We start from the raw sequence: 56,365 nt of genomic DNA, 5'->3' as shown, positions 1-56,365 counted from the left end.
GGCGGCGGCCTTCGGGCATTTCGGCGACCGGGTCGGACGCAAGGCGACGCTGGTCGCCTCGCTGATGATCATGGGGCTCTCGACCGTCCTGATCGGCTGCCTGCCGGGCTATGGCAGCATCGGCTGGTGGGCGCCGGCCCTGCTCTGCCTGCTGCGCTTCGGCCAGGGCGTCGGCTTCGGCGGGGAATGGGGCGGGGCGGCCCTGCTCGCGGTCGAGAACGCGCCGCCAGGGCGCCGCGCGCTCTACGGGATCTTCCCGCAACTCGGCGCTCCGATCGGCTTCATCGCCGCCAACCTCCTGTTCCTCGGCCTCAGCGTCGCTTTGAGCCCGGCGGATTTCGAGGCCTGGGGCTGGCGTCTGCCCTTTCTGGCCTCGGCCGCCCTCGTCGGCGTCGGGCTCTATGTCCGCCTGAAGCTCACCGAGACCCCGGCCTTCCGCGCCGCCCTCGAACAGGCGCCGCCGGAACGGGTGCCCCTCGCCACGATCTTTTCGGCACATCGGCGCGCAACTTTGCTCGGCACGCTGGCGATGGTGGCGGCCTACGCCGTCTTCTACCTCTCGACGGTGTTCGCTCTCAGCTACGGCACCGGCACGCTCGGTTACCCGCGAAAAACCTTCCTGGTGTTCGAGTGCGTGGCGATCCTGTTCATGGCGCTGGCCATCCCTCTATCGGGATGGGCGGCCGACCGGTTCGGACGCAAGCCCGTGATGCTCTCGGGGCTCGCCGTCACGGGGGCGCTCGGTGCCGTGCTCGGGCCGATGCTCGGCAGCGGCGAACCCGCCCTGGTGCTTGCCTTCCTCTGCCTCGCGCTGTTCGCCATGGGCTGGATCTTCGGGCCGATGGGCGCGCTGCTGCCCGAACTGTTCCCGACCCGGGTGCGCTACACCGGCGCCTCGGTGACCTACAATCTCGCCGGTATCGTCGGCGCCTCCGGGGCACCCTTTGCGGCGCAGTGGCTCGCCGATTCGGGCGGCATCGGCCTCGTCGGGCTCTATCTCGCCGTTGCCGCGGGGATCAGCTTCGCCGCCGTCATCGCGATGCCGGAGACGGGGCGGGACGCCTGACGCCGCACGGGCGAGGGGAGTCGCACAGCCCCGGAAAATGAATTGCGCACGATTTAGATTGCGCGCAATCTAAAATGCGGCTATCCCGGTTTGGAGCCGAGCGGAGCAATCCCCGTTCGCCCCGAATATGAGGACAGACCCATGACCGTCGATGTGAAGTACCGCACCACCGCCTCCGCCACGGGTGGCCGCGACGGCTCCGCCCGCACCGAGGACGGCAACTTCCAGGTCCAGCTCTCGACTCCGAAGGAACTCGGCGGCGCGGGCGGCCCCGGCGCCAACCCCGAACAGCTCTTCGCCGCGGGGTACTCGGCCTGCTTCATCGGCGCGCTGAAGGTCGCGGGCGGCCAGCTCAAGCTGAAGGTGCCCGCCGACACCACCGTCACCGCCCAAGTCGGCATCGGTCCGCGCTCCGAGGGCGGCTTCGGCATCACCGCCGACCTCAAAGTCAGCCTGCCGGGCCTCGACCGCGCCGACGCCGAGCGCCTCGTCGAAGCGGCCCACCAGATCTGCCCGTATTCCAACGCGACGCGGGGGAATGTCGATGTCGGTCTGACGGTCGCCTGAGACTTCGATCCCGATCATACTCTCGAAGCGCCCTCGGCCCATCATAGGCCGGGGGCGCTGTTGCCTTACGTCCCCTCGATCGTCCGCTTCTGCACGCTGCCCTTGGCCATCACCGGCTTCTTCGCGCTGATGATGCGGGAGTTCACGCCCGTCCAGCCGATCTCGCCGGAGAGCCGGCCGTATTCGATCTTCGGGCAGCGGTTCATGATGACCGTGACGCCCGCGGCTTCCGCCCGCGCGGCGGCCGCGTCGTCGCGCACGCCGAGCTGCATCCAGATCACCTTCGGCGGCACCGGCAGCGCCAGCGCCTCGTCCACCAGCGGCCCCGCCGCGGCGGAATTGCGGAAGATCTCGACCATGTCGACCGGCCCGGTCAGGTCCGAGAGCCGGGCGATCACCGGCCGGCCGAGCAGAGTCTGGCCCGCCAGCCCCGGATTGACCGGCGTCACGGTGTAGCCGCGCTCGGCCAGGTACTTGAAGACGATGTAGCTCGGCCGCGCCGGGTTGGCCGAGGCGCCGACCAGGGCGATCGAGCGCGCCTCCTTGAGAACGGCGCGGATCTGCGCATCGGGATAGCGGTCGTGCCGTGTGGCGATACCGTCAGGTGCGTCGTCGATCGTCGGGATCATGCCGCCCTTGTCCGCCATGCGTCGGCATGCTGCAAGGCGGAGGATGAGCGAGACCGCGATGAGCCTGGAGGAGACGGCCGCCTTCCTCGAACGCGACTTCCCGCAGATGAATGCGGGCGGGCGCCACTACCACCTGGAGGCGGTCGGTCCGCTCTCCGCACGGATGCGGCTCGATTACCACGAGCGCCACCTGCGGCCCGGCGGCACGGTGTCTGGCCCCTCGATGATGGCGCTGGCCGATTACGCGCTCTACGCGGCGATCCTCGCGAATATCGGCCCGGTGGCGCTCGCCGTGACGACGAGCCTGAACGTCAATTTCCTGCGCCGGCCCGGCCCCGCCGCCCTGATCGCCGAATGCAGCCTGATGAAGCTCGGGCGGCGCCTCGCGGTGGGCGAGGTCGCGATCCGGAGTGTAGGCGGGAAAGCGATCGTCTGCCATGCCACCGGCACCTACTCGATCCCGCCGGAGCAGTGAGGCCGCGCGCTCCAGCGAATGCGGCGGAGGCGCGGTCTGGGCCCGGAGGCGAGCCCTACTCGGCGGGCGCCGCCAGGGGCGTCGAGGGGGTTATGGGCGGCACGTCCGTGGGGCGCGGCTCGTAGGCAAAGGTCTCGGGCATGAACAGCAGGTAGATCGCGAAGCCCGCCGCCGCGATCGCCGCGAGCACGAGGAAGGCCGCCGCGTAGCCCGCGCCGACGATGACCACGCCGGCGAGCGTCGCGCTCAGCGCCGCGCCGAGCCCCTGCGCCGTCGCGACCGCGCCCTGGGCGACGTTGAACCGGCCGGTGCCGCGGGTGAGGTCGGCGACCACGATCGGGAACAACGCGCCGTAGATGCCGGCGCCGACGCCGTCGAGGCACTGCACCGCCACGAGGTAGAACGGGTTGTCGGAGAAGGTGTAGAGCACGCCTCGCAGGGCCAGCACGCCGAAGGCGACGAGGAAGATCGGCTTGCGCCCGAAACTGTCGGCCTTCGACCCCACCAGAACCGCCATCGGCACCATCACGCATTGGGCGGCGACGATGCAGACCGCGATCAGCGAGGTCGCGTTGTCCTTGCCGACGACCTTGGTCAGCAACTGTCCGACCGAGGGCAGCATCGCCGCGTTGGCGAGGTGGAACGCGGCGCAGAGAAGCGCGAACAGCATCAGGTGGCGGTTGCGCAGCAGCAGGCTCAAGCCCGAGGGCTGTTCGCAGTTCTGATCTTCGGCGCAGTCGAGGCCGCGGGCGAGGTCATCGTCGATCTCCTCGGCGGGCACCAGCAGCATCGCGACGATCGAGCAGGCGGCGAGAAGTCCCATGAGCCAGAACACGACTATGGGGCCGAAGATATAGGCCAAGCCGCCCGCCAGCATCGCCGAGACTGCGTTGCCGGCATGGTTGAAGCCTTCGTTGCGGCCGATGCGCTTCGAGAACAGTTTGGGGCCGACGATTCCCAGCGTGATGCCGGTCAGGGCCGGCGCGAAGATCGAACCCGCCATGCTGGCGAGCGCCTGCGTGGCGGCGACGAGGTAGAAATTCGAGATCCAGGGCAGAACGAGACAACTCAGCGTCACGACGACCGCGGCGGCGATAACGACGCTGCGCTTGGCATTGGTGCGGTCGATCAGGGCGCCCGCGGGTGTCTGCGCAAGCAATCCGGCAATGCCGGCGATCGTCATCACGAGACCGATCGTCGCCTCGTTCCAGCCCTGATCGGGCCCGCGCACGGCCAGAAGATAGATGGCGAGATACGGACCGAGGCCGTCGCGCACGTCGGCGAGGGTGACGTTGAGCAGGTCGAGTCCGCGCAACGCGCGCCGGGACGGCTGACGCGACGCGGGATCGATTGAGGGAAGTGCGTCGCCACGCATCGGTCATGTCCACGGGTCAGCGCAGCGTCCGGAAGGGCTAAGGTCCGCCTTCGGAAAGGACGTCGCGAAATCGGCGTTTCCGGGTGTCGGGCGGCACAAACGGCGTCTTGAGACGATCGCATGTCCGTTCGATCCCGGCGCTAAAGCCTGCTTGGCCGGATCGTTCCGGCTGCTGAAGATCCTAATCCCGCAATCGCCATCACGAATGCGTGGGATACGGGCGATGCCGCCATTCGAGCCGACCCCGGTAACGCCGCTTTAGCCATGGTCGGATCGGGCGTCGGCGTCGCGCCCCTGCGAAAGGTTTGCTTAGAGCGCCGCACCCAAAGAGAGCGGACCATTCGTCAGAACGAAGCCGATGCGTATCTCCGAAGGCGAACAGAACCGGATGCAGGCAGGATCGCTGTCGGCGCGGTGGCTTCCGCTGGCCCGGTACGTCCGCTCCGCCCGGAGCTGGATCATCCTCGGCGTGCTCGCACCGATCGGCATGCTGGTGCTCTCGGCCATCATGCTGCTCGAGCTTCGCCAGGACGCTTGGGACAAGGCCGAGCAGACCTCGAAGGACCTGCTTCAGGTGATCGAGCGCGACATCGCCCGCAATGTCGAGATCATCGATCTGTCCCTCCAGGGCGTCGTCGATAACCTCAAGGCGCCCGGCTTGGTGGACACCCATCCGTCCTTGCGCCGCCTCGCCCTGTTCGACCGCGCCGCGACCGCCCGCGACATGGGGGTCATGCTGGTCGTCGACGAGAACGGCGACAGCATCATCGATGCGAGCGCCGATACGGCCCGCCGGCTCAACAATGCCGACCGCGATTACTTTCAGGCTCACAGGACGCACGCCGATCTCGGCCTGCACATCAGCAGACCCTTGATATCGCGTCTGCTCGGCGAACCGGTGATCGTGCTGAGCCGGCGCATCGACAAGCCGGACGGCAGCTTCGGTGGCGTGGTGCTGGCGAGCTTGAAACTGTCCTATTTCAGCAGGCTGTTCGCCCGGATCGGGCTTGGTCGCGAAGGCGGGATCAACCTCTACCTGCGCGATGGCACCCGCGTGATGCGCTACCCCTTCGTGGAGAGTGACATCGGTGCGAACATCGCCGGTGCCCCGACCTTCCGGGCCTTCGTCGCCAAGCGCGAAGGCAGCTTCAAGGGGGTCTCCGTCCGCGACGGCGTCGAGCGGTACTACGCCTTCACCCAGGTCGGCGAGTTACCGCTCGTCCTCAACATCGCCCTCGGAACGCGGGAGATCGAGGCGGAGTGGCGGGAGAAGGCCGCCATCATCGGCTTGGCGGTTCTCGTCCTGTGCGGATTGACGGTTCTGCTCTCGCTGCTGTTCGGGCGGGAACTGCGCCGCAGCGCGGCCATGCAGGCCGAGCTGGCTCGCCTTGCCCAGACCGACGTCCTGACCGGCCTGCCGAACCGGCGCCATTTCGAAACGGTCTTCGCCCAGACCTGGGAGACGTCTCGGCTTACGGGCAGGCCGCTGGCGCTCATCCTGATCGATGCCGACCACTTCAAGCGCTACAACGATCGCTACGGCCACGCGGTCGGCGACGCCGTGCTCAAGGGGCTGGCGGACAGCTTGAGCGCCAGCGTTTGCCGACCGGGCGACCTCGTCGCCCGCGTCGGCGGAGAGGAGTTCGCGGTCCTGCTGCCCGGGACCGACCATAACGGCGCGACACGCATGGCCGAGACGATTCACCGTGCGATTGCCGGAGTTGCCATGCCCTCCGCCGGCATCGCTCCCCGAACGGTCACCGTGAGCCTCGGCCTCGCCGTGCATTCCGGCAGCGGCACCGCCGCGGATCTCTACCGGCGGGCCGACGCGGCGCTCTACGAAGCCAAGGCGGGCGGGCGGAATCAGACCCGATATGCGGCCTGACGCGGCGGCGCAGTCGGCCGCGTCGGGCAAACGTCCCTGGTCGCAGCTGCTCCGATCGGGCCACCCGCGCAGCGATATCGTACCTGCGCGGGTGAACCGCTCCGCTTACGGGCAGGGGTGGCGGGCGCCATCATTGCCGAGATAGGTGCCGCTCTGCGCGTCGTAGGAGCGGAAGCGGCGGGCGCAGGCCGCCACGGCTTCCGGATCGGCGCCGCCCTGGACGACGACGGGCGCGGCCTGGGCCTGCGAGTTGGCGATGGCGCCGCCGAGGATGGCACCGGCCGCCAGCCCCGCGACACCGGCGCCGACCGCAGCGCCGACGCCCGGGCCGCGGCGATAGCCTCGACCGTAGCCGTAACGACGGTGCCCGTAATGGCGGTGGCCGTAGCGGCGGTACTGGACATAGTCGGTCGGCAGCTCGCCCCGAACCAGGGCGTCCACCGGACTCTGCGGCACGGGCGCAGCCAAAGCCGGCGTGCCGACGAGGAGGGCGGTCATGGCGGCGAGGGCGAAGGTCGATTTCATCGGTCTGGAAACTCCTTTGGTCGTTGAGCCTCGGCTCGAAACGGGGGCGCCGGGCGGTTCCAACGGCCGGCCCCCCCTTGTTGTACAACGTCCGAACCGGGTTCCCGCGTCCGGCGGCCGGATGCCACCGGCACGGGGCCGGATCGACGGATCAGTCGCGAACGGTCAGGGATGCCGGCTTCGGCGCGGCGAGAAGCCCGCCGAGGAAGGCCGCGATTGCGCCGAGGATCAGCGCGATCGCGGCGTAGAGGGCGCCCTGGGTCGCGACCGATTTTGCGGTCTTGGCCGCCTCTTCCGCCTGCTTCTTCGCGGTGGCGACCGCCTGCTCGTACTGCTTCTGGTAATCCTGGACCTGCTGGCGCGCTTGATCGACCGGGATGTTCTGCGCCTTGGCGAGCGCGTCGGCGGCGCGCGTCTCCGCCTGCTGCTTGTCGGCTGCGTCGCCCGAGAGCAGGGCACGCACGGCCGAGACGGCGGCATCGCGGGCTGCCTGCGGGTCTTGGCCGGCAGCCTGATCCTTCACCCGCTGCTCGATCCGGTCGAGCGGGTTGGAGACCTTGGTCAGCGAGGGAGCGGCGGCCTGAGCGGCGGTCTGGATCGTTCCGCCGACGAGGTTGCCCGCTCCGCCGAGGGCCGAACCCACGGTGTTGACGGCGCTGCCGACGACGCCGCTGGCAGCGGAGGTCAGCAGGTAGAGGACGACGAGGGTGGTGACGACCCACGACACGAAGCCGTGCAGCCCGGCGATGCCGCGCAGGGGCTTTCCGGCGAGGCGCCCCGCGATCAGGCCGCCGACGAGGGAGGCGACGATACCGGAGGCGACGAACCATGCGCCGGCCCCAAGGGAGAAGTTCGACGCCGTCGGGTTCTCGGCCGTGTCGAGGCCGACCGAGGCGAGGCCGGCGGCGACGCCCGCGAGATTGATGACGACCTGCGTCACCAGCGCCGTCGCGGCGCCGGCGAAGACGGCGCCCCAGGAGACCTGATTGAGGGCCACGGTCTCGTGGGCGAGGCTCCGCGTGCCGTCGATGGGCGAGGGTTGGAAGCCGGAAGGGTGAGTCACTCTGGTACTCCGAGTCTGGGGCCGTTCGAGGAAGTCGTGGTCCGGCGTCAGTTGCGCCCGCGCACGAGAAGGCCGAGGCCGAAGCCGACGAGGCCGGCAATGAGCAGGGAGGTGTGCGGCCACTCGACCGAGCGCTCGTGTCCCTCTTGCAGGGAGCGGCGGCCGCGATCGTAGAGATCCTCGGCGGTGTCGTAGGCCTCGTCCGCGGCGTGCCGCGCGGTGTCCTTGGCCTGACCGTAGATGTTCTCCACCCGGCCCGCGGCCTCGCGCAGACGGCCCTCGGCCGAATCGTTGTGGGAACCGGTCAGGTCTCCGACCGCGCCCTGTACCTTGCCGCCCAACTCCCGGGCGGCGCCCGTGATTCTGTTCCCATCGACCATGGTCGCATTCCTCGTTCGAAAAGTGCCTGTCGCGCCGCCTTTCGGGGACGGACCGTCATTCGGTGCCGGTCGTCAGCTTGACCGGGCAGCGGTGCACGAACGGGTTGTGAACGCCCTGGTTCCGCCGCGACCGTGCGGGTCCACAGTCACAATCGCGCCATGCCGCCCGCGCCCGCCTCCTTACGTTTTCAACGGGCGTCGTCGCCCGAAGTGCCTGGGATCGGTGCGGGATCGCGTTCAAGGACGGTTCAACCTGTCCGCCCTAGATGTCGAAAACGGGCGCGGCGCCCCGCCGCCCCGAGATGTCGGGAGATCGACATGCGTTCGTCTCTGCTGCGTACATTCACCGTTCTGATCGGGCTCGCTGCCGCCCCGGCCCTGGCCCAGGCGCCGAGTCCGGCCGCGCCATCCACCGCCACGAGGCCCCCGGCCAGCGCTCCCGCAACCGCGCCGGCCGCCACACCCTCCGCCGCCCCAAAAGCGGATACGAAGGCGGAACTCATCGACATCAACTCGGCCAGTGCCGAGGAGCTGAGCCGGCTCAAGGGCATCGGCGAGGCGCGCTCGGCGGCCATCGTCAAGGGCCGCCCCTACCGGGGCAAGGACGAGCTGGTCCGCAAGAAGATCGTGCCGGAAGCGGTCTATGCCGGCATCAAGGACCAGATCATCGCCAAACAGAAATAGACGGTCAGAAGTAGACTTCGCATCCGCCCGTGGATCGGCGGAGCTATCGGGATGGCGCGCGCGGTGCTACGCGCGGGCCGTCCCGCCCTTCGAAGACGTTTGAACCGACGATGGCCGCCGCCCCTTCCCGGATTCGCCTCCACCACGGCGACCTGCCGCCCGATTTCGAGCCGGGCGCGGCGATCGCGATCGACACCGAGACGCTGGGGCTCAACCCGCATCGCGATCGGCTCTGCGTCGTGCAGGTGTCCCGCGGCGACGGCAGCGCCGATGTGGTGCAGATCCGGCCCGGCGACCCGGCACCGGAGCGGCTCATGGCTGTCCTGGCCGATGCCGGCGTCGTCAAGATCTTCCACTTCGCCCGGTTCGATCTCGCGGTGCTGTTCAACGCGTTCGGCGTCATGCCGGCTCCGGTCTACTGCACGAAGATCGCCTCGAAGCTCGCCCGCACCTACACCGACCGTCACGGCCTCAAGGACGTTGTGCGCGAACTCGTGGGCGTCGATCTCTCCAAGCAGCAGCAATCGTCCGATTGGGGCGCCGGGAGCTTGAGCCAGGCGCAGATCGACTACGCTGCGTCCGACGTGCTCCACCTGCATGCCGCCCGCGAGCGTCTCGATGCCATGCTGGCCCGCGAAAGCCGCACCGAGATGGCGCAGGCCTGTTTCGATTTCCTTCCGACCCGATCCAAGCTCGATCTCGCCGGCTGGCCGGAGGTCGACATCTTCGCCCACGCCTGAGAGTCAGGGGCCCCCCGAAGGTCACTGCCGGCCCGGCGAAGTACAGGGTACCTGAGCGAGCGGCGTCCCTGCGGTGCCGAGAGCGATGCCGGCCGGCAACGCCGCGCGGTAAGCATGCCGAGATGCGGTGCTTCATGCCGCTTTCGGTGCGAGGGCGCACGCGGGTGCCGTTGATCATTTCGCAAAGACGAGGCCATAACTTCGCCACCGCACCGGGGCATCCGGCCGGCGGGGCGCGACCGCAAGCGCCGACCCTTCAGGAACGCGATGCAGGCGGCCGACACCATCCAGGGGGAGACGGATCTCCTCGCGCTCGCCGCGAACGAGAACGCGCGTCGCAAGCGCGCGCATGGACGCGCGCGTCGGCACAGCGCGCAGGTGCGGACGCTACGCCGGGTGATTCCGGTCACCGCCGGCATCGCCGTGCTGGGGCTCGCGGCCATCGTGCTATGGAGCCCGCTGACGGGCAGCATTCCCAACGTCTCCTTCGGCCCGATCAGCGTTTCGGGCACCAAGGTGACGATGGAGAATCCGCGGCTGTCCGGCTTCCGCAAAGGCGAACGCGGTTACGAAGTGGTCGCCGACGCGGCGCAGCAGGACGTGCGCAAGCCCAGCATCATCGAGCTTCAGGCCATGAAAGGCCATGTGGCCACAGACGACAAGGGCGGCCGCGCCTACCTTGAGGCGAAGGGCGGTGTGTTCGATTCCACCCGCGAATCGCTCAACCTCGAGAATGACATCCGGCTCTGGACCGACAAGGGCGAGGAGGTTCGCCTCTCGGTCGCCACCGTTGATTTCAAGACCGGCAGCCTGCGCTCGTCCAAGGCCGTCACTGTCACAGTGCCGTCGGGTTCGATCGTCGCCGACACCCTCGACGTGGTCGAGAACGGCCGGGTCGTCTCCTTCGTCGGCCGCGTCCATGCCGTGTTCCACGGCGACGAGGCCGAGAAGGAGAGCGATGCCAAGGTCGCCTTGCGGACGGATTCGGAGCGCATCCACACCTCCGCTGCGGAACCCACGCGATGACGCCGCGTCTCGGCCCGGCGCTTGCCGCCGGCCTCGCTCTCCTCCTGGCGCATTCCGCCGCCGCAGCTCCGACCAAGGAGACGGTGAGGGAGAAGCCCGCCGCGCTCGGCACCGTCGGCGGCGGCAAGGGGCCGATCAAGATCGACGCCGACCGGCTCGACGTGTTCGACAAGGAGAACAAGGCGATCTTCGCCGGCAACGTCGTGGCGGTGCAGGGCGAGAGCACGATCCGCTGCTCGGCGATGACGGTCCATTACAAGCGCGATAAGGACAAGGATCCGGCCAAGGACGCGAACAAGGACGCGGCAAAGTCGGAGGCTGAAGCCGCCGAGGCTGCGAAGGCCAAGGCGGCGCTCGGCGGCAACGGCATCCGCAAGGTCGAATGCGCCGGCCCCGTGACCGTCGCGCAGAAGGATCAGATCGCCACCGGTGACAATGCGGTGTTCGATCAGGAGGCCAAGCGCATCGTGCTGACCGGCAACGTCGTGCTCAGCCAGTGCCAGAACGTCACCCGTGGCTCGCGTCTCGTCTACGACATGGCGAGCGGGCGGGCCAACATGGACCCGGTGGCCGGCGGACGCGTCTCGGCGATGTTCGTGCCGGGCGAGGGCGGCCAAGCCAAGGGCAGTCAGCCGAAGGGCTGCACCCAGCCGGCCGTCGCGGCCAAGCCCGGTACCAAGGGTGCCGACAAGGGTGCCGAAAAGCCGGCCGTGAAGACGCGGGCGCAGGCGAACTGACGGTGACCGGAGCCGGGATGCCTTCGGGCGTGCCGCTTCGCGCGGTCGCCGAGCCGAAGCCGGCGAGCCGAGGCCGCAAAGCCTCATGGTTCGGCCGCCTTCTCGGGCGCGCTGGATCGGCACCGCAGGCGGCCTCCAGCGGGGTGCTCGCCGGGGACGGCGGTCCGGGCGTGCTGCACGTGCGCGGTCTTCGCAAGAGCTACGGTTCCCGCACCGTGGTCCACGAGGCCGGGCTTACCGTCCATAACGGCGAGGCAGTGGGACTGCTGGGCCCCAACGGCGCCGGCAAGACCACGATCTTCTACATGATCACAGGCCTCGTCCCGGCCGATCGCGGCTTCATCAGCCTGGACGGCATGGAGATCACCCATCTGCCGATGTATCAGCGGGCTCGGCTCGGTATCGGCTACCTGCCGCAGGAAGCCTCGATCTTCCGCGGGCTCTCGGTCGAGGATAACATCCGCGCCGTGCTCGAAGTGGCCGAGCCGGACCGCAAGGCCCGCGAGCGCAAGCTCGACTCGCTGCTGGAAGAGTTCGACATCGCGCGCCTGCGCAAGTCGCCGTCGATCGCGCTCTCGGGCGGCGAGCGGCGGCGGTGCGAGATCGCTCGGGCGCTCGCCTCCTCGCCGACCTTCATGCTGCTCGACGAGCCCTTCGCCGGCATCGACCCGATCGCCGTCGGCGACATCCAGGATCTCGTGAAGCACCTGAAGCAACGCGGCATCGGCGTGCTCATCACCGACCACAACGTCCGCGAGACGCTCGGCCTGATCGACCGCGCCTACATCGCCCATTCCGGCCGCATCCTCACCGAAGGCACGCCCGAGCAGATCGTCGCCAACGAGGACGCCCGGCGGCTCTATCTCGGCGAGGATTTCCGGCTTTAGCAGGCCGCTGCAAAAGTCCGACGCGGTAGAACGATCATCTCCAGCTCGATCGAACTTCGCGCCGAGCGTGAGGCGTGCTGACGGGATGAAGCGTCGGCTGCCGGATTGCCCGGCATCGACAACCGGCTTCCAGGGAATGTTTCACTCCTCCCCGAGGCTTTTGCGGCAGCCTGTTGGGGTCTCTCGCAAAACTCCCGCTGCCCCGTCCGCGCCAAAGCGAGAACGGTCAGAGATCGGGGCATTGATGAGGTAGCCTCAAGGCGCCGCAGCAATAGGCTTCGCGAAGCACGATCCCCTAGCCTCACAACGCGGTCGGCGGCATTTGCGTGACGATGCGCCATCCTGGATCCATGGTTCGTGTTCGCGGTGGCCCGCCGCGCGCCGTTGACATCCTCTGCCGCTCCAGTTGCGGGGGGCATTGTCGAGCGAAAAAGGCTGAGCTTGAACACCAGTGCCGAACCATGATTGCGCCGGCCACGATGCGAGAAAGACTTTCTTTCCTCGCCGGTTCTAATCTCGAACAAAATAGCGACTGATAAACGCGATCATTCGGCTTTCGGGCGTGGCGATGTGGAAGGGGCCTGTTGCCCGGCTACCGCAATGCACCGATTCAGGTAGGGGCACAGAGAAACGGCTTTGACGTGTCGAGCCGATGGCGCTAGAACCAATCAAAGGAGAAGCAAAGAACGTGCCGGGGTTGGTGCGGCTCGTGCGCGGGCTGCGATTTTCCAATGATTTCTGAAGGTTGGGCGTCGAGATGAGTCTGCTCCAGCGGCTCGAGATGCGTCAGGGCCAAGCCCTGGTGATGACACCGCAACTGTTGCAGGCGATCAAGCTCCTGCAGCTCTCGCAACTCGATCTCTCGGCCTATGTCGATGCCGAACTGGAGCGCAATCCGCTTCTGGAGCGCGCCGAGACCGAAGGGGAGCCCGAGCGCGTTGCGCCGGAGACCTCGGGCGACGGCGCGTACGACGGGGGCGACGGGCCGGAATCCGAGACATGGCTCGGCTCCGACATGACGCAGAGCCGCAGCGAGATCGAGGGCGACCTCGACACGCGCCTCGACAACGTGTTTGCCGACGAGAACCCCACGCCCCGCGAGACCGGAGCCGGGGACATGCTCTCGCTGACCCCGGCCCCTTACGGCAATGCCGGCGGCAGCTTCGACGGGGAGCTTCCCGATTTCGAAGCGACGCTGACCGCCGAGACCAGCTTGCGCGAGCACCTCGCCGCACAGCTCGATCTCGCGACGCAAAGCCCGTCCGACCGACTGATCGGCAGCTTTCTGATCGATGCGGTGGACGATGCGGGGTACCTGCGCGAGGATATCGACGGCGTGGCGGAGCGGCTTGGCGCCTCGCTCGACGACGTCGCCCGCATCCTGAAACTCGTCCAGACCTTCGATCCGCCGGGCGTGGCCGCCCGCGACCTCGCCGAATGCCTCGCGATCCAGCTTCGCGAGCAGGATCGGTTCGATCCGGCGATGCAGGCGCTGGTCTCGCGCCTCGATCTCGTGGCCAAGCGCGACTTCCCGGCCCTGCGCCGGCTCTGCGCCGTGGACGACGAGGATCTCGTCGAGATGCTGGCCGAGATCCGCCGCCTCGACCCCAAGCCCGGCCGCGCCTTCGGCGCCCACGCCGTCGAGGTGCTGATCCCCGACGTGTTCGTGCGCCCCGCGCCCGACGGTTCCTGGCTGGTGGAGCTGAACTCCGAGGCGCTGCCGCGGGTGCTGGTCAACCAGAGCTATTATGCCCGCGTCTCGAAGGGAGCGGTGGCGGACGGCGACAAGGCGTTCCTGTCCGAATGCCTGCAGACGGCCAACTGGCTCACCCGCAGCCTGGAGCAGCGGGCGCGGACCATCCTCAAGGTGGCCACCGAAATCGTCCGCCAGCAGGACGCGTTCTTCCTGCACGGGGTCGCCTACCTGCGTCCGCTCAACCTCAAGACGGTCGCCGAGGCGATCGGCATGCATGAATCGACCGTCTCCCGCGTCACCTCCAACAAGTCGATCGGCACCAGCCGCGGCACCCTGGAGATGAAGTACTTCTTCACCGCCGCGATCCCCGGCGCCGCCGGTGCCGCGTCCCATTCCTCGGAATCCGTGCGTCACCGCATCAAGCAACTTGTCGATGCGGAAGCCTCCGACGTCCTGTCCGACGACGCGCTGGTGCAGCGGCTGCGCGACGAGGGCGTCGACATCGCCCGCCGCACCGTCGCCAAGTACCGGGAGTCGCTGCGGATCCCGTCGTCGATCGAGCGCCGCCGCGAGAAGATGGCCACGGCCGCCCGCTGACCCCGGCCGGGTCGTCGGCGCGCGAAAGCCTTGCGCCGGCTCGCCTTCGCGTTTGACTTGCCCCGTCCCCCTTTCTAACTCTCGATGTCCCGGCAGGAAGAGCGGAGACGTCGATGGCAGGTTTGCGGGTGACGGGGCATGGCCTCGATCTCGGTACGGCCCTGCGAGGCCGGGTCGAGGACCGCATGGCGGCGACCCTCGCGAAGTATCTCGATCCGCATATGAGCGGCAGTTGCACGGGGCACGTGACGCTGCGGCGCGATGGGGCGGCATACCGAACCGACTGCGTCCTGCACCTGGTCACCGGGCTGACGCTGGAAGCCTCGGGCGCGGCGCACGACGTGCATGCGAGCTTCGAGCAGACCGCCGACAAGCTTGAGAAGCGCCTGCGCCGCTACAAGCACAAGCTGAAGGATCACGGCGCGGCGAGCCACAACGGGGCGGATATTGAGGCGGCCTACGCCGTCTTCGCCGCGCCCGACGACGAGGTGGACGACGAGCCGCTCGATGCGGAGGCAGAGGAGGGCGCGCATCCGCCGGTGGTGGCCGAGAGCACGCGCACGCTCAAGCGCCAATCCGTCAGCGAGGCGGTCACCGCTCTCGACATGACCGGCGCCCCGGTCGTCGTGTTCGTTCACGCTGGCACCGGGCGCATCAACGTCGTATATCGGCGCAGTGACGGTGCGATCGGGTGGGTCGATCCGCCCGGCGAGCGGGAATGAGGCAGGGGCTCGCCTCAAACCCTCTCGGAGTGGCGTTCGGGGCCTTCACGACGACCCGGAGACCGGTGCCGGAATCGGTTTCCGGGATTTCGGGCAGGCTCGCGATGCGCTCCGTGCCGGGGCCGTAGGGTCTCGGCAGTCGTGCATGGAACGCGGGATCGCTGGATGGATCCCGCCCACGAGGCGTTTAGTTTTCATGCCGATGCTCGAATTTCTGAACCCGGACTCGGTCGTTTCTTCGTTGCGCGTGCGGGACAAGAAGCACGTCCTCCAGGAACTGGCCGCCCATGCGGTCCGCCGCCTCCCGAACCTGTCCGAGCGGGACGTCTTCGAAACCCTGCTCCACCGTGAGCGCCTCGGCTCCACGGGGATCGGCGACGGCGTGGCGATCCCCCACGGCAAGCTCCCTCAGCTCGACCGGCTGTTCGGCCTCGTCGCCCGGCTGGAAAAGCCGGTGGATTTCGATGCCCTCGACGGCCAGCCCATCGACGTCGCCTTTCTCCTGCTCGCTCCCGAGGGCGCGGGGGCCGACCACCTGAAGGCACTCGCCCAGGTCGCCCGGCTCCTGCGCGAGCCCGGCATGCTGGAGCGCATCCGCAGCGCCCGCGACGCGACCGCTCTTTATGCCCTGCTCGCCAACGGCCCAACGACCCAGGCCGCCTGACATGGCCGTATTCTCTCCCCGCGCTGCCCTCGTTCTGGCGGCGCTCCTCGCTCCCGCCAGCCTGCATGCGGAGGGCGAGGCGGCCTGCGCCCGCGACGTGCTCGTCGCGGGTTCGATGCAGCGGCAGGCGATTGACCAGCTCGAAGGCGGCGGCGAGGACGAGGCCAGCCTGTGCCGCGTCTGGCGCCGCCATGTCGAGACCATGCGCCGGATCGCCGGCGTCTACGGCCGCTGCCTGTCCGGCCCCGAGCGGACCGAGCGCCTGACCCAGGTCCAGGCCTCGGAAAAGGAATTCTCGGGCCTCCTACGCAGCCGCTGCCGCGGGATGTGAATCCGAGCGCGGCTGTTCGCGCCGCGCAATTCGTGCATGATCGGTGCAACCGCCCGTGAGCCCCTTCTGGGCCCCTTCCGGGCCCCTCCGGCCCAGGAACCGATCCCGCGTGCCTGCCTTTCCCTTCACCGCCATCGTCGCCCAGGAGGAGATGAAGCGGGCGCTGCTGATCGCGGCGGTCGATCCGTCCGTCGGCGGCGTCCTCGTCTTCGGTGACCGGGGCACCGGCAAGTCCACGGCGGTGCGGGCGCTCGCGGCGCTGCTGCCGAAGATCCGGGCGGTTGCCGGCTGTCCCTATTCCTGCGCGCCCGACAGCCCGGCCGAGGCTTGCCCTCACTGCGCACGCGGACGCGGCAAGAGCCATCAGATCCCGGTGCCAGTGGTCGATCTGCCGCTCGGCGCCACCGAGGACCGGGTGGTCGGCGCGCTCGATCTGGAGCGGGCGCTCACCAAGGGGGAAAAGGCGTTCGAGCCGGGCCTGCTGGCGCGGGCCAACCGCGGCTTCCTCTACATCGACGAGGCGAACCTGCTGGAGGACCATCTCGTGGACCTCCTGCTCGACGTGGCGGCCTCGGGCGTCAACACCGTCGAGCGCGAGGGCCTGTCGCTGCGCCATCCCGCCCGCTTCGTCCTCGTCGGCAGCGGCAACCCGGAGGAGGGAGAACTGCGTCCGCAGCTTCTCGACCGCTTCGGCCTCGCCTGCGAGGTGACGACGCCGACCGATATCGCCACCCGGATCGAGGTGGTGCGGCGGCGCGACGCCTACGAGCGCGACGGCGAGGCGTTCTGCGCCGCGCAAGGGAAGGCCGAAAAGGCGCTCCAGAAGACGATCCTCTCGGCCCGCGAGCGTCTCGGCAGTGTGAGCGTGCCCGATGCGGTTTTGGAGAACGCAGCCCGGCTCTGCCTCGCCCTCGGCACCGACGGCCTGCGCGGCGAACTCACCCTGATGCGCACCGCCCGTGCGCTTGCCGCCCTCGACGGCGACGAAACGGTCTCCGTGGCGCATCTCCGACGGGTGGCGCCGAGCGCGCTGCGTCACCGCCTGCGCCGCAACCCGCTCGACGAGTCGGGCTCCACGGCGCGCGTGGCGCGGGCCGTGGAGGAGGTTTTGGGACCGGGATAGAGGTTGGGTTGGCCGCTAGAGCATCGTCCTCGACACCGGATCCACGACGATGCTCTGGGCTTTTGGTTTTGCCTCATCTTTTTTACGAAGGCCGCTGACCACCTTTCGGGACAACGCTCCAAGCCGGTTCCCTCTTGCTGACTCACGGTGCCGATATGGACGGTGGTGTAGCTCTTGCGATCATCGATCTTCAGAACTGGATGTTCCGCTATCAGGATCGCTCCAGTCAGATCGGGCGCCTGTTGACGAGCTTGAATGGATTGATCTCGACATTCGAGGGGCGATCGCTGCCGATCTACGACATCGTAACGATCCATAAGCGGGACCGAAGCACTTGGTCCAAACTTATGTTGAAGTATGATTATCCTTGTCTGCTCGAAGGCACGCCGGACATCGAGGCGATCGAGGGCTACCTCGTGCCTCCCTCGGCTCAACGCGTCGTCAAGACGCAAAACAGTGCGTTCTACGGAACGGACTTCGAGGATCGGCTGCGTGCCGCGAAGATCGAGACGTTGATGTTGGCCGGTGTCTTCATCGACGGGTGCGTCGGATTGACAGCGGCCGATGCCGCTCAACGCCGTTTCAACGTCATCTGCATTGAGGATGCTGTGGGCCAGGTCGATGCTGCCTTGCGCCAGCCGCTCATGACCTGGTTGCAACAGCTCTATGAAATCGATGTGCTGTCTGCAGAAGAGGCCGTCAAACGGATCGGACAAGGAACTCCGCTTCCGCCCGATTCGACGGTGCCTTCCATGGACCCGATCTGACGCGTTCTCGTCCCGACCCGCACAGGCTGTCAGCGCATCGGGACGAGGAGCAAAGCGGGCGGGGCGGAAAGTATCAATCGTCCTGATCGATGTCCTTGTCGAGGACCGTCTTCGACTCGACCGTGGTGTCGGCCTTGAGCCGGTAGACCAGGGGGATGCCGGTGGCGATCTCGAGGCTGGCAATGGTCTTGGTGGTCATGCCGTCGAGCACCATCACCAGCGCCCGCAGCGAGTTGCCGTGGGCCGCGACCAGCACCCGCTCGCCCGACATGACGCGCGGCAGGATCGTCTGGATGTAGTAGGGCAGCACCCGCGCGGCAGTGTCCTTGAGGCTCTCGCCGCCGGGCGGGGGCACATCGTAGGAGCGGCGCCACTCGTGGACCTGCGCGTCGCCCCAGCGCTCGCGGGCATCGTCCTTGTTGAGGCCGGAGAGGTCACCGTAGTCGCGCTCGTTCAGCGCTTCGTTGCGGATCGTCTCCAGGCCAGCCTGGCCCATCTCCTCGAGGATCAGCGAGCAGGTGTTCTGGGCGCGCCGCAGGTTCGAGGTGAAGGCCACGTCGAACTGCGTGCCCTGGCTCTTGAGCCAGCGCCCGGCCCGGCGCGCCTCGAGGATCCCGAGCTCCGTCAGCTCCGGGTCGCGCCAGCCGGTGAACAGCTTCTTCAGGTTCCATTCGCTCTGGCCATGCCGAGCGAGGACGAGCAGGCGCTCCATGGGACGGGTCTCTCCGGAGAAGGATAGGGCGAGGCCGCCGCACGGCGCCTCGCGATCTTGGGCGGGCCTCTACCAGAGGCGGCGGCGCCTCCCAAGCCTGAGCCTGACGTTCCGTTGGATTCGTTATTCGGACGTCAGTCTAGTCGCGAAGCCCCAGCACGTCGTCCATGCCGTAGAGGCCCGGCGGCTTGTCGAAGGCCCATTGCGCCGCCCGCACGGCGCCGCGGGCGAAGATGGCCCGGTCCTCGGCGTGGTGCGAGAGGGTGATCCGCTCCGAGGGGCCGGCGAAGATGACGCTGTGGTCGCCGACCACCGAGCCGCCACGCAGGGTGGCGAAGCCGATATCACCGGGCCGCCGCGCCCCGGTATGGCCGTCGCGGGTCGAGACGCGGGTCTCGGCCAGGGCGACATTCCGGCCCTCCGCCGCCGCCTCGCCGAGCAGCAGCGCCGTGCCGGAGGGCGCATCGACCTTCATCCGGTGGTGCATCTCCAGCACCTCGATGTCGAATTCGTGGCCCAGCGTCGCGGCGACCTTGCGCACGAGGCCCGCCAGCAGGTTGACGCCGAGCGACATGTTGCCCGAACGCACGACGCGGGCATGGTAGCTCGCCGCCTTCAGCCGCGTCAGGTCGTCCTCGGAAAGCCCCGTGGTGCCGACGACATGGACGATGCGGGCCTGCGCGGCGAGTTCGGCGAAGGCCACCGTCGCGGCCGGCGCGGTGAAGTCCAGCACCCCGTCTGCCGCCACGAACAGCGACAGCGGGTCGTCGCTCACCGGCACGCCGAGTTCGCCGATCCCGGCCAAGCGCCCGGCATCCTGGCCCAGGGCGGCGGAGCCGGGGCGCTCGATGGCGCCGTGCAGCGTGCAGCCCTCGGCCTCCGCGACCGCCCGGATCAGCATCCGCCCCATGCGCCCTTCGGCGCCCACAACGACGAGCTTCATGATGATCGACTCTTCGCTCCGATGAATGGCCGGCTCACCCAGCGCTCATAGCGCGGATGGCGGCCGCTGACTGTCTATACCCGATGCGAGGCGATCAGCGGCCCGAGCACGTCCGACACGCCGCTGACGGTGATCTGCGTGCCGACACAAAGCAGCAGGAAGGCCGAGAGACGCCCGAGAACCCGTGCCCGCACCGATCCGATCAGGGTCACGACCCGGTCCGCCGAGCCGTAGGCGAGACGGATCACCCCGGCGATGGCCAGGGCCGCCAGGGAGGCGCCGAGGAAGAAGCCGGCGAGTTCGCCGGGCTCGGAGGGGCGGTTGGCGCCGAGCGCGATGGCGACGGCGATGGTGCCGGGCCCGGTGGTGAAGGGCAGAGTGAGCGGGAAGAACGCGACCTCGGCAAGGTTCTCGCCGGTCTCCGGCTCGGCCTCGGCATGCTTGCGGGCCTCCCGCGCCTCGGGGGCGGTGAGCATGGTCCAGGCGAAGGCCGCCACGAACAGGCCGCCGGCGATACGCAGGGCCGCCAGCGACACGCCGAAGAAATTGAGGATCGGGGCGCCGGCCCAGAGGGCGGCGAGTATGACGAGCGCGGCGTAGAAGCCGATCCGCCGCGCCAGCTCCGACCGCTCGGCATGCGAACGTTCGGAGGTGATCTGCGCGAACATCAGCGCCGAGCCGACCGGGTTCACGATCGAGAACAGGCTGGACAGCGCGAGCAGGAAGCTCGTCAGCACGGTTTCGAAGCCAAAGGATGGCAGCATGCTCGCTCGCGGCGACAGGGAGGAACCGCGCCGGCTTTAGCCCGGCTGTCCGGCGGGCACCAGCACCCGCGCCGGCACGCGGCTTTCCAGCCGGCGCACCTGCCGCACGGCGATCGGCCGGTAGAGCTGCTTGGTCGCGTCCACCACGTGCAGGCCGGCGAACGGCATGGCGAGGCCGGTGCCGAACCGCTCCCAGGCCGCGGCGGTGCGGAGCCAGAACCGGCTGCGGATCGGCGGCATGTAGAGCGTCTCGGCCCAGCCCTCCGGCGAAAACAGCGTGTCGCGCATCAGCCGCGAGAGCTGCGAGCGGCTGTAGGGTTGGCCGTGGCCGAAGGGCGTCGCGTCGCGCCGCGCCCAGACGCCGGTGCGGTTGGGCACGACGAGGATCAGGCGTCCGCCGGGTGTCAGCACCCGCCACACTTCGGCGAGCAGCTCGCTCGGGCTTTCCACCGCTTCGAGGCCGTGGACGAGGATGACGCGATCGACCGCGGCCTCGGGCAGGGGCAGCATGGTGAGATCGGCGAGCGCCGTCACCGAGCGCCCGCTGGAGGGCCAGTTCACGACGCCCTGCGTCGCCGGCATGAAGGCCAGCGTCCGCTCCGCGATGACGTGGACGGGGCCGAGATAGGGCGTAACGTAGCCGAGCCCGAGCACGCGCAGCCCCGAGACGGAGCCGAGGAAGCCGTGGATCGTCCGGCCGACGACACGGTGCGTGACGACGCCGAGCGGGCTGGCGTAGAAAGCGCGCAGGTCCGTGACGTCGAGGCGCATCGGATGGGGTGCCGGCACGGCCGGTTGTCCTCCGCAGGGCTGATGCGGCATCAATGGGGATCGCGGAGGCGTCGGGCAAGCGTGGCTACGCGTCCGATCCCGGAACCGTCACCGCGATGCAACGGTTCCCCGCCCGGGCTTGCATCGCGCGTCCCGGCGCCGGTCACGCCCGGCGGCCCTTTCCCCGTGACCGTCCGGGTGGAAAAGTCAGTTTTCGCGAAAGGTCTTCGATGACGAGAGCGGCCCCCGAGATCCGCACCTTCCTGTGCCGGAGCGACAATATCGGCGTGCTGATCCGCGATCCCGCCAGCGGCGCCTGCGCCGCCATCGACGTGCCCGAGGCCGCGCCCGTGCTTGCCGCCCTCGACGCGGAGGGCTGGCAACTCACCGACATTCTCGTCACCCACCGCCACGGCGACCACATCGAGGGGATTCCCGAGGTGGTTGAGCGCACCGGCGCGCGGGTGACCGTGCCGGAGAAGGCGCGCGGTGCGGTGCCGGGCGCCACCCGCACGGTCAAGGAGGGCGACACGGTGACGGTCGGCGGTCTCACCGCCGCGGTCTGGGAGACGCCGGGGCATTGCGCCGACCACGTGACCTACCATTTCGCCGATGCCGGCGTCGTGTTCTCAGGCGACACCCTGTTCACCCTCGGCTGCGGCCGGGTGATGGAGGCCGAGCCCGAAACGCTCTGGCGCTCCCTCAGCCGCTTCCTCGACCTGCCCGACGCGACCGCGGTCTACAGTGGTCACGATTACGTTCTCTCCAACGGCCGCTTCGCGCTGGCGGCCGATCCGGACAACGCCGACCTGAAGGAGCGCGTGGCCGAGGCCGAGCGGCTTGCCGAGCAGGGCGGCTTCCTGATTCCGTCGACCATCGGCCAGGAGAAGGCGACGAACCCGTTCCTGCGCGTGGGCCAGCCGGCCCTCGCCCGCTCGGCGGGGCTCGAGCCGGGCTCCGACCCGGCGGCGGTGTTCACCGCTCTGCGGGCTTGGAAGAACCGCTTCTAAAGCGCATTCCGACGAAGTGGCCACCGGTTCGTCGAAAGAACGCGCGTGAAAACAGAGACCGAGAGACGCCGGCCTGATGCAATGGGGTCGGATACGGCTCTAGGAAGCGGGCAAGGGGGTGGCGCGCGACGACGGCTCCAGGCCTAAGCCTGCGAAGGCCGGCATTGGCGACTGAGGCCAGCAACAAACCAAGGTGACCGCTTTCGAGCGATGGCCCCGGTGGCCGGCGGCCGCTCTCTTGACCGCGCCGCCCCTGCTCCGCCAGACCTTGCCTTCGAGCCTCCGGCATGTGATCGAAACCCACGGTTTGCGCATCGCAACACGACCCGCTCGTCCGCGTATCCTCGGCGAAAGGCCGGTTCCCTTGCCCACCCTGTTCCGTTTCCTTGCCACGATCGCGATCCTCGCGGGCCTCGTCTTCGCCGGCATGTTCGCACTGGCGACCTTCGTCGAGCCGACGCCGCGGGAGATCAGCGTCACCATTCCCCCATCGAAGCTCCAGCCGGGCGGGCGATGAGCGCGGACGGTTCCGCGCTCCCAGGCGGAGCGGAGGATCCGGGTCAGCTCTTTCTCGACATGCTCGCCGCCGAACGCGGTGCGGCGGCCAACACCCTGGCCGCCTATCGGCGCGATCTCGACGACTACCTCGGCTACCTCGCGCAAGGCAGGATCGACCCGGAGGCGGCGCAGGCCGATCAGGTCCGTGCCTACATCGCCTCCCTGGAGCCGCGCGGATTGAAGGCGTCTTCGGCTGCCCGGCGCCTTTCCTGCATCCGCGGCTTCCACCGCTTCCTCTACGCGGAGGGCTATTCCGAAACCGATCCGACTGCGCCGGTTGCGGCCCCCCGGCGCGCCAAGGGCCTGCCGAAGGTCCTGTCGGTGGCGGAGGTCGATCGCCTGCTCGCGACGGCGCGCGCGCGTGTCGAGGCGGCGGGCGACGACCGGGCAGAGGCCCGTTCGGCCGCGCGGATGCTCTGCCTGCTCGAACTCCTCTACGCCACGGGCTTGCGCGTTTCGGAACTCGTGGCCCTGCCGCGCTCAGCCGCGGCCACCCGCGAGCGCTACCTCGTGGTCAAGGGCAAGGGCGGGCGCGAGCGCCTCGTGCCGCTCACGGACCTCGCCCGCGAAGCGATGCGCACCCACGTCGCGCACCTGACCGCCGAGGGGGCCTGGCTATTTCCCGCCGAGAGCGAGAGCGGCCATCTCACCCGGCAAGCCTTCGCCCGCGACCTCAAGACCGCCGCCGCCGCGGCCGGCCTGCGGCCCGACCGGGTCAGCCCGCACGTTCTGCGCCACGCCTTCGCCAGCCACCTGCTCCAGAACGGCGCGGATCTGCGCATCGTGCAGGAATTGCTGGGACATGCCGACATCTCGACGACGCAGATCTACACCCACGTCCTCGATGAACGTTTGAAAGGCATGGTGCGCGATCTTCACCCACTCAACGATCAGGGCGATCAGATCGACGCGTGCAATGTTTCCCCTGACGAACCGTATTGAAGCATACGTTGTTCGTTTGTCGGTCGATACGGCAACGGAATTTCATAAATCGCTGCAGCAAGTGTTTAGCGATGCTGTTGACTTCAAAATCGTTCCCGGATCATTTCTGAGGCCACGACGATGCAGGGGAGGCGGCGCAGCGGTCTAGACGGGCCGCTGCCAAAGACACGATGCGCCTCGATCTCCCGACGCTCTTTCTGATGACGGTCGCCGTCACCTTCATGGTGGGCGTGCTGTTCCTGTTGTCCTGGAGCCAGACCCGCCGCGAGCGTGCGCTGGCGGTCTGGGGCATCGCGCATCTCGTCGGCAGTGCCGCGTCGCTGATGCTGGCTCTGCGCGGCCAGATCCCGGACAGCCTGTCCATCGGCCTCGCGAACGCAATGATGATCGGCGGCTACGGGTTGATCTGGAGCGGCGTGCGGGCCTTCGAGGGCCGCTCGCTGCGGCTCGGCTGGGCCGTGGGCGGCGGGGCGATCTGGATCGCGGCCTGCCTGATCCCCTCCTTCTTCGAGTCGCTCGCCGCCCGCATCAGCGTCGCCTCGACGCTCGCCGGGCTCTACTGCGCCTCCGGCGCGCTGACGATCTGGCAGGGCCGCGACGAGCCCTTGGTCTCCCGCTACCCGGCGCTGGTGCTGCTTGCCATCTATGCCGGCCTCTACTGGATCCGCGTGCCGCTGGCGTTCACCATGCCGATACCGGCCTCGGTCGCGATCGCCTCGCCGTGGTTCGCCATTCTCTGCTTTACCGGAACGCTGTTCTCGGTCGCGATCGCCTTCGTGTTCATGGCGCTGACGAAGGAACGGGCCGAGCGTGAGCAGCGTCTGGCGGCCGAGACCGATTCGCTGACGGGCATCGCCAACCGCCGGGCGCTGGTCGCGGGCGCCGAGCGGCACCTCGCCGCCGCACCGGCTGCCCTGCTCCTGTTCGACCTCGACCACTTCAAGGCGATCAACGACCGCTACGGCCATAGCGTCGGCGACGCGGTGCTGGCCGCTTTCTGCCATGTCGCCGACCCTTTGCTGCCGCCCGGGGCGGTGTTCGGGCGGATGGGAGGCGAGGAGTTCGCGTGCCTGCTGCCGCGGCTCGACGATTGGGCGGCCATGCGCGTCGCCGAGGACGTCCGGGCCGCGGTCGCCCGCTTCGCTCACCCGGATTATCCGGAGCTGGCGGTTCGCGTGAGCATCGGTGTGGCGGCCGAAAGCCAGATCGGCGGCAGCCTGGATTACCTGCTGCGCCGGGCCGACGACGCCCTCTACCAGGCCAAGCACGCGGGACGCGACCGGGTGGTCGCCGCCGGCGAGGATCGCCTTCCCTTCGCCGAGGCGGCGGACCCGAGCCTCGGCCTTCGCGTCAACGCGGGCCGGCGGAGCCGGACGCGGTCGCCGTGACCGCCGTCCACACCGATCTGCCTGCCGCCGATCGATCCCGGACCGTGCTCCATCGACGGCGCGCCCCTTCGTGAGGCATCGTCCCGCCCCGTGAGCGAGGGCGGTGGGAATCGCCCCGGGGAGACGGTGACGATGCGGCGGCTGGCTCGGTGGATGGTCCGCGGTGCCGCAGCCTGGGCCGTCGTCCTCGGCGCGCCGGCCAGCGCCTTGGAGCCGGTCGAGAGCCGGATCGAGGCGCTGCTCGCCCGGATGACGCTGGAGGAGAAGGCGGGCCAGCTCAACCTGATCTCGCATGAGCCGATCCTCGACCTCGATGCTTTCCGCCGCGGCGAGGTCGGGGCGGTCATCAACTTCAACAATGCCGGTCTCGTGGCGCAGGCCGACCGGCTCGCCCGCTCCGCGCGGCTCGGGATCCCGCTGCTCGTCGGCCTCGACATCGTCCACGGCTACCGCACCATCTTCCCCCTGCCGCTCGCCATGGCCGCGAGCTTCGATGCCGGTCTCGTGCGCCGCGCCGCCGCCGCCCAGGCACGCGAGTCGGCAGCGATCGGCCTCAACTGGACCTTCTCGCCGATGGCGGATGTCGCCCGCGATCTGCGCTGGGGCCGGGTGGTCGAGGGCTTGGGCGAAGATCCGTGGCTGACGGGGCGGCTCACCGCCGCACAGGTCGAGGGCTTTCGCGATGGCGGGCTCGCGAGCACGCTCAAGCACTTCGCGGGCTACAGTGCGGTGCTGGGTGGGCGCGACTACGACGCGACCTTCGTGGCACCCACCGAATTGCACGACCTCCACCTGCCCCCGTTCCGCGATGGCATCCGGGCCGGCGCCGATGCGGTGATGACGGCTTTGACCGCCCTGAACGGCCTGCCCACCACCGCCGACCCGGCGCTGATGACGGGCCTGCTGCGGCGGCAGATGGCATTTTCCGGCCTCGTCGTGGCCGATTGGCAGGCGATCGCCAGTCTCACGAAGCACGGCATCGCCCGCGATGGCGCGGAGGCCGCGCGCAAGGCGCTGGCGGCGGGCGTCGACATGGACATGACGAGCGGGTTGTTTCTCCGCCACCTGCCTGATGAGGTGCGCGCCGGGCGCGTTCCCGAAACGGCGGTCGATGAAGCGGTGCGCCGGGTGCTGCGGCTCAAGTTCGGGCTCGGCCTGTTCGACCGCCCCGTGGTCGATCCGGACGGCGCGGAGGCGAAACTGCTGCGCCCCGAGACCCGGCGGCTCGCCCGCGAGGCGGCGCGGGCGAGCCTCGTGCTGCTGCAGAATCGCGAGGATCTGCTGCCGATCGATCCGGCCAAGGTGCGCCGCATCGCCGTCGTCGGTCCCTTCGCCGATTCCGCCTGGGATCAGGTCGGGCCGCATGAGGGCACGGGGCAGGAATGGGACGCGGTGACGATCCTTGCGGGCCTGCGTGAGCGGGCCGCCGCGTCCGGTGTCGCGATCGATTTCGCGCCGGGCTGCCCGCGCGTCTGCGACAGCCGCGCGGGCTTTGCCGCCGCGGTCGAGGCGGCGGCAGGGGCCGATCTCGTCGTGGCGGTGATGGGCGAGCCGCGGGACCGTTCGGGCGAAGGCTCGTCGAGCGCCACCCTCACTTGGCCCGGCCTGCAGCATGATCTGCTCGCGGCGGTCGCCGAGGCCGGCAAGCCGGTCGCGCTCGTCGTGGTCGGCGGGCGCCCGACCGACCTCGGGGATGCGTTAGGACAGGCGCAGGCGGTGCTGATGGCGTGGCTCCCGGGCACCGAGGGCGGGCCGGCTGTGGCCGAGACGCTGTTCGGTGACGCCAACCCATCGGGCCGGCTGCCGGTCTCCTGGCCGCGTAAGGTTGGGCAATTGCCGCTGACTTACGACACGCTGCCGGGCGGGCGCCCGCATGTCTCCGGCTCACGCTGGACCATGGGCTATGCCGACGAGTCGCCACTGCCGCTGTTCCCGTTCGGCTACGGCCTCTCGTACACGCGCTTCGCCTATGGCGAGCCGGAGATCGTAGCGCCGCATGTCGGCGTCGGGGACCGCTACGACGCGATGCTGGAGGTGCGCACCTCCGTCACCAACTATGGGACGCGTCCGGGCCGGGCGGTGGCGCAGCTCTATATCGGCCAACCGGTGGCGAGCCGCAGTCGACCGAGGCGCTTGCTGAAGGGCGTCGCGCTCCTCGACCTCGCCTCGGGCGAGACCGGAGTCGCGAGCTTCCGCGTGCCGGCGCGCGACCTTGGCTACCATGAGCCGGACGGCACGCTGGTGGTGGAGGCCGGCACCTACCTCGCCCATGTCGGCGGGGACGCGATCGCCACCCGCAGTGCCGGCTTCGCTGTCGAGACCGGTTGGCGCGGGCCGCCGGGCAGCGCCGAGGCGCGGCGCTGACGCGGTTCAGCCGAAGGTCTTGCGCGGATCGAACGCGTCGCGCACCGCCTCACCCGCGAAGACGAGCAGGCTCAGCATCGTCGCCACCACGAAGAAGCCGGTCAGCCCGAGCCAGGGCGCGTTGATGTTGTCCTTGCCCTGCGCCAGCAACTCGCCGAGCGAGGGGGAGCCCGGCGGCAGGCCGAAGCCGAGATAGTCGAGCGAGGTCAGGGTCGTGACCGAGCCGTTCAGGATGAACGGCAGGAAGGTCAGCGTCGCCACCATGGCGTTGGGCAGGAGGTGCCGCGTCATGATGCGCACGTTCGACAGGCCGAGCGCGCGAGCCGCTCGCACGTATTCGAAGTTGCGTGCGCGCAGGAATTCGGCGCGCACCACGCCGACCAGAGCCGTCCACGAGAACAGCGTCAGGATGCCGAGCAGGGTGAAGAAGCTCGGTACGAGGAAGGCCGACATGATGATGATAAGGTAGAGCGTCGGGATCGCGCCCCAGATCTCGATGATCCGCTGGAAGATCAGGTCGGTCCAGCCGCCGAAATAGCCCTGCACCGCCCCCGCGATCACGCCGATGACGGACGAGACGCCGGCGAGCACGAGGCCGAACAGGATCGAGATGCGGAAGCCGTAGATGACGCGCGCCAGCACGTCCCGCGTCGCGTTGTCGGTGCCGAGCCAGTGCCACTCGATGTCACGGCAGCCGAGTTCGCGCCCCTGCGCCTTCACGCCCGCCCGCTCGGCGACCGGGCGGCACTCGGCATCGCTCAGCATCCAGGTCGGCGGCGAGGGGGCCGGGGTCGGCAGGTCCCGCATGAAGGTGTTGTCGGCATACGGAATCGGCGGCCAGAGCACCCAGCCGTTCTCTTCGATCTCCTTGCGCGTCTCGGGCGCCCGGTAATCGGTCTGGGCCAGGAAGCCGCCGAACTTCTCGTCCGGGTAATCGACCAGGACGGGGAACAGCCACTCGCCCTTGTACTGCATGACGATCGGGCGATCGTTGGCAATGAGTTCGGCAAACAGGCTCAGCACGAACAGGACGGTGAAGATCACCGCCGACCAATAGCCGCGCCGGTTGGCCCGAAAGTTCGCGAGCCGCCGCCGGTTGAGCGGCGAGAGTCCGCGGCGTGTGGCGGTCGGCAGGACTCGCATCTGCGGCGCGTTGCCCGGTGCGGTGACGGGCACCGCATCGCGTTCGGGTCGCAGGTGCTCGTTCATCGGCTCCAACCCTCACACTCGGGCGGCCGATGCCGGCTCAGTCGAGCCGGGTTGCGGTGCCCTCGATCTCGCTCGGCCGCAGCGCACCCTTGCGCTCCAGATGGCGACGCAGAAGGCGCACATTGCGGCGGTTCGCCTTGAAGGCCGCGTCGAGCAGGTCGCCGGCCAGCGGCACCGAGCCCACCGCGCCGTCGATGGCGACGTTGCCCATCATGCGCCAAACCAGCCAGCGCGGTGCGCCGAGCCGTTTCGCCTCGTAGACGATGTACGAGGCGATCGCCATGCCCGCGATGTCGCCGAGGATGGGAACGAGACCGATCACCGCGTCGAGACCGACGCGGCGGTTGATGCCCGGCAGGAGGAAGGCCGAGTCCATCAGGTGGGCGAGCTGCTCGAGCCGCAGGAGACTCGCCTCGGTGCCGGTATCGGTGAGGTGGCGCAATTGCGCCGCGCCCGCGGACTCGCGATAGGCCGTGCTGGAGGTGTGAACGGAGGTGCTCATGACGAGGATGTGGCCCCGGCCCAACCGCTGCACAAGGAAGCGGATCGCGTGGTCGTTCACGTCCCGGGAAATAACCCTGCCAAGCGTTCGACCGCCGCGTCGAGGGTGGCGTCCGTCTTGGCGAAGCAGAAGCGCACGAGGGTGCTCACGCTTCCTTCCTCGTAGAAGGCGCTGACGGGGATGGCCGCGACGCCGTGCTCGGATACGATCCGCTCGCAGAAGGCGACGTCGTCGGCGGCGAGGCCCGCGATATCGACGCTGAGGAAGTAGGTGCCGGCGCTCGGCAGCACGGCGAAGCCGATTCGTGACAGTCCCGCCGCCAGCCGGTCGCGGGAGCGGGCGAGGTCAGCCCGCATACCCTCGAAGTACGCGTCGTCCTTGGCCAGGCCGTAGGCAACCGCCTCCTGAAGATTCGGCGGCGTGGTGAAGGTGAGGAACTGGTGCGCCCGCGACAGCACCCGCATCAGCGGCTCGTCCGCCATCACGAAGCCGACCTTCCAACCGGTGAGGCTGAAGATCTTGCCGGCCGAGCCGATCTTCACCGTCCGCTCACGCATGCCAGGCAGGGCCATCAGCGGCCGATGGCGCCGGCCGTCGAAGATCACATGCTCCCAGACCTCGTCGCAGACCGCGATCGCGTCGAAACGCCGGCAGAAGTCGGCCAGCAGGGCGATGTCGTCCTCCCCGAAGACGGTGGCGCTCGGATTGAGCGGGTTGTTCAGCAGGACTATCCGGGTGCGGTCGCAGAACGCGTCCGCCAATGCCGCCTCTTCGATCCGGAAATGCGGCGGCTTGAGCGTGACGAAGCGCGGCACTCCGCCAGCGCGCCGCACCAGCGGCAGGTAGGCGTCGTACATCGGCTCGAACAGTACGACTTCGTCACCCGGCCGAACCAGCGCCATCAGCGCACCGGCCAGCGCCTCGGTCGCGCCCGAAGTCACCATCACCTCGCGCTCGGGATCGAGGTCGATGCCCTGGTGATGACGGTAATGCGCGGCGATGGCCGTGCGCAGCGAAGGCAGCCCCATCATCGGAGGGTACTGGTTGCTGACGCTCTCCAGCGCCCGCGCGGCGGCGGCCCGCACGTCGTCGGGGCCCTGACCGTCGGGAAAGCCCTGGCCGAGATTGATCGCCCCGTGCTGCCGCGCGAGCCGCGACATCGCTTCGAAGACGGTTTCCGGCAGCTCGGCGAACACGGGATGGCCAGTGAGCGGGGGGATGCGATTCGCGGCAGGACTCATGCGCGATGTCTTTGCAGAGCGACCGCCCCACTCCAAGTGCCTCTACGCAAGATGGAATGGAGAAGAGAACGGGGCCGCGTTCGGTCTCGTCGCCTGTGAACACAAGAGGCGTCTTGTCGGACCTTGTCGAGACCGTCGGGGTGCGGTCTTCGCAACGTGCGCTCACGCACACGAGCCTGCGGATTAGCTGCGAAATCCCGCTTTTGCGCCACGTCGGCAGGGTGACGAATGTTGACGATCATCAGTCGTAAGCGCATGTTCACTCCACGGTCGGACCGGCCGCCGCGCTCGAGGGACTTCGCCCCCTCGTTTCTCGGGTGTGGCAGGCCGGTCCGGTCGTGCTTCACGAAAAAGGCCGCCGCTCGACACGGCGGCCTTTTTCATGTCCGATCGGGCGGCATACGCTCTTGCAACGGCCCTTTCCAGCGACCCCTTCACCATCGGCGGATCATGCGTCTGGGAACCTGCCTGTTGCTCGCCGTCATGGCCGGTGTCCTGGGCTTGGGTCTGCGTCTCACGCTGCCGGTCACGCCGGTCGATGCGTCGTTTCGCGACGTGGTGCGCCTCTATCAGTCGCAGGCCGCGCCGACCGGCAGCAACACGCCGGAAACGTCGTCGCCGTAGGAACACCGCAATGACCGGCGAGGCTCGCCGGCCGTACCGAATCCAGCCAGCTTTGTTCGAAACGGGGTCGAGCCGGGTGGATCTGCTGCCGGCCGGATCGTGATCGTGAATCGGCCCGCGTCTGTTGGCCGTGATGCCGTCGATGAGTGTGTGAGGGATGAACGAGAGTTCGCCGATACGCAGGGAGACCGCCCGGGAGTACCGGACCGCGGACCCGGTGACGACCGCACCGGTCCGCCGGCGCCGTAAGTTCGGCCGCTGGATGCTCGCCCTGCTGATCCTCGGCGGTGCCGGCGCCGTCGCCCACCGCACCTACGATGCGCGGCAGAAGCCGGCCGGGGAGATGGCACAGGCGCCGGGCGGCGGGCGTCCCGGTCACGGCGGCCGGCCGGCCGATATGAAGCAGGCGGTCGGTGTCGCGCCGGTCGTGACCGGCGACATGCCCGTCGTGCTCCAGGGCCTCGGCACGGTGACCCCGCTCGCCACCGTCTCGATCCGCTCGCAGATCAACGGCTACCTCACCAAGATCGGCTTTCGCGAGGGCCAGATGGTGAAGGAGGGCGACTTCCTCGCCCAGGTCGATCCGCGGCCCTACGAGGCGTTGCTCGCGCAGTATCAGGGCCAGCTCGCGCGCGATCAGGCGCTGCTGCAAAACTCGAAGCTCGATCTCCAGCGCTACCAGACCCTGAACCGCCAGGATTCGATCTCGAAGCAGAACGTCGACACCCAGGCCGCCCTGGTGAAGCAGAACGAGGGCACGGTGGCCGCCGATCAGGCCCTCGTCGATCAGCAGAAGCTCAATCTCACCTATGCCCGGATCGTCTCGCCGGTGGAGGGTCGGGTCGGCCTGAGGCAGGTCGATCTCGGCAACTACATCACCGCCGGCTCGACCAACATCGTGGTCGTCACGCAGTTGCGTCCGATCTCGGTGGTGTTCGTGCTGCCGGAGGACGACGTCGCGCGGGTGATGCGGCGGGTGCGCGCGGGTGCCAAGCTGACGGTGCGCGCCTACGACCGCAGCGACCAGCACGAGATCGCCGTCGGCCGCCTCGACACGGTGGACAACCAGATCGACACCACGACCGGCACGGTGAAGCTGCGGGCGATGTTCGAGAACGAGGACGAGAGCCTGTTCCCGAACCAGTTCGTCAATGCGCGTCTCACCGTCGAGACGATCCAGAACGCGGTCCTGGTGCCGAATGCCGCGATCCTGCGTGGCACGCCCGGCACCTACGTCTACCTGATGGACGGCGACGAGAAGGTCACGGTCCGCCCGATCAAGACCGGCGAGACCGATGGGGTGAACACGGTGGTTCTGTCGGGCCTTGCGGCGGGCGACCGTGTCGTCACCGACGGTACCGATCGCCTGCGCGAGGGCGCGCCGGTGCGCGTCGTCGGCAACACCTCCGGCCCCCAGGCCGGTGGCCCGGCGGCGGGCGCCCCCGGCGCGACGCTTCCGACGACGCCGGCCGCTTCCACCGACGGCGCGAACCAGGGCAGCCAGGAGCGCCGGGGACGCCGGCGCCCGGCGCAGTAGGCGGGATGCGGCCATGAACCCGTCTCGCCTCTTCATCCTGCGGCCCGTCGCGACGACGCTGTCGATGCTGGCGATCCTGATCGTCGGCGCGGTGTCGTACCTGAACCTGCCGGTCTCGGCGCTGCCGGCCGTCGATTACCCGACGATCCAGGTGCAGACCTTCTATCCCGGTGCCAGCCCGGAGGTGATGACCTCGGCCGTCACCGCGCCGCTGGAGCGGCAGTTCGGCCAGATGGCCAACCTCAACCAGATGTCCTCGCAGAGTTCGGCGGGGGCGTCCGTCATCACGCTCCAGTTCAACCTCGACATCCCGCTCGACATCGCCGAGCAGTCGGTCCAGGCGGCGATCAATGCAGCCGGCAACCTGCTTCCGACCGACCTTCCGGCGCCGCCGATCTACGCCAAGGTCAACCCGGCCGACGCGCCGGTGCTGACGCTGGCGCTCACCTCCGCGACGATCCCGCTGACGCAGGTGCGCGACCTCGCCGAGACCCGGCTCGCCCAGAAGATCAGCCAGATCGCCGGTGTGGGCCTCGTCAGCATGGGCGGCGGGCAGCGGCCGGCGGTGCGGGTGCGGTTCAATTCCCTGGCGATGGCCGCCTACGGCCTCAACATCGACGACCTGCGCACGACGATCGCCAACCTCAACGTCAACACGCCCAAGGGCAATATCGACGGGCCGACCCAATCCTACGCCATCAACGCCAACGATCAGGTGCGGGACCCGGCGGTCTATGCCAGCGCGATCATCGCCTATCGCAACGGCGCGCCGGTCCATCTCACCGACGTGGCGGAGGTCGTGGACGGGGCCGAGAACACCCGGCTCGGCGCCTGGGCCGACCGCACGCCCGCGGTGATCCTCAACATTCAGCGCCAGCCCGGCGCCAACGTCATCGACACGGTCGACCGCATCAAGCGGCTGCTGCCCCAGCTTCAGGCGACGATGCCGGCCTCGGTCTCGGTCGCGATCCTCACCGACCGCACCACCACGATCCGCGCTTCGGTCCACGACGTGCAGTTCGAACTGATGCTCGCCATCGGCCTCGTGGTGATGGTGATCTTCCTATTCCTGCGCAGCTTCTCCGCGACGCTGATTCCGAGCCTGTCGGTGCCGCTCTCGCTGATCGGCGCGCTCGCGGTGATGGATGCGTGGGGCTTCTCCCTCGACAACCTCTCGCTGATGGCGCTCACCATCGCGACCGGCTTCGTCGTGGACGACGCCATCGTCGTGATCGAGAACATCGCCCGCCACGTCGAGGAGGGCGATCAACCGTTCGAGGCGGCGCTGAAGGGAAGCCGCGAAATCGGATTCACCATCATCTCGCTCACCGTCTCGCTCATCGCGGTGCTGATCCCGCTCCTGTTCATGGGCGACGTGGTCGGCCGCCTGTTCCGCGAATTCGCCATCACGCTGGCGGCGACCATCGTCATCTCGGCGGTGGTCTCGCTCACCCTCGTGCCGATGCTGTGCGCGCGCCTGCTCAAGCCCGTCGCCCATGGCGCCGACACACCGGCCGCGCGCCGGGAAGGCCCGATCGCCCGCGCGGGCCGGCGGCTCAATGACGGCGTCATCGCCCTCTACGGCCGGGCCCTGCGCGTCGTGCTCGCCAACCAGGGACTGACGCTGCTCGTCACCCTCGGCACCGTGGCGCTCACCGCTTACCTGTTCGTGGTGATCCCCAAGGGCTTCTTCCCCGTGCAGGACACGGGCGTGATCCAGGGCATCTCACAGGCCGACCAGAGCGTCTCCTACGAGGCCATGGCCGAGCGCCAGCAGGCCTTGGCCGACATCGTCCTGCAGGATCCGGACGTTGCGAGCCTGTCCTCGTTCATCGGGGTGGACGGGCAGAACGTCACGCTCAATTCCGGCCGCTTTCTCATCAACCTGAAGCCGCGCGAGGGGCGCGGCGCCGATGCCAGCGCGATCATCCGACGCCTCAACGCCGCGACGAGCTCTGTCCCCGGCGTACGGCTCTACATGCAGCCGGTGCAGGATCTGACGATCGATACCGCGGTCTCGGCCACGCAGTATCAGGTCATCCTCGAGAACCCGAACCTGCCTGACTTCGAGACCTGGGTGCCGCGCTACGTCGAGGCGCTGCGCCGCTCGCCGCTCCTGGCCGACGTGACCAGCGACTACCAGGGCAACGGCCTGGCCGCCTACGTCACCATCGACCGGCCCACCGCCGGGCGCTACGGCATCACGCCGGCCACGATCGACAACGTGCTCTATGACGCCTTCGGCCAGCGCATCGTCTCGACCATCTTCACCCAATCGAGCCAGTACCGGGTGATCCTGGAGGCGAACCCGAAGCTGCACACCTCGCTCGCCTCCCTCGACAACCTCTATCTTCCGTCCTCGACCGCACCCTCGGGACAGGTGCCGCTCTCGGCCGTGGCGAAGATCGAGGAGCGTCGCGCGCCGCTGCTGATCGGCCATCTCGGCCAGTTCCCGGCCACCACCGTCTCGTTCAACCTCGCGCCCGGCGTGGCCCTCGGCCAAGCCGTCGATGCCTTGGAAGCCGCGCGAAAAGACATCAACCTGCCGGCCAGCTTCAACGTGGTGCCGCAGGGCTCCGTCTTCGCCTTCGAGTCGGCGCTCTCCAACGAGCTGTTCCTCGTCTGCGCGGCGATCATCACCGTCTACATCGTGCTCGGCGTGCTCTACGAGAGCTTCATCCACCCCATCACCATCCTCTCGACCCTGCCGTCCGCCGGCATCGGCGCGCTGCTCGGGCTGATGTGGTTCGGGCTCTCGCTCGACATCATCGCGATCATCGGCATCGTGCTCCTGATCGGCATCGTGAAGAAGAACGCGATCATGATGATCGACTTCGCGCTCCAGGCCGAGCGCGAGGAGGGCAAGGCCCCGCGCGATGCGATCTACGAGGCCTGCCTCCTTCGCTTCCGCCCGATCCTGATGACGACGCTCGCCGCGCTGTTTGCGGCGGTGCCGATGATCGTGGGTTCGGGCGTCGGCTCCGAGCTGCGCCAGCCGCTCGGCATCGTCATCGCCGGCGGCCTCATCGTCAGTCAGGTGCTGACGCTGTTCACGACGCCGGTCATTTACCTCGCGTTCGACCGGCTGGAGCGGCGGATCACGGGGCGGCGGGAGCGGGACGGGCTGGCGCCCAGTGGGGCGGTGCCTTGAACCTCTCCGAACCGTTCATCCGCCGCCCGGTCGCGACCACGCTGCTGACCATCGGCCTGCTGCTCGCCGGCATGTTCGCCTATGTCCGCCTGCCGGTGGCGCCGCTGCCGCAGGTCGATTTCCCCGTCATCCTCGTTCAGGCGCAGATGGCCGGCGCCTCGCCCGAGACCATGGCGACCACGGTCGCCGCGCCGCTGGAGCGGCGGCTCGGGGCCATCGCCGATGTCAACGAGATGACCTCGACGAGTTCGACAGGCACGGTGCGGATCGTCCTGCTGTTCGGCCTCAACCGCGACATCGACGGCGCCGCCCGCGACGTGCAGGCGGCGATCAACGCCGCGCGCGCCGACCTGCCGACCTCGCTGCGCACCAACCCGACCTACCGCAAGTTCAATCCGGCCGATTCGCCGATCCTGATCCTCGGCCTCACCTCCGATACGCTGACGCCCGGGCAGCTCTACGATTCCGCGGCGACCATCGTGCAGCAGCGGATGAGCCAGATCGAGGGCGTCGGAAACGTCGATATCGGCGGCTCGTCGCTGCCGGCGGTCCGGGTCGAACTCGATCCGACGGCCCTGTTCCACTACGGCATCGGTCTGGAAGGCATCCGCGCGGGCCTGGCCTCGGCCAACGCCAACTCGCCCAAGGGCGACATCGTGGCGGGCGACCGCCGCTACCAGCTCTACGCCAACGACCAGGGCCGGCAGGCCTCCGACTATCGCGACATCGTCGTCGCCTACCGCAACGGCGCCGCGGTGCGGCTCGCCGATGTCGGCGAAGTGGTCGATTCGGTCGAGGACAAGCGCAACCTCGGCCTCGTCGACGGCAAGCCGGGCGTGATCCTGTTCATCTACAAGCAGCCCGGCTCCAACGTCGTCGAGACCGTGGACCGGGTGCGGGCGGCGATCCCGCAGGCGAAGGCGGCGCTGCCCGGGGACATCGACCTCAACATCTCCGGCGACCGCTCCGCCACGATCCGCGCCTCGCTGGCCAGCACCGAGGAAACGCTGATCATCGCGGTCATCCTCGTGATCTTCGTCACCTTCATCTTCCTGCGCTCGTGGCGGGCGACGCTGATCCCGGCGGTGGCGGTGCCGATCTCGATCATCGGCACCTTCGCGGCGATGTGGATGCTCGGCTATTCCCTCGACATCCTGTCGCTGATGGCGCTCATCATCGCGACCGGCTTCGTCGTGGACGACGCCATCGTCGTGCTGGAGAACATCCAGCGGCACATCGAGGCGGGCAAGCCTCGGGTCGAGGCGGCCCTGCTCGGCGCTCGCGAGGTGGGGTTCACCGTCGTCTCGATGAGCCTGTCGCTCATCGCCGTGTTCCTGCCGATCCTGCTGATGGGCGGCATCGTCGGCCGGCTGTTCCAGGAATTCGCGGTCACGCTGTCGATGGCGATCCTCGTCTCGCTCGTGCTGTCGCTGACGACGACGCCGATGATGTGCGCGCTGCTCCTCAAGCCCGAGGCGCAGAGGCACGCGGGCCAACGCCCCAATATCCTGCTGCGCGGGCTGGAGGGCGGCTTCGACGCGGTGCTGCGGGGTTACGAACGGACGCTCCGTTTCGCGCTCCGTCACCGACGACTGACCGTGCTCAGCGTGTTCATCGCGATCGGGCTCACGGTCTACGGCTACATCATCGTGCCGAAGGGCTTCTTCCCCGATCAGGATACCGGCCAGCTCATGGGCGGCATCCAGGCCGACCAGCGCATCTCGTTCCAGTCGATGAAGGACAAGCTGGAGCGCGCGAGCGCCATCGTGCAGGCGGACCCGGCGGTGGAGAGCATCGTCGGTTTCACGGGCGGGCGCGGTACCAATTCCGCCAACGTCTTCGTCGGGCTGAAACCCCGCGGCGAACGCGAGCCGATCGAGACCGTGATGGCCCGGCTGCGGCCGAAGCTCGCCCAGGTCGCGGGCGCGCGCCTGTTCCTGTTCCCGCGCCAGGATCTCAGGATGGGCGGGCGCCAGAGCTTCGCCCAGTACCAGTACACACTGCAGGGCGACACGTCGGAGGAGCTCTACGCCGCCTCGCCGAAGCTGCTGCAAGCGCTGCAGAAGCGCACCGACATCTTCGCCGACGTCACCTCCGACCAGCAGGAGGGCGGGCTGGAGAGCCGCCTCGTCATCGATCGGGCGACCGCATTCCGCTACGGCATCACCCCGGACCAGATCGACAACACCCTCTACGACGCCTTCGGGCAGCGGCAGGTCTCGACGATCTACAACCCGCTCAACCAGTACCACGTGGTAATGGAGATCGCGCCGCGATATCTCCAGAACCCGGAAGTCCTGAAGACGATCTACGTCTCGACCACGGGCGGCCGGGCGCGGGGCTCGGCCACCACCAACGCGGTTGCCGGCACGGTGGCGGGGGGCGGGACCACGACCGCCTCGCAAGCGTCGACCTCCGGCACGTCCACCACCGACACGGCAGCGACCATCGCCGCCGACTCGGCGCGCAACGCCGCGGGCAACGCCATCGCTGCGAGCCGGGGCAGCGCCTCATCGAGCGCGCCGGTGTCGAGCGCCAAGGAAACGATGGTGCCGCTCTCGGCCTTCGCCCATTTCGAGACCGGCAACGCCCCGGTCCAGGTGGCGCACCAGGGCCTGTTCGTGGCCACCACCATCTCGTTCAACCTCGTGCCCGGCAAGAGTCTGGGCGAGGCCACCGCCGTCATCGACCAGACCATGCTCGATCTGCAATTGCCGCAGACCATCCATGGCGAGTTCGCGGGTGCGGCCAAGAGCTATCAGGAATCGTCTTCGCGCCAGCCGCTGCTGATCCTGGCGGCTCTCCTGGCCGTCTACGCCGTGCTCGGCATCCTCTACGAGAGCTACATCCACCCCATCACGATTCTCTCGACCCTGCCCTCGGCCGGGATCGGCGCCATCGTCGCGCTGCTCACGACCGGGACCGAGTTCACCATCGTCGCCCTGATCGCGGTGTTCCTCTTGATCGGTATCGTGAAGAAGAACGCCATCCTGATGATCGATTTCGCCATCGATGCGGAGCGCAACCGCGGCCTGACGCCGGGAGAAGCGATCTACGAGGCCTGCCTCCTGCGCTTCCGCCCGATCATGATGACGACGCTCGCCGCCATCCTGGGTGCAGCCCCGCTCATCGTCGCGGGCGGCGAGGGGGCCGAGCTGCGCCGGCCCCTCGGCATCGCGATCGTCGGTGGACTCATCGTCAGCCAGATCCTGACCCTCTACACGACACCGGTCGTCTACCTGTATCTCGACCGTCTCCGGCTCTGGGCGAAGCGTCGCCGGGGCGGACCGGCGGCGGTGCCGGCCGAGTGAGGATGGTTGTTTCGTGATCCGTGATTTGCGCGAAGGCCGCCTGCGTCGAGCCGGAAGGGGAGGGGCTGCGGCCCTGCTCCGTTTCTCGGGCGTCGCCGCGCTTGCCGCGACCACCTCCGGCTGCCTCGTCGGACCCGATTATGCGCGCCCCTCCGTCGAGACGCCGCTGGCGTTCAAGCAGGGCGGGATGCGCGAGGACAGCCTCGCCTATGTCCAGGCGCAGAAGGGGTGGCGCCCGGCACTGCCGAACGACGCGGCCGAGCGCGGCGACTGGTGGCGGGCCTTCAACGACCCGACGCTCGACCGGTTGATCCGCTCCATCGACGTCGACAACCAGAACCTCCGCGCCCAGGTCGCGGTCTACGATCAGGCCCGCGCCCTCGTCGCGCAGGCGCGCGCCGCCCTGTTCCCCACGGTGATCGGCGCTCCGGGCATCACCCGGTCGCGGGCCCTGGGCGCCGAGCGCACCACCGTCTCGCTCCAGGGGCAGGCGAGCTGGGAACTCGACCTGTTCGGCGGCATCCGCCGCCAGATCGAGAGCGATGTCGCCTCCGCCCAGGCCTCGGCCTCCGACCTCGCCCTGGTGCGTCTCAGCCTTCAGGCGGAACTGGCGACCAATTACCTCCAACTGCGCTATCAGGATTCGCTCAAGCGCGTGCTGGAAGAGAATGTCGAGGGCTTCAAGCGCAGCCTCAGCATCGCCGAGAACCAGTACAATGCGGGCGTCGCCGCCCGCTCCGACGTCATCACCGCACAGACGCAGCTCCAGACGACGCAGGCCTCGCTGATCGCCGTCGATCTCCAGCGGGCGACCTTCGAGCACGCGGTGGCGATTCTCACCGGCCGCCCGCCCTCGGAGGTCAAGCTGCCGTTCTCGCCCCTGCCGGTGCGTCCGCCTTCGGTGCCGGTCGGCATCCCGTCCGATCTCCTGGAACGCCGGCCCGACATCGCCGGAGCCGAGCGGCTGGTGCAGGCACAGAGCGAGCAGATCGGCGTGGCGGTCTCCGCCTTCTATCCGACGGTGACGCTCTCGGCCTCGGGCGGCATCTCGGGCGCGACCAGCAACGGCGTGTTCTCGGCCGCCAATCGCGTCTGGTCGATCGCCGCGAACGGCTCTCAGGTGTTCTTCGACGGCGGCGCCCGCGCGGCGGTGCTGCAAACGGCGCGGGCCGCCTACGAGGCGGCGGTGGCCAATTACCGGCAGACGGTGCTGACCGCCTTCGGCGAGGTCGAGAACGGGCTGGCCGGCGTGCGCATCCTCGCCCGGCAGCAGGCCAAGCAGGACGAGGCGGTCGCCTCGGCGCGGCGCGCGGTCGAGATCACCCTCAACGAGTACCGGGCCGGCACGCAGAACTACACCACCGTCGTGACCGCGCAGGCGCTGCTCATCAACAACGAGGTCACCGCGCTCCAGATTCGCCTCAACCGCTTCACGACCGCCGTCGCGCTGATCCGGTCGCTGGGCGGCGGCTGGGACGCCCGCTCGCTGCCGACCGGCGAGGAGCTGAAGGGCGTGCGCCTGCCGATCGATGGAGGCTCGGCCGTCCGCACCGACGAGTAGGGTGTGGCAGGGCAGCTCGGCCGGAACAGGAACCGCCAGCCCCTGTTGAAACCGGGATTCCAGCGGTCGGTCCCTCGCCGGCCGAAAGCCCCGGATGGCCCATGCCCGACGCCTGCGTTCACGATACGCCCGACACGCCGAAGACACCGGCCTGCACCCTCGTGATCTTCGGTGCCGGCGGCGACCTCACGAAGCGCCTCTTGATGCCCGCCCTCTACAATCTTGCGGGCGGTGGGTTGCTCGATGACGGTTTTTCCGTGCTCGGCGTCGATCACAACCCCCTGACCGACGACGGCTGGCGCGACGACCTCACCCAGACCATGGAGTCCTTCACCGAGGACCCGTCCGCCGAGTTCCACGCCGAGCGGATCGACCCGCGCCCCTGGGGCTTCATCCGCGCGCGCCTGCACGTGATGCAGGGTGATTTCTCCGACGAGGCGACCTTCAAGGATCTGGCCGGACGCCTCACCGGCAACGTCGTGTTCTACCTCGCGGTCTCCGCCCGCTTCTTCGGCCCCGTGGTCGAGGGCCTCGGCAAGGCCGGCCTGCTGGAGCAGGCGGACGGCGCGTTCCGCCGCGTGGTCATCGAGAAGCCGTTCGGCTCCGACCTCGCTTCCGCCAAGGCGCTCAACGAAACCATCCTGGCGCAGGGCGACGAGAGCCAGTTCTACCGGATCGACCATTTTCTCGGGAAGGAGACGGTCCAGAGCATCCTGGCGATCCGCTTCGCCAACGCGATGCTGGAGCCGATCTGGCGGCGCGAATATGTCGACCATGTCGAGATCACCGCCGCCGAGACCATCGGCGTCGAGGAGCGCGGCCGCTTCTACGAGCCGACCGGCGCGCTGCGGGACATGGTGCCCAACCATCTGTTCCAGCTTCTCACCATGGTGGCGATGGAGCCGCCGAGTGCTTTCGACGCCGAAATCGTGCGCGACGAGAAGACGAAGCTGGTCGAGGCGATCCGCCCGGTCACGCCGGAGAAGGCCGTGCGCGGCCAGTACGCGGCGGGACGCGAGAACGGGCTGGACGCCCCGGCTTACCGCGACGAGCCGGACGTGGCGAAGGATTCACGCACCGAAACCTACGTCGCCCTCAAGCTTGAGATCGAGAACGAGCGCTGGTCTGGCGTGCCGTTCTTTCTGCGCACCGGCAAGTGCTTGGCCGAGCGGCGCACCGAGATCGCGGTCCATTTCAAGCCGACGCCGCTCACGCTGTTCCGCGGGGCGGATGGGGGCGACCTCGCCCCGAACGTCATGCGCCTGCGCATCGACCCGGAGCCCAGCTCGGCCACGCGCCTGAACGTGAAGCGACCGGGACCGCAGATGCATCTCGCCGCGATCGACACGGGTTTCCGCTACAGCGACTTCTTCGACCCGGCACCCGCCGTCGGCTACGAAAGCCTGATCTACGATTGCATGATGGGCGACCCGACCCTGTTTCAGCGCGCCGACACCATCGAAGCGAGCTGGGCCGCCGTCGATCCGCTGCTCGAAGCATGGAAGGACGCGCCGGTCTGTCTCTATCCGGCGGGTAGTCCCGGCCCGAGGGAGGCGGATGATCTGCTCGCGCGCGACGGTCGCGGGTGGCTGCCGTTGGGGGAGAAGTGACCGCGGTTTCCGGATCATCGCGGCCTTGGAGCGCATTCCGACGAAGTGGCCACCGGTTCGTCGAAAGAATGCGCGTCACAACAATGAGCTAGAGACGCCGGCCTGATGCAATCAGGTCGGATACGGCTCTCGCCGATCAACCCCTCGCCCCGCTTGCGGGAAGAGGGGTTGATGCCCCCACGCCGGGGCATGAAGCGAGGCGTTAGCCGAGGGGGAGGGCGCGCGTCCGGAGGAGGCCTATCCTGAGCCGTCCCCTCACCGCCGCTTCGGCTGCGCCTCCGCTATCCGTCCTGTACGACAAGGTAAAGGACGGCCTCTCCCCGCGTGCGGGAAAGGGGGGGACACGACTGCGATCGGTTGGAAGTCGCTATGTCAGCCGGCCTGCGCTTCCAGCTCGCGCAGGATCGCGTCACCCATCTCGGCGGTGCTGATCGGGGTCTGGCCCTCGCCGACGATGTCGCGGGTGCGGGCGCCGGCGGCCAGCGCCCGGGTGATCGCACCCTCCACGAGGTCGGCGGCGTCGCCGAGGCCGAAGGAGTAGCGCAGGCACATGGCGAGCGAGCCGATCATCGCGATGGGGTTCGCAAAACCCTTGCCGGCGATGTCGGGGGCCGAGCCGTGGACCGGCTCGTAGAGCGCCTTGCGGGTGCCGCGCGCGTCGGTGGCACCCAGCGAGGCGGAGGGCAGCATGCCGAGCGAGCCGGTCAGCATCGCCGCGACATCCGAGAGCACGTCGCCGAACAGGTTGTCGGTCACGAGCACGTCGAACTGTTTGGGGCGCCGCACGAGCTGCATGGCGCAGTTGTCGGCGAGCACGTGCTCCAGCTCGACCTCGCTGTAATGCTCGGCATGAACCCGCGTGACGACCTCCTTCCACAGGACGCCGGTCTTCATCACGTTGTTCTTCTCGGCCGAGGCGACCCGGCCGGAGCGCTTGCGGGCGAGGTCGAAGGCCACATGCGCGATCCGCTCGATCTCGGCGGTGGTGTAGACCTGCGTGTCGACCGCCCGCTTCGAGCCGTCCTCGAGCGTGGTGATCTCCTTCGGCTCGCCGAAATAGACACCGCCCGTGAGCTCGCGCACGATCATGATGTCGAGGCCCTCGACCAGCTCGCGCTTGAGGGCGGAGGCGTCGGCGAGCGCCGGGTAGCAGATCGCCGGGCGCAGGTTGGCGAACAGGCCGAGATCCTTGCGCAGGCGCAGCAGCCCCGCCTCGGGGCGGATGTCGTAGGTCACGCCGTTCCATTTCGGCCCGCCGACCGCACCGAGAAGAATCGCGTCGGCCGCGTCGGCGCGGGCGAGCGTCTCGTCGGCGAGCGGCTTGCCGTGGACGTCGATGGCCGCGCCGCCGACGAGGTCGCGCTCGGTCTCGAAATCGGCGAGGCCCGCGCGCTTGAGCCAGCCCACCACCTTCTCGACCTCGGCCATCACCTCGGGGCCGATGCCGTCGCCGGGCAGGAGCAGAAGCTTGTAGGTGGTCATGGGGCTGAAATCCGGGCTGATGGCACGCGCCACGTTGCCCGCGCTCTATCGGCGCGGCCCGGCCCCCGCAAGTCCGTCGCTCGCTCCGTGGGCGACCGAACCTCCGCCTAACCCGCGCGCTTGCCCGAGCGGAACGGGCGCAGCATCCAGGCCATGCGCCCGACCTCATCCTCCTCCGGGCGCTTGGCGGGGCGGACGGCGCGCTCGGGCGCGGACGAGCCGATCTCGTGCACGATCTGCCCGAGCAGGGGCGGGATCTCCTGGCCGTACTCGTCGAGGAGCACGGCGGCGTCCAGCAGGGCCTGGACCTGATCGTCGGGAATGGGACGGCTCATGATCTGCGCGTCGAGCGCCTGATCGGCCAGCAACGTCGCGAGGCGGGAGACCTCCGACAGACCGGCCGGTGCCGAGAGACCGCTGCTCATCGATGGAATGCCCTCATTATCGAACGGAGGCCCACGATAATCCGTCTTGGTGAGCCAATCCTTTCACCATGTTCGGTTCTCGCGTGCCGAAAACGACCTGATCGTGATGGGAAGGGTTGCCGGGAGTGCTTTCCGAGCGTGGGCCGGAAGGGCTAAGGTTGCGCCGTGCACAATCCGCGCCTTCCCGACCCCATCGCCGCCGGACGCGGCCCCCTCTCGCCCGAGGCCGAGCCCGCTCGACGCGGGATGCGGATCATCGCTGTGCCGCTCGTCGTGCTCGCGGCGTTGACGGGACCGTCCCAGGCCGGTGCGCCGCGCGGCGGCGCCAGTGCCTGCTATCTCACTGGGGGCGGCGCGCTGGAAATCTGCCGCTCGCCCGACGAGGCCGAGGGCGTCTACGCCGTCCCGTCGCCCTGCCATTTCGTCCACGACGTGCAGATTCTGCGGCTCAAGGATACCGGGCCGCCGGGCCCGCTTCAGGTGATCTACCGGGCCGAGCCGCCGCGCCAGGGGAGTCGACCGAGTGGTCGCCGCGGCGAGGAGGCCTGCCCGACCGACCTGCGGGCCACCGATCCTGCGGCGGGCGGCGCCGTGCGCATCGGCCGGCAGATCGAGACGCTGGCGACGATGCTGCCGCCGACCGATCCGCGCTTCTGGAGCGAAGGCCTCAAGGGCGCCGGTTCGGCGCGGGCCGAACAGCCGCGCCGCCGCAGCCGGGCGACCCGTCAGGCGCGGCGGGAGGCCCGCCGGGCGGCGCGCGAGGCGAGGCATGGGGACAAGCCGGCGGACAAGATGACCTTCCGCGCCCAGGCCTCCACGCCGGAGGACGATCCGTCCGGCAACGCGATGATGGTCGCGGGGCGCGATTGGGCGGGTGACCCGTACTACGCCATCCTCGCCACCGCGACGGAGCCGTCCGGGGAGGGCCGTCGCCGGGTGCTGGTCCAGGCGCGCACCTACGATTTCCAGAGCCTCGATCTGCGCGTCGAGGCCGATCCCGGCACCGAATGGCGGCCGTTCGGGGCGCCCGCTGCCGAAGGTCAGGGGCGTCGGCGCGGGCGCGCCCGGCCGGCGGCGATGAAGCCCGCTCCGGTCCTCGACGACACCGGCAAGCCGATCGTGGGAAACTGCGCCGCGCCGGATTTCGAAGCGCGCGGCCTGACCGGGTCGATCAGCGTGGTCGATCGCGTCTACCACTACTTCTACACCGACGTGCTGCCCGCCGATTGCGATGCGCCGCGGAACCGGCGGCGCATGGCGCTCTACCTGCGCACGAGCCGCGACCCGCTGGCGGAGCGCACGTGGTCGGCGCCCGTCACGCTGATCGAGAGCCTGCCGGCCGAGACCGAGATGCGCGTCGCCAAGGCGCGGGGCATGGACCGTTGGGCCGTGGCCTATTCCTGCTCGCGGCCGGTCACCGTCTCGGGTGGACCCGTCGCCGACATCTGCCTGCACTACACCGCCGACCTTTCGCCCGGCAGCCTCACCGCCCTGACGCTCTATGCCGAGCCCGTCGCGGCCGGCCACTCCACCGCCTATCTCGGCCTGCGCTCCGGCGGCGACGCGCTGGGGCGGTTCACCCGTGACGGCTTTAGCTGGATGACCGACCGCTACGGCAACCTCGACGCGCCGACGATCTACCCCGACAAGGGCGGCTTCCTGACCTGGCTCGACCGCCGGGCACCGCGGATCGACGGCAGCGACGCCTCCTCGCTCTACGGGCGGCCGGTCTACTGGGCGACCTGGACGGTGCGGCCGCGCGCCGCCCCCTGACCCGTAACGATTCCGGCCGGTCGTTCGACAGAGGGATGGATGTCCCCCGTCCCGCCGTCGATCCTGTGAGCCTCGCGCTCCGCTGCGGGCCGGGCATCGTCCCGGCCTGGGCATTGCGCGTTGGGTCTAGGGCATCGTCCCGAAAGGTGGTTGCCGGCTTTCGGAAAAAAGATGATGCGAAAACAAGAGCCTAGAGCATCGTCCGGGATCCTGTATCCGGGACGATGCTCTAGGAGCCAGAAGGCGCGTTAGGAGAAGACCATGACGGTCACGACACTCGACTCCCTGGCCGAGCGGCGCGGCGCCGACGTGCTGGTGGAGGTGCTGCGCAGCGAGGGGGTGCGGTACGTCTTCGGCAATCCCGGCACGACCGAGCTGCCGCTGATCGATGCGCTGACGGACGCGCCCGACATCGCCTACGTGCTGGCGCTGCAGGAGGCGAGCGCGGTCGCCATGGCCGACGGCTATGCCCAGGCTGCGCGTCGGCCAGGATTCCTCAACCTGCACACGGCGGGCGGCCTCGGCCACGGCATGGGCAACCTGCTCAACGCCCAGATCTCTGGCACGCCGCTGGTGGTGACGGCGGGCCAGCAGGATTCGCGGCACGTCATCACCGATCCGCTGCTGTTCGGCGACCTGACGACGATCGCCGCCCCGACCGTGAAATGGGCGCGGGAGGTCACCCACGCCAACCAGCTCTCGATCCTTCTGCGCCGCGCCTTCAACGACTGCATGGCCGCCCCGTCCGGTCCGGTCTTCCTGTCCCTGCCGATGGACGTGATGGAGGCGATGACCGACGCGCCGCTCGGCGAGATTTCGACCATCGACCACCGCGCCGTGGCCGGTTCCCTCGACCGGCTCGCGGACCGGCTGGCCGCGTTCGCTCCGGGGCGGCTGGCCCTGATCGCCGGCGACGAGGTCGATGCGAGCGATGCTTCGGAGCAGGCGGTGCGGCTCGCCGACATGCTGGCGGCGCCGGTCTATGGCGCCTCCTGGCCGGCCCACATCCCGTTCCCGACAGCCCACCCGCTCTGGATGGGCAACCTGCCGACCAAAGCGAGCGGCATCGCCGAGATCCTCGGACAGTACGATGCCGTGTTCGCGCTCGGCGGCAAGTCCCTGATCACCGTGCTCTACACGGAAGGGTCGGCGGTGCCGCCCGGTACCGAGGTGTTTCAGCTCTCGGCCGATGCGCGCGATCTCGGGCGCACCTACGCGACGCATCTGTCGACGGTCGGCAATGTCGGAGCCTCCCTCGACGTGCTGCTGCCGCTGCTGGAGGCGCGGGTGGCGCCGCGGGCGGAGGCCTATGCGCGTCGGCGCGAGGTGGCGGTGGCAGCCTACGACGCCCGGCGTGCCGCCCTGGCGGCCAAGGCGGAGGCGGCCTTCGCCGATCCGGTGATCCATCCCCTCGTCGCCGCCTGGGAGATCGCCCGCGCCGTCGGCTCCGACGTCGCCATCGTCGATGAGGCGCCCGCGACCCTCGGGCATCTGCGCACGATCCTGCACAGCACCTGGACGCGGCAATATTCCTCGATCCGCGGCGGCGTGCTGGGCTGGGGCATGCCGGCTTCGGTCGGCTACTCCCTCGGGCTCGACCGGGCGCCGGTGGTCTGCATCGTCGGGGACGGTGCGGCGATGTACTCGCCCCAGGCGCTCTGGACCGCCGCGCACGAGGGGCTGCCGGTGACCTTCGTGGTGATCAACAACGCCGAGTACAACATCCTGAAGCAGTTCATGAAATCGCAGACGCACTACGCCTCGGTGCGGGCGAACCGCTTCATCGCCATGGACCTCACCGAGCCGCGCATCGACTTCCTGGCGCTCGCCACGTCGATGGGCGTGCCGTCGCTGCGGATCGAGCGGGCCGGGGACATCGCCGGGGCGGTCGAGGCGGGCATCCGTTCGGGTCGGCCGAACCTCGTCGAAGTGGTCGTCAGCGCGGCGTGACGGCCTCGGCACCCCGGCCGATGCCGCCGATCCTCGTCTTCGACACGGATTGCGTGCTCTGCGCCGGGATGCTGCGCTTCGTGCTGGCGCATGAGCGCGACCACAGCCTGCATTTCATGGGCGCGTGGTCCGGCGAGGGGCTCGACCTCGCCGCCCGCCACGGCTTCACGGCCGCGGATCTCAACGGCACCTTCCTGCTGGTCGAGGATGGCCGGTCTCTGACGCGCTCGGATGCCGCGCTCGCCGTGGCGCGGCATCTCAAGGCGCCGTGGCGCTGGTTCCGGGTCCTCGCAATCGTTCCGAAGCCGTGGCGTGACCGCCTCTACGGCCTCGTCGCGCGCACCCGCTACCGCGTGTTCGGCCGTCGCGAGGATTGCGCCCGGGTGCCGCCTGACCAGCGGCACCGCTTCCACGGCGTGCGGCCGGCGGACCCGCCGCGACCAGAGTAAGGAATCAGGCCTTGCGCGCCACGGTGAACCGGGCGGCGTCCTTGAGCACTTGGGCCCGCTCGCCCCAGGGGGCGACCGCCTCCTCGCAAACCGCCACCAGCCGGTCGCACTCCGCCCGCGCGCCGTCGAGGCCGAGGCGCTCGACCAGCGTCGCCTTGCCGGCCTCCTTGTCCTTGCCAGTGGCCTTGCCCATCGCTTCCGGCGAGGCCTCGCGGTCCAGAATGTCGTCGGCAACCTGGAAGGCTTGGCCGAGCGCCTTGCCGTAGCGCAGCAGTGCCGCCCGCTCGTCCACGTTCGCGCCGCCGACGAGAGCGCCCGCTTCGACGGAGAAGGCGAGGATCGCGCCGGTCTTCATCGCCTGCATCCGCAGGGTGTCGTCGATATCCATGGTGGCCGGGCCGAAGCGCCCCTCGGCCGAGAGGTCGAGGAGCTGGCCGCCGACCATGCCGCCGAGCCCGGAGGCGCGGGCGAGGCCGAGCACGAGTTCGGCCCGGATCGCCGGATCGGGCTGCCAGCGCGGATCGGCGGTCACCTCGAAGGCCAGCGTCTGGAGCGCGTCGCCGACGAGGATCGCGGTGGCCTCGTCATAGGCCTTGTGGACGGTGGGCTTGCCGCGGCGCAGGTCGTCGTCGTCCATGGCCGGCAGGTCGTCGTGAACGAGGCTGTAGCAGTGGACGAGTTCGACACCGGCGCCGGCCGCGAGCGCGGCATCCTCGGCCCCGCCGAGCATCCGCGCGGTCTCGATGGCGAGGAAAGGCCGCAGGCGCTTGCCGCCGCCGAGCACGGCGTGGCGCATCGCCTCCATCAGCCGGGGCGGGCGGGCGATCTCGCCGGCCTGCAGCGTCGGCCCGAGCAGATCGACGAGGAAGGTCTCGACGGTGTCGGCGACCTGAGCGAGCCTGTGGGTAAAGTCACCCGTATAGGCGTCCGCCTTGACCGAGGGGTGGGAAGCCTGCGTTGAGGTCATCGGAAGGGGCCTGGATCGGGGAGGGGCGGACGCGACGTGGCGGTGCCGGAGGAGAGCGAGGCGGAACGGCACGGGCGCGACCTGCGGAGGATTCCTTCGTCGAAGCCCATCGCGAGGACCCCCGTGCCGCGGAATCCCGCCCCGAGGCGTCGAACCGGGCTGCGGCGCGCCGCCACCCTGATCACGCTCGCTCCCATTGCCATTCTTGCCTTCACGCTCACGCTCGCGCTCGTCTATAGCGTGGCGACCCCGCCCTCAACCCTGATGCTGGGTCGTTGGTTGACGCTCCAGGGCGCGCAGCGGGACAGCGTCAAGCTGGAGGCGATCGCACCGGCCCTGGTCCAGGCGGTGATGGCCTCCGAGGACCAGCGCTTCTGCCTGCATAACGGCGTCGATTGGGGCGCCCTGCGCGACGTGGTGGACGACGAGGAGGGCCCGAGCCGCGGCGCCTCGACCATCACCATGCAGACGGTCAAGAACGTCTTCCTCTGGCCGGGCCGCTCCTACATCCGCAAGGGGCTCGAAATCCCGCTCGCTGTGATGGCCGACGCGGTCTGGGGCAAGCGCCGGACCATGGAGATCTATCTCAACGTCGCCGAGTGGGGCGAGGGCATCTTCGGGGCCGAGGCCGCCGCCCGCCACTGGTTCCGCAAGAGCGCACGCGACCTGACCCGGGGCGAGGCCGCCCTGCTTGCCGCCGTGCTGCCGAACCCGATCCTGCGCAGCGCCGGCAAGCCGACCCGCGGGGTGCGGGCGATCGCCGGGCGCATCCAGAGCCGGATGGGTCAGGTGGATGGGCTGATGGGATGTTTGAAGCGGTAGGCGGATGCTGCGCGGCCCGCCGCCAAGGGGGCTCGAAAGTTAGAGGAGCGAAAGGATCCGATCGACGTAAACAATGGGATTTTCGCCGAGATCAAAGCAGACCGAGACGTGGCCGTTCGGTCGGTCGATGACGAGTTGATGAAAATGACCGTAGCCGACAATGACGTAGCGTGCGCCGCCGCAATCGACAATGCCGCGCTGCTTTGCCAATTTCAGCAGCGCGGGATTGATGAACAGCTCCTCGTACTTGTCGGACTCGGGCGAGGACGCATTGGGCAAATCCCCTCGTTGCCTCATCTGCACCGTCGCGTCGGCATAGATCGAGACGTAGCGGATTGAGGGACTGAGGCGAAATATTTCATCGAAGATGGTCATCGGTTGCTCATGAGCAAATTTGATCTGAAAGTGCGCTACAAGGAACTGTATCGCGCATCGACGAGCGCTTTCTCGGAAGTCTCGGTGCCGCCGTTGAGCTTCGTCAAGGTCGATGGCGAGGGAGATCCCAACACCGCAAGCGCCTACCGGACGGCCGTCACGTCGCTCTACGGCGTGAGCTACGCCATGAAGTTCGCCGCCAAGGCGCTCGGATGCGATTACGTGGTGCCGCCGTTGGAAGCCCTCTGGTGGTCGGACGATCCTTCCAGCTTCGTCCGGCGTGAGAAGGACCGGTGGTGTTGGACCGTCATGATCGCGGCTCCCGACTTCGTCACGCATGCGATGTTCGAGAGCGCGGTGATGCGGGCAGAGCGCAAGCGCGGCACATCGCCGGGCTCCTTGCGATTCGAGCCCTACCTGGAAGGCCGCGCGCTCCAGATCCTGCACATCGGGCGATACGACGACGAAGGTCCGACGCTGAAGCATCTCCACGACGAGGTCATGCCGAGCCGGGGCGTGACCTTCAACGGCCCGCATCACGAGATCTATCTCAGCGATCCCCGCAAGACGGAGCCCGCCAAACTAAAGACGATCCTGCGCCAGCCCATCCGGTAGGAGCCTCGGAGGCGACGCACGTCGTCGGATTTCGCCTCAATCCTTCTCTTCCTCGCACAGCCGCGTCACCGCCCGCTCGTAGCCCTTCGCGTCGAACTTCCTGAGCGAGTTCTCGCTCTGGTAGCGCACACTCCCGAAAATCTTCCGGGTCTGCCACGGGCGGTCGTGCAGCCCGAAGATCCAGGCGACGTTGGTGAAGGAGTTCGCGTCGCGCCCGTCGAGGAAGAAGCGGTTGTTGAGTCGCAGCGTCCGGGCGAACGCCTCCTCCGGCGAGGGCGACCATTCGAGGATCTTCTTGCCCCAGTACATGCGGAGCTGGTTGTGCATGTAACCGGTCTCGCGCATCTCGCGCATGGCGACGTTCCAGTAATGGTCGTGGGTCTTCCCCTCCGCCCGATCCTCATCGGAATAGAGTTTCGGGCGCTCGTCGCCGGCATGCTCGGCCAGCGTCTTGCGGGCCCAGTCGGGCACGGCGCGGGCGTAGTCGTCGTAGCCCTGCATGTGGAAGACGTGGTTCATCGCCAGTTCGCGCCGGACGATCAGCTCCTCGAGATAGGCCGAGCGGTCGTCGGGGTCGCCGTCCTTGGCGGCGCGGATCGCCAGTGCGATCTCGACCGGCGAGATGTGCCCGAAATGCAGGTAGGGGCTCATGTGGGAGGCCGCCCCCGCCTCCGGTTTGTTGCGGCCGGCGCCGTAGCCGGCGAACGCGTCCTTTACGAAGCGCTTGAGATGCCCGGCGGCCTCGGTGTAGCCGCCGCGGAAGCGCTTCACCGGGCCGACCGTGGTGTCGAGCGTCAGCTTCGCGAGAAGTTTTTTCGAATCCGAGACGTCGAGCCCAGCCTTCAGCTTCAGCCGCTTGATCAGCCCTTCGGACGGGTGATCGACCGTGCGCGGTCTCACGGGTTCGAGATAATCGTCCCAGAGCTTCCGGAGCTTCGGGCGCAGGGTGCGCGCGGCGTATTCGTGCTTGGTCGAGGCGGTCTCGACCGGCACCACTACATCGCCCTCGACCTGGACGATCCGGCATTGCGCCGCGCGTCCGATTTCATCGTACCAACGCTTCTGGATCGCGAGGTAGCCGCGGTCGAGCACCAGCAGCGCGGCTTTGTCCGAGAGGTCGACGGCGACCTCGGCCGGGGTCGCCCGGCGCACGAGAAAGGCGATGCCGCGTTTTTCCAGGGCGGCGGCCGCGTCGGCGAGCCCCTGCAGCAGGAAGGCGTAGTGCCGGGCATTGGCCTCGGGGAAGCCATTGGCACCGTCGAGCAGGCCGAAGCAGACGAGGAGCGGGAGTTCGAGGCGGTTGGCCTCCTCGATCGCGAGTTCCAGCGCCGGATTGAACGGGACGCGCATGGCCTGCTGCATCAGGTACAGGACGTAATCGGCGCCCTCGGACGGCTTCACGTCGTTCAGCACCCGGATGCGGGCCGGTTGGATCGCCATCGCTCGAAAATGCCCCGTCTCGGCTGCTTCGGTTCGGTCCGTCTCCGCCGAGGCCGCCGGTCGCGGCGATTCGGGCCTCGCCTTCCGTTTCGCGGGTCCGACGTCCCGTCGGGGCGGGGAATGCATCAGCGTCAAAAACGTTGCATCGGGCGCGGCCCGACGTGCCCTTCGTCGCTGGCTGCGGATCAGAAATCGCCAACCCGTTCAGGGATCTGTCGTGTACGAAAACAATGGGCGCGACTCAATCTACTGCATAGATGGCCGCGATCCATTGCGTCCCCGGCTCGAACCCGTCTGCGGCATTTGAGTGACAGACATCGACCGACGTGTGCCTCCACACGCGCAAACGTGATCATTGCCGACCAAGCGACTTGCAAAATCCAGGGCGAAGATCATTTTGTGCATTGCGGGAACGCAGACGGCGTCTGCCTCCCGCTGCCCTCCTTGGGCGTTTCCTCCCTAGACTTCGGGCCGCCCTCACGGGCGGCTTTTTTTTGTCTTGAGTTCAGGTCCGATCATCCGCGGGCGCGGGCACGGATCATGAAGTTGTCGTAGGTGTACTCGGCCACTTGGAACCAGAGGTATTCCTCGTTCCGGAAGGTCTTCATTGCGTCGTAGATCCGCTTGAAGTCCGGGTTCTTGGCCGAGAGGTCGGCGTAGACCTCGTTCGACGCCTTCAAGGCTGCCTCCATCACATCCTGCGGGAAGGGGCGGAGCTGCGCGCCGCCCGAGACGAGCCGGCGCAGGGCCTGCGGGTTGCGCGCGTCGTAGCGAGCCTGGACGTCGGCATTCACCTGCGCGGCCGCCGCCTGCAGGAGGGCGCGGTAGGATTTGGGAAGGCCCTTCCAGGCGTCGGCGTTGATCCAGAAGTGCAGGAGGGCGCCACCCTCCCAGAAGCCGGGATAGTGGTAGATCGGCGCGATCTTCTGGAGACCGAGCTTCTCGTCGTCGTGCGGGCCGATCCATTCGGCCGCATCGAGCGCCTTGCTCTCCAGCGCGGCGTAGATCTCCGGCCCCGGCGTTGCCTGCACGGCCGCCCCGAGCTTGGCCAGCACCGTGGCGCCGAGCCCGCCGATGCGCAGCTTGAGCCCCTGGAGGTCGCCGACCGTCTTGATCTCCTTGCGGAACCAGCCGCCCATCTGCGCCCCGGTATTGCCGCCGGGCAGCGCCACCAATCCGTTCTTGGCAAAGATCTCGGCGAACAGCTCCGCCGCGCCGCCCTGGAGCCACCACGCGTTCTGGCCGCGGGCATTGAGCCCGAACGGCATCGCGGTGGCGAGGGCAAAGGCGGCGTTCTTCGCCATGCCGAAGCTGGCCGGGGCGTGGCCCATCTCGGTCTTGCCGCTTCCGACCGCGTCGAGCAGCCCCTCGGCGGGGACCGACTCGCCCGCGGCCGAGACCTGGATCTGGAAGCGCCCGTCGGTCGCCTCGGCCACTGCTTTGGCGAGGCTCTCGCAGGCACCGAACAGGATGTCGAGGTTGCGCGCATAGCCCGAGGTGAGGCGCCAGCGCAGCTCCGGCGTCGGTTGCTGAGCCTGGGCCGGGCTCGCCAGCGATCCGGCGGCGCTCAATCCGGCGCCGAGGCCGGCGGTCAACAGGGCACGGCGCTGGACGGACTCTGGCACGGACTTCGGCAGGGGCTTTTCCATGGATCTCCCGGCTCGTCCCGATCGCTCGACCGCCCTTCCGCGGGCCGACCGTTGCCATACACGTGAAGCCGGCCATCCGGAAACCGGGGCACGCCCCGTCGCATCGCGCGGCGCGGCGTGATAGCAGGCTCGGCGTGAACACCGAAAAGCTCCACCTCCACACCGTCTGCGGCCTCGACGAACTCGTCGAGCATCAGACCCGAGGCGTCAGCCACGTCCTGTCGATCCTCGATCCCGACCGGGCGGACCCGGAGGCGTTCAGCGCCTACGGGATCCATCGGCGCACCATCCTACGCTTCCACGACGCCATCGAGCCGGCGCCGGGCGTCGTCTTGCCGGAGCGCGAGGACGTCGAGAAGATCCTCGCCTTCGGCCGCGACGCCATTGCCGATGGCGGCGAGATCCATATCCTCGTCCACTGCCATGTCGGCATCTCGCGCTCGACCGCGGCGCTCGCGACCCTGTTCGCCGAGGCCGAGCCCGATACGCCGGCGCAAGACCTGATCGCCCGCCTCCACGCCCAGCGGGAGAAGGCGTGGCCGAACGCGCGCATGATCGCGTTTGCCGACGAGATGCTCGGTCGGCAGGGCAGCCTCAGCGAGGCGGTGCGGCGCCTGCATGCACTGCAACTGCGCAAGCGCCCGCATCTCGATCAGGTGATGCGCGACCTCGGCCGTGGCGCCGAGGTGGATGCGGCCCTGCGGGACTAAAGCATCATCCTGGATGCCTGATTCGGGACGATGCTTGAGGCTGTTGTTTTCGCATCATGTTTTTTCCGAAAGCCGACAACCACCTTTCGGGATGATGCTTTAACGTTCCGCCTCAGTTCGATTTGGCCGGCGTGAAGTTGCCGTCGCGCCAGACGTAGAGCACGTAGCCCTGGGCGGTGATGTCGCCCTTGGCGTCGAAGCCGACGGGGCCGAGCACGAGATCGAAGCGCTCGCCGTGCAGGGCCTTGGCGATCGGCGCGGGCTCCGTGCTGTGGGCGAAGTTGCCGGCCTCCACCAGCGCCTGGAGCGCGGCATAGCCGTAGATCATCGAGCCGTCCGCCTCGACGCCTTGCGCCTTGAACTCGGCCACCACGCCCTGCGCCTCCGGCTTGCGGCTCGGATCGAGATAGAAGGTCATCAGCACGCCGTTGCTGGCAGGGCCGGCAATCTTGGCGAAGTCCGGCGTGGCGATGGCCGAGGTGCCGAACCATTGCGGGCGAAAGCCCCGTTCGGCCGAGATGCGGACCAGCCGGCCCATCTCCTGCGCGTCGCCGCCGTAATAGACCACGTCGATATTCGCGGCCTTCAGCCGGTCGGCGAGGGCCACGTCGTCGGCATCGCTCGGCTGGAAGGCCGTCGCCATCGCTTCGTTGACGCCGATGCGGTTGAGGTTGTCCTTCGTCGCCGCCGCGAGGGTGCGCGAGGCCGGCGAGAGGTCGTTGAGGATGGCGATCCTCCGGTCGCGGAACCGCTCGGCGAGGATCGCGGCCGAGAGCTTGGCCTGGTCGTCGTCTCGGCCGCAGACCCGGAAGATCGTCGGCAGGCCGCGGTCGGTCAGCTTGGCGGCGACCGAGGCCGCGGTGATCATCACGATTCCGTTGGCGGCGTAGACATCGGAGGCCGCAAGCGACGCATTCGAGCAAACATGGCCGACGACGAGCCGTACGCCCGAGTTCACATAGTGGTTGGCCACGGCTACGGCCTGATTCGAATCGCAGGAATCGTCCTGTACGTCGAGCACGATGGGCTCGCCGTCGATGCCGCCCTTCGCGTTGGCATCCCGCGCCGCCGCCTCGACCCCGCGCAGCACCTGCGCGCCGACGGTGACGTAGGGGCCGGTGCGCGGCACCGCCACGCCGACCTTGACCTCCGCCATGGCCGGAACAGCCGAGAGCAGGAGCCCGGCCAGGAGCGCGAGCGAGGCCGAACCGAGGGCGAGGGGGCGTCGGACCGTCATGGCGCCTCTTTCCCAGCCCGCTGCCCCTTTGCCAAGGTCTGCCGGTCCGGACCGTTGTCGTCTGTCAGGACGGCCATCCTGTGCCGGCTCCCGTTTCGGGACCGGCACGGCCGCGTATCCGACATCACCTTCGCTGCATGGAATGACGCGGGCCGAGCCTTTGGCAAGTCGCCATCTCGACGAAACGGGGCGGACTTTCGCGGGGGAGGGGACGTGCAAGGCCCGTCCGCACCCACACGCCATCCGGACGATGCGCTAGGATTTCGTTCTTGCATCGTCATTTTCCGAAAGCCGGTGGCCACCTTTCGGGACGATGCTCTACCGGGTCACGGTA

At 68.8% G+C, this 56,365-nt stretch carries 51 protein-coding genes (1 of these 51 cut by a window edge); 32 read left to right on the top strand and 19 right to left on the bottom strand.

What is annotated here, in order from left to right; all coding sequences use genetic code 11:
- Both E4V01_RS00255 and E4V01_RS00250 read left to right on the top strand, forming a co-directional pair.
- Window positions 1–1,066, top strand: partial view of an MFS transporter gene (locus E4V01_RS00255; RefSeq protein WP_135296994.1) — the 3' portion only. Its footprint begins 197 nt before the window's first position; 1,066 of the gene's 1,263 nt are visible here — the last part of the coding sequence; its start codon lies off the left edge, out of view; it ends in the stop codon at window positions 1,064–1,066.
- Window positions 1,067–1,207: 141 nt separating this feature from the next.
- On the top strand, window positions 1,208–1,633 hold the full coding sequence (locus E4V01_RS00250; protein WP_012752863.1) for an organic hydroperoxide resistance protein: 426 nt from the start codon (window positions 1,208–1,210) through the stop codon (window positions 1,631–1,633).
- A 65-nt stretch (window positions 1,634–1,698) separates the two neighbouring features.
- On the opposite strand, the gene E4V01_RS00245 is transcribed toward E4V01_RS00250, so the two are convergent.
- Complete coding sequence (locus E4V01_RS00245; RefSeq protein WP_135296993.1) at window positions 1,699–2,262, bottom strand: CoA-binding protein; 564 nt, start codon at window positions 2,260–2,262, stop codon at window positions 1,699–1,701.
- A gap of 43 nt (window positions 2,263–2,305) precedes the next feature.
- Between E4V01_RS00245 and E4V01_RS00240 the strand changes: the two genes are divergently transcribed.
- Window positions 2,306–2,737 carry a PaaI family thioesterase gene (locus tag E4V01_RS00240; protein WP_135296992.1) on the top strand — a complete coding sequence of 144 codons (432 nt, stop codon included), beginning with the start codon at window positions 2,306–2,308 and terminating at the stop codon, window positions 2,735–2,737.
- 55 nt (window positions 2,738–2,792) lie between these two features.
- Here the strand turns inward: E4V01_RS00240 and E4V01_RS00235 are convergent, their stop codons facing one another.
- Entirely contained in the window at window positions 2,793–4,112 is a 1,320-nt protein-coding gene (locus E4V01_RS00235) for an MFS transporter (protein ID WP_135296991.1), read from the bottom strand.
- A gap of 358 nt (window positions 4,113–4,470) precedes the next feature.
- Here E4V01_RS00235 and E4V01_RS00230 point away from each other — a divergent pair, with 358 nt between their 5' ends.
- A complete protein-coding gene (locus tag E4V01_RS00230; RefSeq protein ID WP_135296990.1) occupies window positions 4,471–5,997 on the top strand; it encodes a sensor domain-containing diguanylate cyclase in 1,527 nt (508 codons plus the stop codon).
- Window positions 5,998–6,102: 105 nt separating this feature from the next.
- Here E4V01_RS00230 and E4V01_RS00225 read toward each other — a convergent pair whose 3' ends face one another.
- The 3 genes from E4V01_RS00225 to E4V01_RS00215 all read right to left on the bottom strand — a co-directional run bounded on the left by E4V01_RS00225 (window position 6,103) and on the right by E4V01_RS00215 (window position 7,965).
- Window positions 6,103–6,522, bottom strand: a complete 420-nt coding sequence (locus tag E4V01_RS00225) for a BA14K family protein (RefSeq protein WP_135296989.1) — start codon at window positions 6,520–6,522, stop codon at window positions 6,103–6,105.
- 151 nt (window positions 6,523–6,673) lie between these two features.
- On the bottom strand, window positions 6,674–7,585 hold the full coding sequence (locus tag E4V01_RS00220) for a PhnA-like protein (RefSeq protein ID WP_135296988.1): 912 nt from the start codon (window positions 7,583–7,585) through the stop codon (window positions 6,674–6,676).
- 47 nt (window positions 7,586–7,632) lie between these two features.
- Window positions 7,633–7,965 (bottom strand): CsbD family protein, encoded by a 333-nt coding sequence (locus E4V01_RS00215; protein ID WP_135296987.1) that lies wholly within the window; start codon window positions 7,963–7,965, stop codon window positions 7,633–7,635.
- A gap of 318 nt (window positions 7,966–8,283) precedes the next feature.
- On the opposite strand from E4V01_RS00215, the gene E4V01_RS00210 reads away from it, so the two are divergent.
- The 11 genes from E4V01_RS00210 to E4V01_RS00160 all read left to right on the top strand — a co-directional run bounded on the left by E4V01_RS00210 (window position 8,284) and on the right by E4V01_RS00160 (window position 17,939).
- On the top strand, window positions 8,284–8,649 hold the full coding sequence (locus E4V01_RS00210) for a helix-hairpin-helix domain-containing protein (RefSeq protein ID WP_135296986.1): 366 nt from the start codon (window positions 8,284–8,286) through the stop codon (window positions 8,647–8,649).
- A gap of 110 nt (window positions 8,650–8,759) precedes the next feature.
- A complete protein-coding gene (locus E4V01_RS00205; protein ID WP_135296985.1) occupies window positions 8,760–9,389 on the top strand; it encodes a ribonuclease D in 630 nt (209 codons plus the stop codon).
- A gap of 267 nt (window positions 9,390–9,656) precedes the next feature.
- On the top strand, window positions 9,657–10,415 hold the full coding sequence (locus E4V01_RS00200) for a lipopolysaccharide-assembly, LptC-related protein (protein ID WP_135296984.1): 759 nt from the start codon (window positions 9,657–9,659) through the stop codon (window positions 10,413–10,415).
- Window positions 10,412–11,152, top strand: coding sequence for an LptA/OstA family protein (locus E4V01_RS00195; RefSeq protein ID WP_135296983.1), 741 nt, complete (start codon window positions 10,412–10,414; stop codon window positions 11,150–11,152). Before E4V01_RS00200 ends, E4V01_RS00195 begins: the two co-directional genes overlap by 4 nt.
- Before the next feature lie 17 nt (window positions 11,153–11,169).
- Window positions 11,170–12,039 carry an LPS export ABC transporter ATP-binding protein gene (gene lptB / locus E4V01_RS00190; protein ID WP_060769953.1) on the top strand — a complete coding sequence of 290 codons (870 nt, stop codon included), beginning with the start codon at window positions 11,170–11,172 and terminating at the stop codon, window positions 12,037–12,039.
- 757 nt (window positions 12,040–12,796) lie between these two features.
- Window positions 12,797–14,332 carry an RNA polymerase factor sigma-54 gene (gene rpoN, locus E4V01_RS00185; protein WP_135296982.1) on the top strand — a complete coding sequence of 512 codons (1,536 nt, stop codon included), beginning with the start codon at window positions 12,797–12,799 and terminating at the stop codon, window positions 14,330–14,332.
- A gap of 113 nt (window positions 14,333–14,445) precedes the next feature.
- Window positions 14,446–15,054 carry a ribosome hibernation-promoting factor, HPF/YfiA family gene (gene hpf / locus E4V01_RS00180; protein ID WP_060769954.1) on the top strand — a complete coding sequence of 203 codons (609 nt, stop codon included), beginning with the start codon at window positions 14,446–14,448 and terminating at the stop codon, window positions 15,052–15,054.
- Between the two features lie 196 nt (window positions 15,055–15,250).
- Entirely contained in the window at window positions 15,251–15,718 is a 468-nt protein-coding gene (ptsN, locus tag E4V01_RS00175) for a PTS IIA-like nitrogen regulatory protein PtsN (protein ID WP_003598085.1), read from the top strand.
- 1 nt (window position 15,719) lies between these two features.
- Entirely contained in the window at window positions 15,720–16,049 is a 330-nt protein-coding gene (locus E4V01_RS00170) for a hypothetical protein (RefSeq protein ID WP_060769955.1), read from the top strand.
- Between the two features lie 109 nt (window positions 16,050–16,158).
- Complete coding sequence (bchI, locus tag E4V01_RS00165) at window positions 16,159–17,172, top strand: magnesium chelatase ATPase subunit I (RefSeq protein ID WP_135296981.1); 1,014 nt, start codon at window positions 16,159–16,161, stop codon at window positions 17,170–17,172.
- A gap of 134 nt (window positions 17,173–17,306) precedes the next feature.
- Window positions 17,307–17,939 (top strand): cysteine hydrolase family protein, encoded by a 633-nt coding sequence (locus E4V01_RS00160; RefSeq protein WP_135296980.1) that lies wholly within the window; start codon window positions 17,307–17,309, stop codon window positions 17,937–17,939.
- A 73-nt stretch (window positions 17,940–18,012) separates the two neighbouring features.
- Here E4V01_RS00160 and E4V01_RS00155 read toward each other — a convergent pair whose 3' ends face one another.
- The 4 genes from E4V01_RS00155 to E4V01_RS00140 all read right to left on the bottom strand — a co-directional run bounded on the left by E4V01_RS00155 (window position 18,013) and on the right by E4V01_RS00140 (window position 21,129).
- A complete protein-coding gene (locus E4V01_RS00155; RefSeq protein ID WP_135296979.1) occupies window positions 18,013–18,651 on the bottom strand; it encodes a 2,3-bisphosphoglycerate-dependent phosphoglycerate mutase in 639 nt (212 codons plus the stop codon).
- A 139-nt stretch (window positions 18,652–18,790) separates the two neighbouring features.
- Window positions 18,791–19,594 (bottom strand): 4-hydroxy-tetrahydrodipicolinate reductase, encoded by an 804-nt coding sequence (dapB, locus tag E4V01_RS00150; RefSeq protein ID WP_060769959.1) that lies wholly within the window; start codon window positions 19,592–19,594, stop codon window positions 18,791–18,793.
- A 74-nt stretch (window positions 19,595–19,668) separates the two neighbouring features.
- Window positions 19,669–20,358, bottom strand: a complete 690-nt coding sequence (locus E4V01_RS00145) for a MarC family protein (RefSeq protein ID WP_060769960.1) — start codon at window positions 20,356–20,358, stop codon at window positions 19,669–19,671.
- A 36-nt stretch (window positions 20,359–20,394) separates the two neighbouring features.
- Window positions 20,395–21,129, bottom strand: a complete 735-nt coding sequence (locus E4V01_RS00140; RefSeq protein WP_056192650.1) for a class I SAM-dependent methyltransferase — start codon at window positions 21,127–21,129, stop codon at window positions 20,395–20,397.
- Between the two features lie 230 nt (window positions 21,130–21,359).
- Between E4V01_RS00140 and gloB the strand changes: the two genes are divergently transcribed.
- The 5 genes from gloB to E4V01_RS00115 all read left to right on the top strand — a co-directional run bounded on the left by gloB (window position 21,360) and on the right by E4V01_RS00115 (window position 27,391).
- A complete protein-coding gene (gloB, locus tag E4V01_RS00135) occupies window positions 21,360–22,139 on the top strand; it encodes a hydroxyacylglutathione hydrolase (RefSeq protein WP_135296978.1) in 780 nt (259 codons plus the stop codon).
- A gap of 364 nt (window positions 22,140–22,503) precedes the next feature.
- Window positions 22,504–22,656 (top strand): hypothetical protein, encoded by a 153-nt coding sequence (locus E4V01_RS00130; protein WP_012253924.1) that lies wholly within the window; start codon window positions 22,504–22,506, stop codon window positions 22,654–22,656.
- Entirely contained in the window at window positions 22,653–23,639 is a 987-nt protein-coding gene (locus tag E4V01_RS00125) for a site-specific tyrosine recombinase XerD (RefSeq protein WP_060769962.1), read from the top strand. Before E4V01_RS00130 ends, E4V01_RS00125 begins: the two co-directional genes overlap by 4 nt.
- A gap of 170 nt (window positions 23,640–23,809) precedes the next feature.
- On the top strand, window positions 23,810–25,027 hold the full coding sequence (locus tag E4V01_RS00120) for a GGDEF domain-containing protein (RefSeq protein WP_135296977.1): 1,218 nt from the start codon (window positions 23,810–23,812) through the stop codon (window positions 25,025–25,027).
- Between the two features lie 132 nt (window positions 25,028–25,159).
- Window positions 25,160–27,391, top strand: coding sequence for a glycoside hydrolase family 3 N-terminal domain-containing protein (locus tag E4V01_RS00115; protein WP_135296976.1), 2,232 nt, complete (start codon window positions 25,160–25,162; stop codon window positions 27,389–27,391).
- A 6-nt stretch (window positions 27,392–27,397) separates the two neighbouring features.
- Here E4V01_RS00115 and E4V01_RS00110 read toward each other — a convergent pair whose 3' ends face one another.
- From E4V01_RS00110 to E4V01_RS00100, 3 genes are read right to left on the bottom strand one after another with little or no spacing between them, the layout of a single operon-like run.
- Complete coding sequence (locus E4V01_RS00110) at window positions 27,398–28,600, bottom strand: ABC transporter permease (RefSeq protein WP_060769965.1); 1,203 nt, start codon at window positions 28,598–28,600, stop codon at window positions 27,398–27,400.
- Window positions 28,601–28,637: 37 nt separating this feature from the next.
- The gene (locus E4V01_RS00105; protein ID WP_135296975.1) at window positions 28,638–29,162 is read right to left on the bottom strand and encodes a DUF4112 domain-containing protein; all 525 of its coding nucleotides are present in this window, start codon (window positions 29,160–29,162) and stop codon (window positions 28,638–28,640) included.
- On the bottom strand, window positions 29,159–30,343 hold the full coding sequence (locus E4V01_RS00100; protein ID WP_135296974.1) for an aminotransferase: 1,185 nt from the start codon (window positions 30,341–30,343) through the stop codon (window positions 29,159–29,161). Before E4V01_RS00100 ends, E4V01_RS00105 begins: the two co-directional genes overlap by 4 nt.
- Window positions 30,344–30,814: 471 nt before the next feature.
- Here E4V01_RS00100 and E4V01_RS25520 point away from each other — a divergent pair, with 471 nt between their 5' ends.
- The 6 genes from E4V01_RS25520 (at window position 30,815) to zwf (ending at window position 42,137) form a co-directional block, all read left to right on the top strand.
- Window positions 30,815–30,967, top strand: a complete 153-nt coding sequence (locus E4V01_RS25520) for a hypothetical protein (protein WP_193763129.1) — start codon at window positions 30,815–30,817, stop codon at window positions 30,965–30,967.
- A 157-nt stretch (window positions 30,968–31,124) separates the two neighbouring features.
- On the top strand, window positions 31,125–32,504 hold the full coding sequence (locus tag E4V01_RS00090; RefSeq protein ID WP_135296972.1) for an MdtA/MuxA family multidrug efflux RND transporter periplasmic adaptor subunit: 1,380 nt from the start codon (window positions 31,125–31,127) through the stop codon (window positions 32,502–32,504).
- 13 nt (window positions 32,505–32,517) lie between these two features.
- Window positions 32,518–35,655, top strand: coding sequence for an MdtB/MuxB family multidrug efflux RND transporter permease subunit (locus E4V01_RS00085; protein WP_135296971.1), 3,138 nt, complete (start codon window positions 32,518–32,520; stop codon window positions 35,653–35,655).
- Window positions 35,652–38,966 (top strand): efflux RND transporter permease subunit, encoded by a 3,315-nt coding sequence (locus E4V01_RS00080; RefSeq protein WP_135296970.1) that lies wholly within the window; start codon window positions 35,652–35,654, stop codon window positions 38,964–38,966. The genes E4V01_RS00085 and E4V01_RS00080 overlap by 4 nt, the downstream gene beginning before the upstream one ends.
- Before the next feature lie 13 nt (window positions 38,967–38,979).
- The gene (locus E4V01_RS00075) at window positions 38,980–40,527 is read left to right on the top strand and encodes an efflux transporter outer membrane subunit (RefSeq protein ID WP_371688500.1); all 1,548 of its coding nucleotides are present in this window, start codon (window positions 38,980–38,982) and stop codon (window positions 40,525–40,527) included.
- Between the two features lie 101 nt (window positions 40,528–40,628).
- Window positions 40,629–42,137, top strand: a complete 1,509-nt coding sequence (gene zwf, locus E4V01_RS00070; RefSeq protein WP_135296969.1) for a glucose-6-phosphate dehydrogenase — start codon at window positions 40,629–40,631, stop codon at window positions 42,135–42,137.
- Window positions 42,138–42,509: 372 nt separating this feature from the next.
- Here zwf and leuB read toward each other — a convergent pair whose 3' ends face one another.
- Complete coding sequence (leuB, locus tag E4V01_RS00065) at window positions 42,510–43,619, bottom strand: 3-isopropylmalate dehydrogenase (protein WP_060772264.1); 1,110 nt, start codon at window positions 43,617–43,619, stop codon at window positions 42,510–42,512.
- Window positions 43,620–43,726: 107 nt separating this feature from the next.
- Complete coding sequence (locus E4V01_RS00060) at window positions 43,727–44,044, bottom strand: hypothetical protein (protein ID WP_060769972.1); 318 nt, start codon at window positions 44,042–44,044, stop codon at window positions 43,727–43,729.
- A 246-nt stretch (window positions 44,045–44,290) separates the two neighbouring features.
- On the opposite strand from E4V01_RS00060, the gene E4V01_RS00055 reads away from it, so the two are divergent.
- From E4V01_RS00055 to E4V01_RS00045, 3 genes are all read left to right on the top strand, one after another.
- The gene (locus E4V01_RS00055; protein WP_135297191.1) at window positions 44,291–45,817 is read left to right on the top strand and encodes a hypothetical protein; all 1,527 of its coding nucleotides are present in this window, start codon (window positions 44,291–44,293) and stop codon (window positions 45,815–45,817) included.
- 261 nt (window positions 45,818–46,078) lie between these two features.
- Window positions 46,079–47,767 carry a thiamine pyrophosphate-binding protein gene (locus E4V01_RS00050; RefSeq protein WP_060769974.1) on the top strand — a complete coding sequence of 563 codons (1,689 nt, stop codon included), beginning with the start codon at window positions 46,079–46,081 and terminating at the stop codon, window positions 47,765–47,767.
- A 20-nt stretch (window positions 47,768–47,787) separates the two neighbouring features.
- Entirely contained in the window at window positions 47,788–48,216 is a 429-nt protein-coding gene (locus E4V01_RS00045) for a thiol-disulfide oxidoreductase DCC family protein (protein WP_060772265.1), read from the top strand.
- Between the two features lie 4 nt (window positions 48,217–48,220).
- Here E4V01_RS00045 and E4V01_RS00040 read toward each other — a convergent pair whose 3' ends face one another.
- A complete protein-coding gene (locus E4V01_RS00040) occupies window positions 48,221–49,183 on the bottom strand; it encodes a polyprenyl synthetase family protein (RefSeq protein ID WP_135296968.1) in 963 nt (320 codons plus the stop codon).
- Window positions 49,184–49,219: 36 nt separating this feature from the next.
- Here E4V01_RS00040 and mtgA point away from each other — a divergent pair, with 36 nt between their 5' ends.
- On the top strand, window positions 49,220–50,005 hold the full coding sequence (gene mtgA, locus E4V01_RS00035) for a monofunctional biosynthetic peptidoglycan transglycosylase (RefSeq protein WP_060769976.1): 786 nt from the start codon (window positions 49,220–49,222) through the stop codon (window positions 50,003–50,005).
- Between the two features lie 39 nt (window positions 50,006–50,044).
- On the opposite strand, the gene E4V01_RS00030 is transcribed toward mtgA, so the two are convergent.
- A complete protein-coding gene (locus E4V01_RS00030) occupies window positions 50,045–50,380 on the bottom strand; it encodes a hypothetical protein (protein ID WP_135296967.1) in 336 nt (111 codons plus the stop codon).
- 9 nt (window positions 50,381–50,389) lie between these two features.
- Here E4V01_RS00030 and E4V01_RS00025 point away from each other — a divergent pair, with 9 nt between their 5' ends.
- Window positions 50,390–50,995, top strand: coding sequence for a GyrI-like domain-containing protein (locus tag E4V01_RS00025; protein WP_135296966.1), 606 nt, complete (start codon window positions 50,390–50,392; stop codon window positions 50,993–50,995).
- A gap of 36 nt (window positions 50,996–51,031) precedes the next feature.
- On the opposite strand, the gene E4V01_RS00020 is transcribed toward E4V01_RS00025, so the two are convergent.
- Window positions 51,032–52,435: a deoxyribodipyrimidine photo-lyase gene (locus E4V01_RS00020; protein WP_135296965.1), complete on the bottom strand. Its 1,404-nt coding sequence runs from the start codon at window positions 52,433–52,435 to the stop codon at window positions 51,032–51,034.
- A 515-nt stretch (window positions 52,436–52,950) separates the two neighbouring features.
- Entirely contained in the window at window positions 52,951–54,084 is a 1,134-nt protein-coding gene (locus tag E4V01_RS00015) for a TRAP transporter substrate-binding protein (RefSeq protein WP_193763113.1), read from the bottom strand.
- Between the two features lie 134 nt (window positions 54,085–54,218).
- Between E4V01_RS00015 and E4V01_RS00010 the strand changes: the two genes are divergently transcribed.
- The gene (locus E4V01_RS00010; RefSeq protein WP_135296964.1) at window positions 54,219–54,794 is read left to right on the top strand and encodes a tyrosine phosphatase family protein; all 576 of its coding nucleotides are present in this window, start codon (window positions 54,219–54,221) and stop codon (window positions 54,792–54,794) included.
- Between the two features lie 112 nt (window positions 54,795–54,906).
- On the opposite strand, the gene E4V01_RS00005 is transcribed toward E4V01_RS00010, so the two are convergent.
- Window positions 54,907–56,031 (bottom strand): branched-chain amino acid ABC transporter substrate-binding protein, encoded by a 1,125-nt coding sequence (locus tag E4V01_RS00005; RefSeq protein ID WP_060769981.1) that lies wholly within the window; start codon window positions 56,029–56,031, stop codon window positions 54,907–54,909.
- Between the last annotated feature and the right edge of the window lie 334 nt (window positions 56,032–56,365).

The organism is Methylorubrum sp. Q1, assembly GCF_004683995.1.
In the GTDB taxonomy this organism is placed as follows: domain Bacteria; phylum Pseudomonadota; class Alphaproteobacteria; order Rhizobiales; family Beijerinckiaceae; genus Methylobacterium.
The sequence above is the reverse complement of the archived record's forward strand: the minus strand, read 5'-3'. Positions and strand labels throughout refer to the sequence as shown.

Excerpts from the sequence above, each read along its gene's own strand:
- E4V01_RS00250 (WP_012752863.1), top strand. The coding sequence starts at position 1,208 with ATGACCGTCGATGTGAAGTACCGCACCACCGCCTCCGCCACGGGTGGC.
- E4V01_RS00245 (WP_135296993.1), bottom strand. The coding sequence starts at position 2,262 with ATGATCCCGACGATCGACGACGCACCTGACGGTATCGCCACACGGCAC.
- E4V01_RS00240 (WP_135296992.1), top strand. The coding sequence starts at position 2,306 with ATGAGCGAGACCGCGATGAGCCTGGAGGAGACGGCCGCCTTCCTCGAA.
- E4V01_RS00235 (WP_135296991.1), bottom strand. The coding sequence starts at position 4,112 with ATGCGTGGCGACGCACTTCCCTCAATCGATCCCGCGTCGCGTCAGCCG.
- E4V01_RS00230 (WP_135296990.1), top strand. The coding sequence starts at position 4,471 with ATGCGTATCTCCGAAGGCGAACAGAACCGGATGCAGGCAGGATCGCTG.
- E4V01_RS00225 (WP_135296989.1), bottom strand. The coding sequence starts at position 6,522 with ATGAAATCGACCTTCGCCCTCGCCGCCATGACCGCCCTCCTCGTCGGC.
- E4V01_RS00215 (WP_135296987.1), bottom strand. The coding sequence starts at position 7,965 with ATGGTCGATGGGAACAGAATCACGGGCGCCGCCCGGGAGTTGGGCGGC.
- E4V01_RS00210 (WP_135296986.1), top strand. The coding sequence starts at position 8,284 with ATGCGTTCGTCTCTGCTGCGTACATTCACCGTTCTGATCGGGCTCGCT.
- E4V01_RS00205 (WP_135296985.1), top strand. The coding sequence starts at position 8,760 with ATGGCCGCCGCCCCTTCCCGGATTCGCCTCCACCACGGCGACCTGCCG.
- E4V01_RS00200 (WP_135296984.1), top strand. The coding sequence starts at position 9,657 with ATGCAGGCGGCCGACACCATCCAGGGGGAGACGGATCTCCTCGCGCTC.
- E4V01_RS00195 (WP_135296983.1), top strand. The coding sequence starts at position 10,412 with ATGACGCCGCGTCTCGGCCCGGCGCTTGCCGCCGGCCTCGCTCTCCTC.
- lptB (WP_060769953.1), top strand. The coding sequence starts at position 11,170 with ATGCCTTCGGGCGTGCCGCTTCGCGCGGTCGCCGAGCCGAAGCCGGCG.
- rpoN (WP_135296982.1), top strand. The coding sequence starts at position 12,797 with ATGAGTCTGCTCCAGCGGCTCGAGATGCGTCAGGGCCAAGCCCTGGTG.
- hpf (WP_060769954.1), top strand. The coding sequence starts at position 14,446 with ATGGCAGGTTTGCGGGTGACGGGGCATGGCCTCGATCTCGGTACGGCC.
- ptsN (WP_003598085.1), top strand. The coding sequence starts at position 15,251 with ATGCCGATGCTCGAATTTCTGAACCCGGACTCGGTCGTTTCTTCGTTG.
- E4V01_RS00170 (WP_060769955.1), top strand. The coding sequence starts at position 15,720 with ATGGCCGTATTCTCTCCCCGCGCTGCCCTCGTTCTGGCGGCGCTCCTC.
- E4V01_RS00155 (WP_135296979.1), bottom strand. The coding sequence starts at position 18,651 with ATGGAGCGCCTGCTCGTCCTCGCTCGGCATGGCCAGAGCGAATGGAAC.
- dapB (WP_060769959.1), bottom strand. The coding sequence starts at position 19,594 with ATGAAGCTCGTCGTTGTGGGCGCCGAAGGGCGCATGGGGCGGATGCTG.
- E4V01_RS00145 (WP_060769960.1), bottom strand. The coding sequence starts at position 20,358 with ATGCTGCCATCCTTTGGCTTCGAAACCGTGCTGACGAGCTTCCTGCTC.
- E4V01_RS00140 (WP_056192650.1), bottom strand. The coding sequence starts at position 21,129 with ATGCGCCTCGACGTCACGGACCTGCGCGCTTTCTACGCCAGCCCGCTC.
- gloB (WP_135296978.1), top strand. The coding sequence starts at position 21,360 with ATGACGAGAGCGGCCCCCGAGATCCGCACCTTCCTGTGCCGGAGCGAC.
- E4V01_RS00125 (WP_060769962.1), top strand. The coding sequence starts at position 22,653 with ATGAGCGCGGACGGTTCCGCGCTCCCAGGCGGAGCGGAGGATCCGGGT.
- E4V01_RS00120 (WP_135296977.1), top strand. The coding sequence starts at position 23,810 with ATGCGCCTCGATCTCCCGACGCTCTTTCTGATGACGGTCGCCGTCACC.
- E4V01_RS00115 (WP_135296976.1), top strand. The coding sequence starts at position 25,160 with ATGCGGCGGCTGGCTCGGTGGATGGTCCGCGGTGCCGCAGCCTGGGCC.
- E4V01_RS00110 (WP_060769965.1), bottom strand. The coding sequence starts at position 28,600 with ATGAACGAGCACCTGCGACCCGAACGCGATGCGGTGCCCGTCACCGCA.
- E4V01_RS00100 (WP_135296974.1), bottom strand. The coding sequence starts at position 30,343 with ATGAGTCCTGCCGCGAATCGCATCCCCCCGCTCACTGGCCATCCCGTG.
- E4V01_RS00090 (WP_135296972.1), top strand. The coding sequence starts at position 31,125 with ATGAACGAGAGTTCGCCGATACGCAGGGAGACCGCCCGGGAGTACCGG.
- E4V01_RS00085 (WP_135296971.1), top strand. The coding sequence starts at position 32,518 with ATGAACCCGTCTCGCCTCTTCATCCTGCGGCCCGTCGCGACGACGCTG.
- zwf (WP_135296969.1), top strand. The coding sequence starts at position 40,629 with ATGCCCGACGCCTGCGTTCACGATACGCCCGACACGCCGAAGACACCG.
- leuB (WP_060772264.1), bottom strand. The coding sequence starts at position 43,619 with ATGACCACCTACAAGCTTCTGCTCCTGCCCGGCGACGGCATCGGCCCC.
- E4V01_RS00060 (WP_060769972.1), bottom strand. The coding sequence starts at position 44,044 with ATGAGCAGCGGTCTCTCGGCACCGGCCGGTCTGTCGGAGGTCTCCCGC.
- E4V01_RS00055 (WP_135297191.1), top strand. The coding sequence starts at position 44,291 with ATGCGGATCATCGCTGTGCCGCTCGTCGTGCTCGCGGCGTTGACGGGA.
- E4V01_RS00050 (WP_060769974.1), top strand. The coding sequence starts at position 46,079 with ATGACGGTCACGACACTCGACTCCCTGGCCGAGCGGCGCGGCGCCGAC.
- E4V01_RS00045 (WP_060772265.1), top strand. The coding sequence starts at position 47,788 with ATGCCGCCGATCCTCGTCTTCGACACGGATTGCGTGCTCTGCGCCGGG.
- E4V01_RS00040 (WP_135296968.1), bottom strand. The coding sequence starts at position 49,183 with ATGACCTCAACGCAGGCTTCCCACCCCTCGGTCAAGGCGGACGCCTAT.
- E4V01_RS00030 (WP_135296967.1), bottom strand. The coding sequence starts at position 50,380 with ATGACCATCTTCGATGAAATATTTCGCCTCAGTCCCTCAATCCGCTAC.
- E4V01_RS00025 (WP_135296966.1), top strand. The coding sequence starts at position 50,390 with ATGAGCAAATTTGATCTGAAAGTGCGCTACAAGGAACTGTATCGCGCA.
- E4V01_RS00020 (WP_135296965.1), bottom strand. The coding sequence starts at position 52,435 with ATGGCGATCCAACCGGCCCGCATCCGGGTGCTGAACGACGTGAAGCCG.
- E4V01_RS00015 (WP_193763113.1), bottom strand. The coding sequence starts at position 54,084 with ATGGAAAAGCCCCTGCCGAAGTCCGTGCCAGAGTCCGTCCAGCGCCGT.
- E4V01_RS00005 (WP_060769981.1), bottom strand. The coding sequence starts at position 56,031 with ATGACGGTCCGACGCCCCCTCGCCCTCGGTTCGGCCTCGCTCGCGCTC.